General features: G+C 38.4%; 54 protein-coding genes, 1 tRNA gene and 1 pseudogene (1 of these 56 running past the window's edge). 45 read left to right on the forward strand and 11 right to left on the reverse strand.

What is annotated here, in order from left to right:
• Positions 1-159, forward strand: a 159-nt coding sequence (locus tag VIHSUH07_RS07670; protein WP_146104937.1) for a transposase, incomplete at its 5' end; no start/stop codon positions are given.
• Positions 160-280: 121 nt separating this feature from the next.
• On the opposite strand, the gene rbr is transcribed toward VIHSUH07_RS07670, so the two are convergent.
• Positions 281-826 (reverse strand): rubrerythrin, encoded by a 546-nt coding sequence (gene rbr, locus VIHSUH07_RS07675; RefSeq protein WP_005379557.1) that lies wholly within the window; start codon positions 824-826, stop codon positions 281-283.
• Positions 827-1429: 603 nt separating this feature from the next.
• On the opposite strand from rbr, the gene VIHSUH07_RS07680 reads away from it, so the two are divergent.
• The 7 genes from VIHSUH07_RS07680 (at position 1430) to VIHSUH07_RS07710 (ending at position 5593) form a co-directional block, all read left to right on the forward strand.
• On the forward strand, positions 1430-1633 hold the full coding sequence (locus VIHSUH07_RS07680) for a DUF951 domain-containing protein (protein ID WP_005379561.1): 204 nt from the start codon (positions 1430-1432) through the stop codon (positions 1631-1633).
• A gap of 9 nt (positions 1634-1642) precedes the next feature.
• Positions 1643-2674 (forward strand): selenide, water dikinase SelD, encoded by a 1032-nt coding sequence (gene selD, locus VIHSUH07_RS07685; protein WP_105084505.1) that lies wholly within the window; start codon positions 1643-1645, stop codon positions 2672-2674.
• Positions 2675-2761: 87 nt separating this feature from the next.
• On the forward strand, positions 2762-3361 hold the full coding sequence (yedF, locus tag VIHSUH07_RS07690; protein WP_105084506.1) for a sulfurtransferase-like selenium metabolism protein YedF: 600 nt from the start codon (positions 2762-2764) through the stop codon (positions 3359-3361).
• A gap of 51 nt (positions 3362-3412) precedes the next feature.
• Entirely contained in the window at positions 3413-3670 is a 258-nt protein-coding gene (locus VIHSUH07_RS07695; RefSeq protein ID WP_105084507.1) for a DUF3343 domain-containing protein, read from the forward strand.
• A gap of 78 nt (positions 3671-3748) precedes the next feature.
• On the forward strand, positions 3749-4432 hold the full coding sequence (locus VIHSUH07_RS07700; RefSeq protein WP_009661725.1) for a Fic family protein: 684 nt from the start codon (positions 3749-3751) through the stop codon (positions 4430-4432).
• Positions 4433-4498: 66 nt separating this feature from the next.
• Positions 4499-5209, forward strand: coding sequence for an NAD(P)H-dependent oxidoreductase (locus VIHSUH07_RS07705; protein ID WP_105084508.1), 711 nt, complete (start codon positions 4499-4501; stop codon positions 5207-5209).
• Positions 5210-5353: 144 nt separating this feature from the next.
• Positions 5354-5593: a GlsB/YeaQ/YmgE family stress response membrane protein gene (locus VIHSUH07_RS07710; protein WP_105084509.1), complete on the forward strand. Its 240-nt coding sequence runs from the start codon at positions 5354-5356 to the stop codon at positions 5591-5593.
• 67 nt (positions 5594-5660) lie between these two features.
• Here the strand turns inward: VIHSUH07_RS07710 and ychF are convergent, their stop codons facing one another.
• Entirely contained in the window at positions 5661-6767 is a 1107-nt protein-coding gene (gene ychF / locus VIHSUH07_RS07715; protein ID WP_105084510.1) for a redox-regulated ATPase YchF, read from the reverse strand.
• A gap of 362 nt (positions 6768-7129) precedes the next feature.
• Between ychF and VIHSUH07_RS07720 the strand changes: the two genes are divergently transcribed.
• A complete protein-coding gene (locus tag VIHSUH07_RS07720; protein WP_105084511.1) occupies positions 7130-8302 on the forward strand; it encodes an SAM-dependent methyltransferase in 1173 nt (390 codons plus the stop codon).
• A gap of 121 nt (positions 8303-8423) precedes the next feature.
• Here the strand turns inward: VIHSUH07_RS07720 and VIHSUH07_RS07725 are convergent, their stop codons facing one another.
• On the reverse strand, positions 8424-9398 hold the full coding sequence (locus VIHSUH07_RS07725; protein WP_105084512.1) for a diaminopimelate dehydrogenase: 975 nt from the start codon (positions 9396-9398) through the stop codon (positions 8424-8426).
• A 227-nt stretch (positions 9399-9625) separates the two neighbouring features.
• Here VIHSUH07_RS07725 and VIHSUH07_RS07730 point away from each other — a divergent pair, with 227 nt between their 5' ends.
• Positions 9626-11848: an autotransporter outer membrane beta-barrel domain-containing protein gene (locus tag VIHSUH07_RS07730; RefSeq protein ID WP_105084513.1), complete on the forward strand. Its 2223-nt coding sequence runs from the start codon at positions 9626-9628 to the stop codon at positions 11846-11848.
• A gap of 94 nt (positions 11849-11942) precedes the next feature.
• On the opposite strand, the gene VIHSUH07_RS07735 is transcribed toward VIHSUH07_RS07730, so the two are convergent.
• Complete coding sequence (locus VIHSUH07_RS07735) at positions 11943-13172, reverse strand: LL-diaminopimelate aminotransferase (RefSeq protein WP_105084514.1); 1230 nt, start codon at positions 13170-13172, stop codon at positions 11943-11945.
• 267 nt (positions 13173-13439) lie between these two features.
• On the opposite strand from VIHSUH07_RS07735, the gene VIHSUH07_RS07740 reads away from it, so the two are divergent.
• The 17 genes from VIHSUH07_RS07740 to VIHSUH07_RS07820 all read left to right on the forward strand — a co-directional run bounded on the left by VIHSUH07_RS07740 (position 13440) and on the right by VIHSUH07_RS07820 (position 29430).
• Entirely contained in the window at positions 13440-14456 is a 1017-nt protein-coding gene (locus VIHSUH07_RS07740; protein ID WP_105084515.1) for a hypothetical protein, read from the forward strand.
• A 2-nt stretch (positions 14457-14458) separates the two neighbouring features.
• The gene (locus VIHSUH07_RS07745) at positions 14459-15634 is read left to right on the forward strand and encodes an MBL fold metallo-hydrolase (protein WP_105084516.1); all 1176 of its coding nucleotides are present in this window, start codon (positions 14459-14461) and stop codon (positions 15632-15634) included.
• A gap of 139 nt (positions 15635-15773) precedes the next feature.
• Positions 15774-16058 (forward strand): 30S ribosomal protein S6, encoded by a 285-nt coding sequence (gene rpsF, locus VIHSUH07_RS07750; RefSeq protein ID WP_005377647.1) that lies wholly within the window; start codon positions 15774-15776, stop codon positions 16056-16058.
• A 21-nt stretch (positions 16059-16079) separates the two neighbouring features.
• A complete protein-coding gene (locus VIHSUH07_RS07755) occupies positions 16080-16478 on the forward strand; it encodes a single-stranded DNA-binding protein (protein ID WP_005377640.1) in 399 nt (132 codons plus the stop codon).
• 39 nt (positions 16479-16517) lie between these two features.
• Positions 16518-16748 carry a 30S ribosomal protein S18 gene (gene rpsR / locus VIHSUH07_RS07760; protein ID WP_004693795.1) on the forward strand — a complete coding sequence of 77 codons (231 nt, stop codon included), beginning with the start codon at positions 16518-16520 and terminating at the stop codon, positions 16746-16748.
• A 139-nt stretch (positions 16749-16887) separates the two neighbouring features.
• Positions 16888-18642 carry a 1-deoxy-D-xylulose-5-phosphate synthase gene (locus VIHSUH07_RS07765; protein WP_105084517.1) on the forward strand — a complete coding sequence of 585 codons (1755 nt, stop codon included), beginning with the start codon at positions 16888-16890 and terminating at the stop codon, positions 18640-18642.
• Between the two features lie 297 nt (positions 18643-18939).
• Positions 18940-19632: a hypothetical protein gene (locus VIHSUH07_RS07770; RefSeq protein ID WP_005377675.1), complete on the forward strand. Its 693-nt coding sequence runs from the start codon at positions 18940-18942 to the stop codon at positions 19630-19632.
• Between the two features lie 146 nt (positions 19633-19778).
• Positions 19779-20438: a tRNA (guanosine(46)-N7)-methyltransferase TrmB gene (gene trmB, locus VIHSUH07_RS07775; RefSeq protein ID WP_105084518.1), complete on the forward strand. Its 660-nt coding sequence runs from the start codon at positions 19779-19781 to the stop codon at positions 20436-20438.
• Between the two features lies 1 nt (position 20439).
• Positions 20440-21768: an FtsW/RodA/SpoVE family cell cycle protein gene (locus VIHSUH07_RS07780; protein WP_105084519.1), complete on the forward strand. Its 1329-nt coding sequence runs from the start codon at positions 20440-20442 to the stop codon at positions 21766-21768.
• 27 nt (positions 21769-21795) lie between these two features.
• Positions 21796-23079: a uracil permease gene (uraA, locus tag VIHSUH07_RS07785; protein ID WP_105084520.1), complete on the forward strand. Its 1284-nt coding sequence runs from the start codon at positions 21796-21798 to the stop codon at positions 23077-23079.
• A gap of 173 nt (positions 23080-23252) precedes the next feature.
• Positions 23253-23717, forward strand: a complete 465-nt coding sequence (locus VIHSUH07_RS07790; protein WP_005377650.1) for an NfeD family protein — start codon at positions 23253-23255, stop codon at positions 23715-23717.
• Positions 23718-23753: 36 nt separating this feature from the next.
• Positions 23754-24710, forward strand: coding sequence for a flotillin-like protein FloA (floA, locus tag VIHSUH07_RS07795; protein WP_005377705.1), 957 nt, complete (start codon positions 23754-23756; stop codon positions 24708-24710).
• 8 nt (positions 24711-24718) lie between these two features.
• Positions 24719-25267, forward strand: a complete 549-nt coding sequence (locus VIHSUH07_RS07800; protein ID WP_105084521.1) for a hypothetical protein — start codon at positions 24719-24721, stop codon at positions 25265-25267.
• A gap of 157 nt (positions 25268-25424) precedes the next feature.
• Positions 25425-26147 carry a helix-turn-helix domain-containing protein gene (locus tag VIHSUH07_RS07805; RefSeq protein WP_105084522.1) on the forward strand — a complete coding sequence of 241 codons (723 nt, stop codon included), beginning with the start codon at positions 25425-25427 and terminating at the stop codon, positions 26145-26147.
• Positions 26148-26267: 120 nt separating this feature from the next.
• Positions 26268-27206, forward strand: a complete 939-nt coding sequence (locus VIHSUH07_RS07810; protein WP_105084523.1) for a hypothetical protein — start codon at positions 26268-26270, stop codon at positions 27204-27206.
• A 77-nt stretch (positions 27207-27283) separates the two neighbouring features.
• Entirely contained in the window at positions 27284-27916 is a 633-nt protein-coding gene (locus VIHSUH07_RS07815; RefSeq protein ID WP_105084524.1) for a DNA glycosylase, read from the forward strand.
• Positions 27917-28179: 263 nt separating this feature from the next.
• Positions 28180-29430, forward strand: a complete 1251-nt coding sequence (locus VIHSUH07_RS07820; protein ID WP_105084525.1) for an MFS transporter — start codon at positions 28180-28182, stop codon at positions 29428-29430.
• A 94-nt stretch (positions 29431-29524) separates the two neighbouring features.
• On the opposite strand, the gene pepT is transcribed toward VIHSUH07_RS07820, so the two are convergent.
• The gene (pepT, locus tag VIHSUH07_RS07825) at positions 29525-30748 is read right to left on the reverse strand and encodes a peptidase T (RefSeq protein ID WP_105084526.1); all 1224 of its coding nucleotides are present in this window, start codon (positions 30746-30748) and stop codon (positions 29525-29527) included.
• 236 nt (positions 30749-30984) lie between these two features.
• On the opposite strand from pepT, the gene VIHSUH07_RS07830 reads away from it, so the two are divergent.
• Positions 30985-32925, forward strand: coding sequence for an OPT family oligopeptide transporter (locus tag VIHSUH07_RS07830; protein WP_105084527.1), 1941 nt, complete (start codon positions 30985-30987; stop codon positions 32923-32925).
• Positions 32926-33019: 94 nt separating this feature from the next.
• Here the strand turns inward: VIHSUH07_RS07830 and VIHSUH07_RS07835 are convergent.
• Positions 33020-34251 (reverse strand): annotated as a pseudogene (locus tag VIHSUH07_RS07835) (ISL3 family transposase).
• A gap of 378 nt (positions 34252-34629) precedes the next feature.
• Between VIHSUH07_RS07835 and VIHSUH07_RS07840 the strand changes: the two are divergent.
• The 5 genes from VIHSUH07_RS07840 to VIHSUH07_RS07860 all read left to right on the forward strand — a co-directional run bounded on the left by VIHSUH07_RS07840 (position 34630) and on the right by VIHSUH07_RS07860 (position 39078).
• Complete coding sequence (locus VIHSUH07_RS07840; RefSeq protein ID WP_105084528.1) at positions 34630-35418, forward strand: basic amino acid ABC transporter substrate-binding protein; 789 nt, start codon at positions 34630-34632, stop codon at positions 35416-35418.
• Between the two features lie 8 nt (positions 35419-35426).
• A complete protein-coding gene (gene mmuM, locus VIHSUH07_RS07845; RefSeq protein WP_105084529.1) occupies positions 35427-36446 on the forward strand; it encodes a homocysteine S-methyltransferase in 1020 nt (339 codons plus the stop codon).
• A 328-nt stretch (positions 36447-36774) separates the two neighbouring features.
• Entirely contained in the window at positions 36775-37341 is a 567-nt protein-coding gene (locus tag VIHSUH07_RS07850; protein WP_233187837.1) for an ABC transporter permease, read from the forward strand.
• Positions 37331-38080 carry an ABC transporter ATP-binding protein gene (locus VIHSUH07_RS07855; RefSeq protein WP_158251388.1) on the forward strand — a complete coding sequence of 250 codons (750 nt, stop codon included), beginning with the start codon at positions 37331-37333 and terminating at the stop codon, positions 38078-38080. Before VIHSUH07_RS07850 ends, VIHSUH07_RS07855 begins: the two co-directional genes overlap by 11 nt.
• Before the next feature lie 32 nt (positions 38081-38112).
• Positions 38113-39078 carry an ABC transporter substrate-binding protein gene (locus VIHSUH07_RS07860; protein ID WP_105084532.1) on the forward strand — a complete coding sequence of 322 codons (966 nt, stop codon included), beginning with the start codon at positions 38113-38115 and terminating at the stop codon, positions 39076-39078.
• A 174-nt stretch (positions 39079-39252) separates the two neighbouring features.
• Here the strand turns inward: VIHSUH07_RS07860 and VIHSUH07_RS07865 are convergent.
• The 3 genes from VIHSUH07_RS07865 to VIHSUH07_RS07875 form a co-directional block, all read right to left on the reverse strand.
• Positions 39253-39343: transfer RNA gene (locus VIHSUH07_RS07865), tRNA-Ser, on the reverse strand.
• A gap of 95 nt (positions 39344-39438) precedes the next feature.
• Positions 39439-40911, reverse strand: a complete 1473-nt coding sequence (locus VIHSUH07_RS07870) for an ArnT family glycosyltransferase (RefSeq protein ID WP_105084533.1) — start codon at positions 40909-40911, stop codon at positions 39439-39441.
• 31 nt (positions 40912-40942) lie between these two features.
• On the reverse strand, positions 40943-41572 hold the full coding sequence (locus VIHSUH07_RS07875; RefSeq protein WP_105084534.1) for a phosphatase PAP2 family protein: 630 nt from the start codon (positions 41570-41572) through the stop codon (positions 40943-40945).
• A 159-nt stretch (positions 41573-41731) separates the two neighbouring features.
• Between VIHSUH07_RS07875 and VIHSUH07_RS07880 the strand changes: the two genes are divergently transcribed.
• A complete protein-coding gene (locus VIHSUH07_RS07880; protein WP_105084535.1) occupies positions 41732-43231 on the forward strand; it encodes a sensor histidine kinase in 1500 nt (499 codons plus the stop codon).
• Positions 43228-43953 (forward strand): response regulator transcription factor, encoded by a 726-nt coding sequence (locus VIHSUH07_RS07885; RefSeq protein ID WP_105084536.1) that lies wholly within the window; start codon positions 43228-43230, stop codon positions 43951-43953. The genes VIHSUH07_RS07880 and VIHSUH07_RS07885 overlap by 4 nt, the downstream gene beginning before the upstream one ends.
• A 59-nt stretch (positions 43954-44012) precedes the next feature.
• Here VIHSUH07_RS07885 and VIHSUH07_RS07890 read toward each other — a convergent pair whose 3' ends face one another.
• Both VIHSUH07_RS07890 and VIHSUH07_RS07895 read right to left on the reverse strand, forming a co-directional pair.
• Positions 44013-45248 (reverse strand): FprA family A-type flavoprotein, encoded by a 1236-nt coding sequence (locus VIHSUH07_RS07890; RefSeq protein WP_105084537.1) that lies wholly within the window; start codon positions 45246-45248, stop codon positions 44013-44015.
• A gap of 222 nt (positions 45249-45470) precedes the next feature.
• Positions 45471-49214, reverse strand: a complete 3744-nt coding sequence (locus VIHSUH07_RS07895; protein ID WP_105084538.1) for a phosphoribosylformylglycinamidine synthase — start codon at positions 49212-49214, stop codon at positions 45471-45473.
• Between the two features lie 247 nt (positions 49215-49461).
• On the opposite strand from VIHSUH07_RS07895, the gene VIHSUH07_RS07900 reads away from it, so the two are divergent.
• From VIHSUH07_RS07900 to purH, 10 genes are all read left to right on the forward strand, one after another.
• Entirely contained in the window at positions 49462-50367 is a 906-nt protein-coding gene (locus tag VIHSUH07_RS07900; RefSeq protein ID WP_005377632.1) for a LysR family transcriptional regulator, read from the forward strand.
• 113 nt (positions 50368-50480) lie between these two features.
• Positions 50481-51056, forward strand: coding sequence for a xanthine phosphoribosyltransferase (locus VIHSUH07_RS07905; RefSeq protein WP_005380212.1), 576 nt, complete (start codon positions 50481-50483; stop codon positions 51054-51056).
• 32 nt (positions 51057-51088) lie between these two features.
• Positions 51089-51541 carry a hypothetical protein gene (locus tag VIHSUH07_RS07910; protein WP_005377736.1) on the forward strand — a complete coding sequence of 151 codons (453 nt, stop codon included), beginning with the start codon at positions 51089-51091 and terminating at the stop codon, positions 51539-51541.
• A gap of 9 nt (positions 51542-51550) precedes the next feature.
• A complete protein-coding gene (locus VIHSUH07_RS07915) occupies positions 51551-51991 on the forward strand; it encodes a hypothetical protein (protein WP_105084539.1) in 441 nt (146 codons plus the stop codon).
• Between the two features lie 382 nt (positions 51992-52373).
• Positions 52374-52865 (forward strand): 5-(carboxyamino)imidazole ribonucleotide mutase, encoded by a 492-nt coding sequence (gene purE, locus VIHSUH07_RS07920; RefSeq protein ID WP_105084540.1) that lies wholly within the window; start codon positions 52374-52376, stop codon positions 52863-52865.
• 24 nt (positions 52866-52889) lie between these two features.
• Positions 52890-53618 (forward strand): phosphoribosylaminoimidazolesuccinocarboxamide synthase, encoded by a 729-nt coding sequence (purC, locus tag VIHSUH07_RS07925; protein WP_105084541.1) that lies wholly within the window; start codon positions 52890-52892, stop codon positions 53616-53618.
• A 14-nt stretch (positions 53619-53632) separates the two neighbouring features.
• Positions 53633-55051, forward strand: a complete 1419-nt coding sequence (gene purF / locus VIHSUH07_RS07930; protein WP_105084542.1) for an amidophosphoribosyltransferase — start codon at positions 53633-53635, stop codon at positions 55049-55051.
• Entirely contained in the window at positions 55038-56099 is a 1062-nt protein-coding gene (purM, locus tag VIHSUH07_RS07935) for a phosphoribosylformylglycinamidine cyclo-ligase (RefSeq protein WP_105084543.1), read from the forward strand. Before purF ends, purM begins: the two co-directional genes overlap by 14 nt.
• Complete coding sequence (gene purN / locus VIHSUH07_RS07940; protein WP_105084544.1) at positions 56092-56712, forward strand: phosphoribosylglycinamide formyltransferase; 621 nt, start codon at positions 56092-56094, stop codon at positions 56710-56712. Before purM ends, purN begins: the two co-directional genes overlap by 8 nt.
• A gap of 8 nt (positions 56713-56720) precedes the next feature.
• Positions 56721-57671, forward strand: partial view of a bifunctional phosphoribosylaminoimidazolecarboxamide formyltransferase/IMP cyclohydrolase gene (gene purH, locus VIHSUH07_RS07945; protein WP_105084545.1) — the 5' portion only. It continues 579 nt past the right edge of the window; only the first 951 of its 1530 coding nucleotides appear in the window; it begins with the start codon at positions 56721-56723; the stop codon falls past the right edge of the window.

Here is a 57671-nt window from a genome sequence, read left to right on the forward strand (position 1 = left end):
GGATACACAGAAGGAACTAACAACAAGATTAAGGTATTAAAACGAATAAGCTATGGGCTTCGCCACTTTGGTAGATTCAGAGTACGTATTCTACTTTTGAGCAAAAAGAATGGCACCAACCATACATATGATTGGTGCCAAACAAGACTCGTAGGGTGAACACCCCAACATTTGACAGAGAGCCTTTATATTGAGGTTGTCTGTACATACAGTTAGGAAGAACTGCACTTGCAGTATCAAATATCTGTATTTAAAATATTATTTTATCTAAACTTATAGATTAGATGGATTCAACGTGGCGTTGGAAGAAAGCTTGTGGGTGAGCACATACTGGGCAAACTTTAGGAGCTTCTTCACCAACGTGAATGTAACCGCAGTTAGCGCAAATCCATGCAACTGGTTGGTCGTTGTGGAACACTTTGTTGCCAGAAACACGAGCTGCTAATGCAAGGTAACGAGCTTCATGACGAGCTTCGATTTTACCAACTTCGCGCATTTTGAAAGCGATAGCGGTGAAGCCTTCTTTTTCTGCTTCATCAGCGAAATCTTTGTACATTGTAGTGTGTTCATAGTTTTCACCAGCTGCTGCATCGCGAAGGTTAGCTTCGATGTCAGCGGAAATGTCGCCACCATGAAGAGCTTTGAACCAAACTTTAGCATGTGCAGATTCGTTGTGAGCTGTTTCTTCGAAATAATCAGCGATTTCGTTCATGCCAGCTTTACGAGCTGCTGCTGCATAATATGTATATTTTTGGAATGCTTGGGATTCACCAGCAAATGCTGTTTGAAGATTTTTTTCAGTGTTAGAACCTTTTAATTCTGCCATTTTAATACTCCTTTGTACTTACATCAAATTTCAAAATTTTTACCTTAGTTATATATTCATAACCACTTGGTTGTGAATGCAATGGTGGGTAACTCACTTGAGTTTAAGTTAAATAAAAACTTATTTATATACTGATTAGATAGACACTTGTCTATATTTAAAAAAAGCACTTGCTTATCTTTTAAATGAGTACTTACCTATAGTTGTAAAGAGGCACTTGCCTATAATTTACACCACAATATTTTTGATTCGTATACTTAACGAATAATCATTGTTGACTATATTGTAACATACTAAATGAGAAATGCAAGTGTTTTTGTAAAATTTATTTCGAAAATTTTCTAAATGATAAATGTTATCAATGTAGTAAATAAGCGGTTTTTGAAAGCTTGTTAAGTAATGGGTTTATTAAAAATAGAATTACTGATAATGAGAATGATAATTACATGGAAAATCATTATTGTTTGTAGAATTGTTTGTTTTTGGTAACAATTCTGATTAAGCCGATAGATCTTATTAGTCAAAGTGTACTTTTACCTATATTGGAGAACATATTTTAAGTATAATAATATATATATAATAGAAAAAGTATAAGGAGGCGCTATGGCGTTTATTAGATATTATGTGGGCGATATAGTACAAATGAAAAAATCGCATCCCTGTGGCAGTGATGAGTGGGAGGTCAAGCGCATAGGTACAGATTTTCTTATCGTTTGTAAAGGTTGTGGTCATCAGTTGTTGATGCCTCGCCCTAAATTTGAAAAGGCCGCGAAGAAGATAGTATCGCGCTTGCCTGAAAATGAATGAGGTAGGACTATGGTACGACTCACTGATTATGTTACGAGTGGAGGCTGTGCGTGTAAGATTGGTCCTCATATATTAGAACGTGTTTTAAAGGCCGTTACACCTGTTACAAATGAACATGTTCTAGCTGATATGACTGGTGCTGATGATGCAGGGGTATATCAAATTTCTGATCAACTTGCCCTTGTACAAACATTGGATTTTTTCACACCTGTTGTCAATGACCCTACGTTATTCGGTAAAATTGCAGCGGCTAATGCATTGAGCGATGTATATGCGATGGGAGGGATACCCCTAACGGCGATGAACATCGTTGGATTTCCTGTTCCCTTAGTAGAACAAGGCGTATTGACGGATGTACTCAATGGGGCTGCGTCCATTGTTTCTGAATCTGGTGCAGCCATTGTAGGTGGTCACAGCATCGAAAATAAGGAACCTATTTTTGGCATGTCGATCACAGGTCAAGTTAATCCTAATGAGATTTGGAAGAATAAAGGCGCTCGAGTAGGGGATGTATTGGTGTTAACAAAACGCATCGGTACAGGTATTATGAATAATGCGTTGAAAGCTGATTTATTTCCTACTGGTACTGCGCAGGCGGTTGCTAGCATGAGTACGTTGAATCGTGTGGCTGCTGAGGTGGCCCATAATTTTACAATTCATGCGTGTACTGATGTGACGGGCTTTAGCCTTATGGGACATTCTGTAGAAATGGCGAGTGCCTCTAATGTAACAATTCATATCAAGATTTATGATATTCCGCTCTTTGATGACGTCATTGACGCGGCTCGAATGGGCCTTGTACCAGCGGCGTCCTATGGCAATCGTAAGGCTATTACAGATGTACAAGTAGATAAAATATTAGATTCTGTGTGGACGGATATTTTATTTGATCCACAAACATCAGGCGGTCTTTTATTCTCTGTGCCTGCTGCAGAAGGACCGGATTTGGTGAAAGCTTTACATGATGTGGGCGTTGAAGGTGCCACTATAGTTGGTGCCGTTGAAAGCTTTAGTGGCTTAGCGGTACGCGTCACTAAATAAGATATATTACAATTTTGATTTTAATAGTATATAGAGTAGTTGTGCGTTGATGCTTTCACAAAATATATAATAATATTGAGGTAAATAATGAGTAGTACAAATGAATTAACTGTAGATGTGCGTGGCAGTTTGTGTCCAAAACCTGTGATTGAAACGAAGAAGGTAAGCGATGCAAATCCAGACGCGATTATTACGACCATTGTAGATAACGAGGTGAGTCGCGATAATGTAGAGAAATTTGGGAAGTCTCGTGGCTATGATGTGGCAATTGGACAAGATGGTATAGATTTTTTTATTAAACTTACGCCGAATGTAGACCCTGCACCGGAAATTGGTTGCAAACCTATGAATTATAGTGACCGCATCATTTTGATGACGAAAGATTATCTTGGTGAAGGTAGTGAAGAACTTGGCCGTAATTTGATGAAAACCTTCTGGGTGTGCATGGTTGAAGCCGACGTGAAGCCATCTACAATTTATTTCATCAATAGTAGCGTTAAAATGGTAACCAACGATTCTGTTCATTTAGACAATATTAAAAAGTTAGCTGATCTTGGTGTTGAAATTGCTGCATGTGGTATTTGTCTCGACTATTATGGCCTAAAAGATCAAGTGGGGGTAGGCTCTATTACAAACATGTATGCGATTACAGATGCTATCGTTGGGGAAAATCTTGTTAAACTATAATACTCGTATCTATGTTGTAAATGATTAAGCAATATTATTGGGGGTGAGGCGTTGAACAATAAAAAGTTGCTTGTCGTTTTTACATCCTATTATTTTGGGGATAAAGCGGACAGAATATTAACGGAACTTTCAGTGCCTCACCAATTGATGGCTACACCGCCAGAATTGAATGATATGTGTGGTTTGTCCATTCAAATAGACTTGAATACTGTAGAACAAGTTCAGACTATCCTAAAAGAACATAAGATTAGTAAATCAGGCTTATTTTGGTATGAAAAAGGGAAACCAGTTTTAGCTTATAAAGATTAAATTGATTTTTTAATATCGAAATTTATCTATATATGGTAAAATTAATATATAAAAATCTTATTGTATAAGGAGATATACATGGTTGATTTTACCTTGCCTCGCGAATATATAGACGATATGGTCGTCCGTATGGCCCATCATAGTACAGCAATCGAGGGGAATACGTTAACACAAGGGGAAGCAAAGAGTATCATATTAGATAATATGATACCCCGTAAAATGGATTTGCGTGAGTTCTATGAAGTATCTAATTATCGCGACTATTTAGTATTCTTGATGGAATCATATCAAGAAGTAATTACGATAGATATCATAAGAGACACACAACGATTGTTACTAGCACATATCCGTGATGATAATGGGCAATTTAAGGTTGTTCCAAACATGGTTATTGGTGCTGATTTTGAGCCAACAAAACCATATCAAGTACAAGAAGCTTTAAAAAACTGGTGTGATACATTGCAATATCGTTTAGAGATATCCCAAAATGATGAAGAGCGGGTGCGTACCATTATGGAGCAACATTTGCAATTTGAACGTATTCATCCTTTTGTTGATGGTAATGGCCGTACAGGAAGAGCTCTTATTGTACACGCTTGTTTACAACAGAAATTAGCGCCTATTATCATTAACAAAGCTGATAGAGGTGAATATATGACTCTGTTAAATGATGGTGATTTAAATGGCTTATATAAGTTAGGTCTTGATTTATTTTATAAGGAAAAAGAACGTATGATTCTATTTGGTCAAAATTTTGGCTAATGAGCATCATATGTTATGTATCTAGGTTAAGTTTTTGAAATTAATATAATGAAAGGTTGAATTTCAATGAGCAAATATGAAATAGAAAATGTAAAATTAACGGCTCCTAAATTGGATCCTAAAGATTTAGAATATGCTATGACATATCGTTATGCATGTAAAAAGTTTGATAGCACGAAAAAGATTTCTGAGGATGACTGGAATGCAATTCTACAAGCAGCTCGTTTGACACCTACATCTCTTGGTTTTGAGCCTTTTGAATTGCTAGTTATCCAAAATCCAGATATTCGGGAAAAAATGAAAGCGCATGGCTGGGGCATTCAAGCTGGCCTTGAAGCAAGTCATTTTGTGGTATTCTTGTCACGAAAAAAAGTGGACTTAGAGTTTGACTCCCCTTATGTACGTTACATTCAAGAAACAGTTAAGCAATTACCTGCAGAAATAGATGCAGCATATCGCGAAAAATATGCTCAATTTACTACAAGTGACTATAAAACGTTTGAATCTGAACGGGCTACCTTTGACTGGTCTTCAAAACAAGCGTATATCGTTATGGCGAACATGATGACAATGGCTGCTTATGAAGGTTTAGATTCTTGTCCATTAGAAGGCTTCAATCAAGATGATATGACAGCACTTTTAGGTGATGAACTTGGCCTTTTCGATACAAAACACTTTGGTATTGCTGTAATGGCTGCCTTCGGCTATCGAGACGAAGAACCACATCGTAATAAAACACGTCGTACCTTAGATGAATTTGTAACGGTAGTTGAATAGCCCTTCGTTCTTTTAAGCGAAAAATTCATTTAATTTTTAAGAATTAATGATATATTATAAATATACAAATATTTATAATAATTATGAATTGTATTTTAATATATTTTTTGAAATACAATTTACAAGAGATAAAGGAGTGATTATATGCTTTGGTCGATTATTGTTGGTGGTTTTATCGGGTTCCTAGCAGGTAAAATCACTAATAAAGGTGGTGCAATGGGGATTATCGCTAAAGTTGTTGCTGGCTTAATTGGTTCGTCTATAGGTCAAGCAATATTTGGCACCTGGGGCCCTAGCTTAGCAGGGATGTCCTTAATTCCATCTGTATTAGGTGCAGTAATTGTTGTTGCTGTAGTCTCATTTTTCTTTGGGAAAAAGGGATAGTAATAGGTAGTATAAAAAAACCAGTAAATCGGTAGATTTACTGGTTTTTTGTTGCTATTAATTTGTATTATACGTTGAAACGGAAATGTGTTACGTCGCCGTCTTTCATAACGTAGTCTTTACCTTCAAGGCGTACAAGGCCTTTTTCTTTAGCCGCATTTTGGCTACCGCAAGCTTGTAAGTCGTCGAAAGATACGATTTCGGCACGGATAAAGCCTTTTTCGATATCAGAGTGAATTTTACCAGCTGCTTGAGGTGCTTTTGTGCCGTTTACAATTGTCCATGCACGAGCTTCCATTTCGCCAGCGGTGAAGTAGTTGATAAGACCTAAGAGTGCATAACTTGCTTTGATAAGTTTAGTTAAGCCAGATTCTTCAAGACCGAGATCTTCAAGGAATGCAGCGGATTCTTCATCGGATAACTCAGCAATTTCGGATTCGATACGAGCGGATACAACAACGATGCCAGCACCTTCATTTTTTGCATATTCTTCTACGCGTTTTACGTGCTCGTTAGCAGAGTAATCAGATACTTCATCTTCAGAAATGTTAGCAACATAAAGAGATGGTTTTGCTGTTAGTAATGTCAACTCTTTAATCATTTCTAACTCTTCTTCGTCTAGACCTTGTGCACGAACTGGTTTAGCTTCCCCTAAACCTTCGATAATGCGTTCTAGCAAAGGCAACTCAGCGCGAGCGTCTTTATCGCCAGATTTAGCGATTTTTTCAATACGTTGTTTGCGTTTTTCTACGGACTCAAGGTCAGCAAGGCAAAGTTCAGTATTGATGATTTCGATGTCGCGGATTGGGTCGATAGAACCAGCAACGTGAGTAATATTAGGATCTTCAAAACAACGAATAACTTGAGCAATCGCATCTACTTGACGGATGTGGCTAAGGAATTTGTTACCTAAACCTTCGCCTTTAGATGCACCTTCAACGAGACCTGCAATATCTACAAATCGCATAGCAGCAGGAAGGATGCGTTTGGAGCCGAACATTTCAGCCAATACCGCTAAACGGTTATCCGGAACGTCAACGACACCTACGTTTGGCTCAATTGTACAGAATGGATAGTTGGCAGCCTCAGCGCCAGCCTTTGTGATAGCGTTGAATAATGTACTTTTACCAACATTTGGAAGGCCTACAATGCCTACTTCTAAATTTGTGCTCATGGTACCACCTTTTATTAATTCAGTCATTTCGTTCATTGTGAAAGCTTTCACTAGAAATATTGTTCCTTATAAAAGCCTTATCAAACACATATTATATCATATTCTAACAGATATATACATTTCTATAGAATTGGTCTAGATTATTTATCAAGAAGTGCTATAATATTAGAGAGAAAGTTGAAGTTTCTTATAAAAAATTATGATAAGTAAATATGATTATATAATAAAAATATAAGTTCATCTTATTGTTTGTTTTATAGAAAATTTTGATGAGTAGATATAACTATGTCAGTGTACAGACGGACGTGTCATTTTGATTGAACGTAATCGTCATATGACGCTGCTAGGAAAGGAAGTTAAGTATGTTTTCTAAGTTATTTGATAGTTTTTTAGTACACTATTTGGAACGATTCAATGATCATTGCTTTATTGTAAAAGTTGGTGATAACAAGTATACGATTGGTGAAGGTAATCCTGAATTTACGATTATTGTAAATAGGGATATACCTAAGAAGGATGTATTGGTATCGGCCGAACTTGCTCTTGGCGAAGCGTATATGCGTAAGGATATTGAAATAGAGGGCGATTTATTCAAAGCACTTTGTGTTGTACTAGGTCATGTCAATAAGGATTCTATCAATAAAAAGGTACTTAGCTCTCTCTTTAATGTAGGTCTTAAAAAGAAAGATCAAAAACAACAAGTATCTTCTCATTACGACCTTGGTAATGATTTTTATAGCTTGTGGCTTGATAAGACAATGAGCTATTCTTGTGCATACTTTAAACATGAAGATGATAGCTTAGAAGATGCACAATACCAAAAGGTTCATCATATTCTTGATAAGCTATATTTAAAAGAAGGTATGACATTACTCGATATCGGTTGTGGTTGGGGATTCCTTTTAATCGAAGCAGCCCGTAAGTACGGCGTTAAAGGCTATGGTTGTACATTGTCTGAAGAACAATGGAAGAAAGGCCAAGAACGGATTAAAGAATTCGGTCTTGAAGGTCAAGTTGAAATCGAACTCATCGATTATCGTGATGTAGCTGCATCTGGTCGTACATTCGACCGTATCGTCAGCGTTGGTATGTTGGAACACGTAGGTCGTCCTAATTTCCCATTGTATATGGAAGATGCATCCACTATGTTAAATGATGGTGGTCTATTCTTACTCCATTACATCAGTGATCCATCAGAAAAAGAATCTAGCGCATGGATTCGTAAATATATCTTCCCAGGTGGATGCTTACCATCTCTTCGTGAAATGGTTTCCATTGCCTATGACTATGATTTTAATGTTATCGATGTTGAAAGCTTGCGCTTGCACTACTATAAAACATTGATGCATTGGTACAATAATTTCCAAGGTGTACGCGACCAAGTAGAAAAAGCTCGCGGTACTGAATTCGTTCGCATGTGGGACTTATACCTCTGTGGTTGTGCAGCAGGTTTCTATATTGGCAATATGGATTTACACCAAATCCTTATGACAAAAGGTGTTAACAATGAATTGCCATTGACACGTTGGTATTAATAGATAGATTTTAATACGAAAAAAGGACCGTCTTAAGGCGGTCCTTTTTGTGTGTCGTCATACGATATTGTTAATGTAAAAAGAGGATAACCGGAGTTATCCTCTTAAGGTGCGTATAGAATTATAGAGAGTGAGCTCTTAATTCTTCAGCAGAATGTGTAGAAATCCAAGCTGGTGGAATATCGAATACTGTGTAGCAACCTGTGCCGCCATGTTTAGCAAGACGGTAGATACCACGAGCGTATGCAACAAGTGCAGAGCCTGTGAATTCAGGGTTAGAATCAAGTTTCAAAGAGTATTCAACAACATGACGAGTGCCGTCTGTGCTTTCACCAGAACGAAGAACGAAACCACCATGTGGAATGCCTTTGTGGTTGCGATCAAGTTCTTCTTGGGGAATAAAGTTTACTACAGTTTCATAACCTACGAAGTAGTTTTCCATAGTTTTGATTTCGTTTTCAATTTTAGCTTTATCAGCATCAGGAGCCGCTACTACATAGCACTCACGAAGGTGACCTTTGTAGCCATCAACGTCTGGAGTTTCACCATTACGGATTGCTTCAAGGTATTGTTCTTTAGGAACAGTGTATTGACGAGCGTCAAGAACGCCATCGATACGACGGATAGCATCGGAGTGACCTTGAGAAACGCCACGACCCCAGAATGTATAAGATTTGCCTTGAGGCAAGATGCTTTCAGCATATACACGTTGTAAAGAGAACATGCCTGGGTCCCAACCGCAGGAAATCAATGTAGCAGTTTTAGCTTCTTTAGCAACTTTGTCTACGTTTGCGAAATGTTCAGGAATACGTGCATGTGTATCGAAGGAATCGATACAGTTGAAGTATTTTGTTACCATTGGAGTTTGTTCGATAAGGTCTGTTGCGGAACCGCCGCAAAGAACCATAACATCGATTTTACCTTTGAAGTTTGGTAAATCCTCCATAGTGTATGTAGGAACACCAGAAACTGTTTCTAAACCTTTACGACGAGAAAATACGCCTACGAGTTCCATATCTGGTTGCAATTTAACAGATGCTTCTACGCCACGGCCTAAGTTGCCATAGCCTACGATACCAATACGAATTTTGCTCATATTAGCCTCCTATATAATTATAAAATGTAGTGTAATAACTAATATATTTATTATAGCATATAACTTACTTTTTATAGAGTTTCTTAGTTAAATTCATATCGATACATTGCGTATAGGAATATACATAAAAGAAAACGTCATATGTACAAAAATTGACACATATACCCCCGATGTAGATACAATAGATATATACAAATTTATTGTGTGTAGTTTGAGGAGGTTATGAGATGAGAAGAACGATAAACCTTGCTGTTATTGCTGCTTTAATTATTACCGGTGCTAGTGCAGAGGTCATGGTGTCAGCCACTACAGTTGAAAGCCATACTGATGGAAAATCCATTGGGTTGAATTTGTGGGGTGAAAATAAACACTATACCGATGATTTGACCGTCAATGTATCTGGTCTTGGTGTAAATGGAAATAAATACCATAATAACGTTACCGGTATTTATGCTCTTGATGGATCTCAGGTTGCCATAGATAAAAATGTAAATGTAACGGTTGCAAATCCAGCACCTGCGGAAAGTGGAGAGAAGCGCAGACCAGACTTAGCACACTATTATATGAGTGGTATATATGCTGGTTATGGTGGGGTTACAAATGATGGTGATAATGATGATACCCGTATTACCGTACAAGGTAATGCCAACGTAGATGCCATTGGCGTAGGTTTGCAAGCTAATAAGGATGGATACATTCGGATTCTAGGTGGGGCAGATGTAAAGACACATCCTTTAACGACATCTGATACATATTCTGCACTTTCAGAAGAAGGATTTGTCTATGTGAATACTGGCATGGATGGATTGAAACCAGGTGCTAAGGACGTCAATATGTATGGCAATATTGGCTTTATCAATAAAAACTATGGTATTGATAAAAATCCACATAATCATGGATCAGAAATTTCATTGGGATTAACGACACCAAATTCTAAATTAGTGGGTGGTGTACTTAATGAATTTGATGAAAGCAACAATAATCCTCATCATGGCGGTTTGAGATTATATTTACAAAATGGTGCTACATGGCGTAATGAATGGTTAGGAGCTGAACGTGAATACCCTACACAAGGCCGACCAGATACTGCAAATTATCTCTATACAGGTAGTAAGGTAGAGCATCTTATAGGTGGTGCCACAGAAGGTAGCCGCGGCATTATCCAAGCCGTAGATGCACGGCCTATTACGATTAATAATTATGCTGGTCATACAGCTATTGATTATGAAAAAGGTGCACCTGCTGCAGAAAACGGTAAAGGTGAAATTGTAATTAATCATGCTGACCCTGGCTCTTCTGTTACATTGCGTAGCTCCGTAGAGGCTTTGAAAGAACAAGCTAATGCCGAGATTCCAGGATTAGCAGAAAATCAATTTGTGAAGAAAATAGTCTACAATGGATATACGAAGGGTGAGCGAAACCTTGGTGTTAATGTGCATTTAGAAACAGGTGTGATTAGTCCTACATTAAATGCTAAACTTAGCCCGGATGATTTTGATATAGATGGACGTGCTGTAGTGTCTAATAAAACCGTATTATCCACTAGTGAAAGTGAAATTGTATCCGGTGCTAAGAGTGCATTAGCATCTTCTGTTATGCAAATGCGAGCTGATACCAATGATTTACAACGCCGCTTAGGTGATGTGCGTCTTAACTCCGATAATCAAGGCGTATGGGGCAAATATATTGGTGGTAAATCTAAAATTACAGACTCTGCCTATGTAAATCAAAATTATAATATGGCGCAAATCGGCTATGATACGAAAAGAGGAAACTGGATTGTAGGTGGTGCTTTATTGTATGGCACAAATAACAGTGATTATGCGTTGGGTTCTGGTTCTGGTAAAACTGCTGGATTAGCTTTCTATGGCGCTAAACAATTTAATGATGGTCGTTATTTAGATATCATTGCTAAAGGCAATCGTTTGAAAAATGATTTTACCGTACATAACAGCTTAGGAACGTCGTTGAGTGGTGACTACCGTAATACGGGTGCATCTTTGAGCCTTGAATATGGTAAACGTATCAAGAGAAATAATGGTTTCTATATCGATCCTAGCGCAGAATTGATTTTTAGCCGCTTGTCTGATGAAAGCTTTGATGCTCGTACGAATACAGGTAGCACAGTTCATATTAATTCTGATGCAGTTAATTCCGCTATAGGCCGCTTAGGCATTGGCATCAGTAAGGAAGCTAAGAATAGTAATGTTTTCCTTAAAGCTGCATTAGCCCATGAATTCTCTGGCAAGATGAAAGCAACCTATAGTATGGCCGGTGAACCAACGACTAATAGCGTAGTAGATTTGAAGGATACTTGGCTTGATCTTGAACTCGGTGGTTCATGGAGTTTCCGTCCAAATACATATGTATATGGAACATTTACTAAAAACTTTGGTGGTACTGTTGATACATCCTATCGTGTAGATGCGGGTATTCGTCATAACTTTTAATTAGTATCTAGATTTAAAATAAAAACGGTTGTGAAACATTCGGAGAGAAGGTTTCACAACCGTTTTGTATTACATATTTTTAGTTATAAATGTATTAGAATTGTAAAGTTTTGATGCGTTCTACGGCACGGATTGTATTTTCGCGGCTGCCGAATGCAGTTAAACGAAGGTAACCTTCGCCATGTGGACCGAAACCAGAGCCTGGTGTAGACACGATTTGTACCTTTTCAAGAAGAAGATCAAATAATTCCCAGCTTGTCATGTTGCCAGGTGTTTTTAACCAAATATAAGGTGCATCAGTACCACCATATACAGTAAGGCCAATGGATTCGAGGCCTTCTTTGATGATGCGTGCATTTTCTTTGTAGTAAGCGATGTTTGCGCGAGTTTGTTCGCGGCCTTCTTTAGAATATACCGCTTCAGCACCACGTTGAACGATGTAAGGTACACCGTTAAATTTAGTGCATTGACGACGGTTCCACATAGGGTTCAACAGTTGACGTTCGCCAGATTTAGTTTTGCCTGTTACTTCTTTTGGCACTACTGCGTAGGCACAACGTGTACCTGTAAAACCAGCAGTTTTAGAGAAGGAACGGAATTCGATAGCCACTTCACGAGCACCTTCGATTTCATAGATGGATTTAACAGTGTCTTCTGTGCTGATGAAAGCTTCATAAGCGGAATCAAACATCAAGATAGCGTCGTTTTCTTTACACCATTTAATCCATTCAGCTAAGCGTGCACGACTAAGTACTGTGCCTGTAGGATTGTTAGGGGAGCAAAGATATACGATGTCTACACGTTCAGCAGGAAATTCTGGAGAGAAATTATTTTCTGCAAATGTAGGAAGGTATACAACTTTTTCGAACATGCCGTCAACAGCTTGGCCTGTGCGCCCGCCCATAACGTTGGAATCAAGGTATACAGGGTATACAGGGTCGGTGATAGCGATGATATTATCTTCGCTGAATAATTCTTGGATATTACCAACGTCGGATTTTGCGCCGTCAGAAACGAATACTTCGTCCATACCAATTTCGATGCCATATGGTTTGTAATCGCCTTCGATAATTGCTTTACGAAGGAAATCATAACCTTGTTCCGGGCCATAACCACGGAATGTTTCAGCTTTGCCCATTTCTTGAACAGCCTTAGTCATAGCATCTACGATAGCAGGTACTAAAGGCAATGTTACATCGCCGATACCAAGACGAATAATGTCAGCATCTGGATGAGCTGCTTGGTAATCCGCTACTTTTTTAGCAATGTTAGCAAATAAATAAGAACCTTGTAGGTTTAAATAGTTTTCATTAATATTAGCCATGATGACTCCTTTTTGTAATTAGAATTCTCTATATATAGTAAAGTATATAAGAAAATGGTGCAAGAGATTTCTATAGAATTTCAAATAAAATATAATGTCATATTAAATACTCATTTAGAGGAGTATACTGTAGATAGATAATAAGCAGTTGATTCGATATTAATCGGTATTTATTATTTATTATAATAGGTGTACAGGCAATAGTGTATTTAAATAGCTTATATCATGCAGTGTTGATAATGTATTATGAGTTCGAGGAATAGTATTATGGAAGATTACAACAAAAGATTATTAATTAGTATAGAGCGTAGTCTTAATCACAAAACTCCAGAGAAGGATTATAAGAATTATTTGATTGAGAATTTTTATAGAGCTGAGTGTGTTAATTATACTGGTTACATTAAGGAAACTGGTCAACTTTATACGGAGGTTATAGCAGATACGTTAATTCGTGATTGGATTAGTGAGTGGAAAGGGATTCATCCCAAAAGAACTGGCGAGAAGAATCATTTTGATACAGGTCATACTCCATTTGAAGATAAAGATATCGAACAGCTACAACTGACAACTAGTAAAGAGAAAGTTTTAGCAAAGCTTTTATTTTATCAAGGCAATATTGATGGGTTAGGTTATGTTTTTGACTATGAGACTCCTTTAAATCTGACACTACATGATTCTTGTGGAGCAATCGACTTAATTAGTTATAATGATAAGTATAATTTGATTTCCGTTGTAGAGTTAAAATATACACCCACTGGAAGTAATGAAACACTTCTTCGTTGTATTCTAGAATCTTATACGTATTATAGACTTTTTGAATGGAAGCAGATTCATAATGGCGTTACACATATCGGCTTAAATGAATTAAAGCATAAGTATCCTGATTTAGCCCAAAAGCACGATGAATATAAGTTACAAGCCGAATTAGTTATATTATTTGATGAGGCGTCTCGTACTGAAGCAGATGGTGGAGAAGATTCAAATTTAATGCTACGTATAGATTCAAAGTGTGTTGATAAAGCTCGCTATCCATCAAAAACAGTTGTTTCTCAGCAGTATAAAGAGTGTGAAGAATTACTTAAAACTGATAAATGTAATTCTTTACGAACTTTGTGTGAGACTATCTTAGAACAAGAACCTGAATTGAAACAAATTCGCTTTGTTGTATTGCGTGCTGATAGAGTAAGTAAAGCGCCTTATCAAAATAAAATGGTCAACTGGTCTCCAACGTTGGATCGTTCATATCGAGCAGAAACATTACTCACTATTTCTAGTAAAGGTTAAGTATGAACATAATCATCCATCGTGGCACTCATCAGATAGGTGGTAGTGCTATAGAAATTAGCACTAAAACAACTCGTATCATACTTGATATGGGTGATGAGCTTAGTTTAGAGACATCCTTTATACCACGCTCTTTAGTGATAGATGGGATAACTGAAGGAGAGCCTAATGGTAATGGTGTTCTTATATCTCACTATCACGGCGATCATCTAGGACAGTTGAAAAGCGTGCTTTCAGAAATCCCTATCTATCTAGGAATGCTATCGAAAGCGATTCTGCTTATTCCCTCGGAACATAAAGATAATCAATTATATTTACGATTGTTAGATGCTAATACTTTTAGTGGCGGTAATGTATTTACAATTGGTGATATACGTATCAGACCTCTTGTTATCGATCATAGTGCGGCAGATAGTTATATGTTTGTTATTGAAGCAGAAGGTAAACGTATTCTATATACTGGCGATTTTAGGCTACATGGTCTAAGAAGTCATTGTATAGAAAGGTTGATAGAAAATTATGTTGGAACCGTCGATGTTCTGATTACGGAAGGAACTACGCTTTCACGAAATCGAGGACGAACAATTAGTGAAGCTGAAGTGCTAGACGATATAATATCCTATGTTTCAGATGGCAAATATGTGTTTATTATGTGTGCTTCCACGAATATAGATCGGATAATGGGGATATGGCAAAATCTTCCAGACGACAAGGTGCTACTCTGTGATCGATACCAGAAAACGATTCTAGATACTGTTATTAAAAGTACCTATTACGATAGCAGCTTATATAAGAGGCATGACAAGCCTTTAGTAGTAGATTCTGGAGCGTATCCTCAATCATACATGCGGAATGGATTCATTTCTTTGGTCAGATGTACAGATGCTTATATAAATAAAATTAAATCCTTTAATAGAGATGATGTGCGAATTATTTACTCGATGTGGACTGGGTATATCGACCATAATGAATCGTTGAAGGAATTGCTTGATGCCTATCCATCGTATATTTGTCACTCTAGTGGACATGTGACTACATCTGATTTAATTACGTTTATTGATTTGGTAAATCCTGATTTAATCATTCCTATTCATACAGAAAGTCCGGAAAGGTTAGAACGTATCTTACCTCATAGAAATATACGCATTTTGAATGATAAGGAAGTTTTTGAAGTTTAGATAGTGAAAGGAAGGTTTCAAAATGAACCCTTGCTTTCATTATTAATTTAGGTTATAATAGTAAAGCTTATTAATGGTAAGCACTTCCTACCCCTATGTGTCGATAGGGGCATTAGTCCGAAAGAGGAGGTGATTTTGTATGAACAAATACGAAGTCATGGTTATTGTGAAACCAGCTGAAGAAGAAGCAACTAACGCTGTCATTGAAAAAGTGGAAGCTTTAATTGCTCGTGTAGGCGGCACAGTAGAAAAGGTAGATCGTTGGGGCAAGCGTCGTCTTGCTTACGCAGTGAAAAAATTCACTGACGGTTTCTATGTATTGGTTAATTTCGAAGCTGATCCAGCTGAAATCAAAGAAATCGACCGTGTGTTGAAAATCAACGATGATGTCTTAAGACACCTGATTGTTAAACACGATGCATAATTAAAGCCTGGAGGAGAAAAAATGAACTCTGTACAAATTCTAGGTAATTTAGCTCGTGATCCTGAAGTACGTTTTACTAAAACTGGTAGAGCAGTGGCAACTTTCACAGTAGCTGCTACGAATACTTATATTGACTCTACAACCAATGAAACGAAAGAACAAACTGCTTTCATAAATTGTGTTGCATGGGGCAAACTTGGTGAAGCGGCAGGTAATCTTCGTAAGGGCAGTCGCTGCTTTGTAGAAGGTCGCTTGCAAACTCGTTCCTACGAGACTCAGGATGGTCAAAAACGTTACGTTACTGAAGTGGTAGCGAACTTTGTGGGCCAATCCCTTGATATGAATACTAATTCTTTCGATGGTGGGTCCAATTTTGATAGTTTCAGTACAGGCGGCGATGATGAACACATCCCGTTCTAGTGTCCGAGACTCCTACTAATTCGAAAAGGAGGATTCGCAATGAGAAGAGATAGAGGCAGAAAGCCAAGAAGAAAAGTATGCGTTTTCTGTGCAGACCATATCGATCAAATCGACTATAAAGATGTTGCAAAACTTCGTCGTTTTACGACTGAACGCGGCAAAATCTTACCTCGTCGTATTTCCGGTACTTGCGCAAAACATCAACGCAAATTGACTACATCTATCAAACGTGCACGTGCAATCGCTTTATTGCCATTCACTGCAGAATAATTGATGAATCAAGGCGGTATAACCATTTGGTTGTACCGCCTTTTTGCTACATAAAGAGCTGGTTCTGTATGGACTGGCTCTTTTTCTTAGATTGTGGTATATGTTAGTAGTAATATGTAAGTAAAAGAAAGGCAATCTTATGAATTTAATAAATATAAAATCTCCAGCCGATTTGAAAGGCTTATCTATTGCTGAATTAACAGATCTAACGGCACAAGCTCGTCAAGCCCTCATGACAAAGGTATCTGAACACGGCGGTCATGTTGGCCCACCTATGGGTGCAGCCGAAATGATTATGGCTTTGCACTATGTATTTAACTCACCTGTAGATAAGATTGTATATGATGTGTCTCATCAGTCTTATGTGCACAAGATGGTTACAGGTCGTGCCTTAGCATTTTTAGATCATAATCATTATGATGATGTAACAGGCTATACAGATCCTACTGAAAGTGAACATGACTTCTTTAATATTGGTCATACCTCGACATCAATCTCATTGGCATCTGGCTTAGCGACGGCTCGTAATTTAAAAGGGGACTCTGAAAATATTATCGCTATTATTGGTGATGGATCTTTATCCGGTGGGGAAGCTTTTGAAGGTCTCGATTATGCAGCTACGTTAGATAGTAATATGATTATCATCGTCAACGATAATGACCAATCCATTGCAGAAAATCATGGTGGTTTATATCGTGGTCTTTGTGAATTGCGCAAAACTAATGGTGAAAGTTCCAACAATATTTTCAAGGCTATTGGTTTAGACTATCGTTTTGTAGCAAAGGGAAATGATTTAGAAACATTAATTGATGTGTTTAAGGATGTGAAAGACATTGATCATCCAATTGTGTTACATATTGTTACTCAAAAAGGTAAGGGCTATGCCATTGCAGAGCAAAATAAAGAAAAGTTCCACTGGACTATGCCATTTGACTTAGAAACAGGTAAGCTAAAAGCGAAAGATAATGGGCCAACGTATGTTGGTACGATTGCGAACTACTTGATGGAGCAAATCAAAGTAGATCCAACAGTGGTAGCTATTATTGCAGGTACACCAGGTGGACTTGGATTTAATTCCGAACGGCGCAAAGAGGCTGGCAAACAATATATTGACGTAGGCATTGCAGAAGAGCATGCTATTGCCATGAGCTCTGGTATTGCTAAAAATGGCGGTAAACCAGTATTTAATGTGTATAGTACATTTTTACAACGTGCTTATGACCAATTAGTACAAGATCTTTGCGTCAATAATAATAGTGCCGTTATTATGAATCATGAGGCCTCTGTATATGGTATGAATGATGTCACTCATTTAGGGTTCTTTGATATACCTATGCTTACAAGCATTCCTAATTTGGTCTACTTAGCACCTACCAATAATGAAGAGTTGTTGGCTATGACTGAATATGCCGTGCATCAACATGAGCATCCAGTAGCAATTCGTGTTCCTGTAGGTAAATTTATATCTACTGGTGTGGCCGATACGACGGATTATAGCCTCTTAAATAAATCTGAAGTGACTCGGCATGGCAAAGGCATTGCTTTATTAGGTTTAGGTAATTTCTATCATCTCGCTAAACAAGTAGCTGATGAATTGGCTAAAGTAGGCATTAATGCAACCGTGGTAAATCCTAAATTTGCTTCTGGCCTAGATGAAGAGTTGTTAGAGTCATTGAAAGCTAATCATTCTGTAGTATTTACCTTGGAAGATGGTGTAGTAGAAGGCGGTTGGGGCCAACGCGTGGCTAGCTTCTATGGACCATCTGCCATGCGTGTTAAAAATTATGGCATTGCTAAGGAGTTTCATGATCGCTATGATGCGGCGGAGCTTTTGCGAGAAAACGGTGTTTCTGTAGAACAAATTGTAAATGATGCCAAATGTATGTTGCCTTAAACAAGGGTTGTGTCATAATATTTATAAAAATTATTTATAAGTAATGACGTTAAGTAGTAGCTTCTATTAATTAGCATAGAAGCTACTATTTTTCAATATATGATGAGTTGTTTATAAATAAAATATTTTATATTTTTTTATTAATATGACTATAAATAATAGATGAAGTAGTATATAATAATAACAGACTAACTCATTATGATGTATGATACAGTTTAATTAATTTAGAAATCTGTATTGGTTAGTATATGAACGTAAACGTGCTTTTGTTGGTGTGTAAAGGGAGCTTTGGAAACATTGAAAAAGGTTTTAACTTTGGCCGTGGCTTTGGCTGTAGTCAGCAGTGGTTATCTGTGTGAGGTAAATGGTGCCGCAGAACCGATAACCAAAAAAGCGCCTTCCATCTCAGAATTTAATATATATGTACCAAAAGAGCTCAATGAACGTCAAAAAGATCTTGTTGAAATTGGACGTTATACAGCTAGCGGAGATCTTGGCTCGTTAAGAGAAACGATTATTTCTGCTATTGAACGTGGTACTTTGACACCTCAAGAGGTAAGTATTGCCATTCGTCAGTTGTACTCTGCAGCGGGTTTAAAGCAAATGAATGCGGCTCTTGCTACATTTGAGCAACTTCGCGAAGAACGCCCTGAGTTTGGTGTAGATTATGATAAACTTGTGCCAAAGCGAGTGGGCTTAAGTGCTCTACTAGGTAATGGCTCAAATAGTACAAATATGGCTGCCAAAATTAAAGCTGATGAAGCTTCAACAGCTGTAAAATATAATACATTCCGTATTAAAAAGCCAAAACCACAAAATAGAAACAGATCACGTCTAGGCAAACTTGATCGTGAACTCGTAGCAGCAGCGGCATTAGGTACTCGTGTTGGTAAATCAAATGCGGTGTTTGCTACATCTAAGAAAAGCTTAACAGAGCTTGGTTTGAGCCCGCAACAAATTGAATACTTAGAAAATATGCTATCTAATTAATGATGAGCCCTTGTCTTTTCATAATGACAGGGGCTTTTTTATATTACTAATTGACGTAAAGTAAAGCATTTTTCTATAATAATAAGGATAGGTAACAATTAGTTATATAATATAGTACTTTCAGAATAGACATATAAGGAGTAACGATGCGTCTTCGTAGAAAACCGTGGATTGATGAGGCTATCCACGAGTATGATTCACACATTATTTTATCAGGACAAGAGGCTTATAAAGGCGAATGGAGAGAGGCTTTTTCGCATCCGGAACGACCATTATACATGGAATTAGGCACTGGCAAAGGGCGATTTATTGCGGGCATGTCTGAAGCATATCCAGATGCAAATTTTGTCGGTTTTGAAGTTCAAATTGGTGTAATTTACTATGCAGCACAAAAGATTTTTGAAGCTCAACGGGATAATGCAAAAGTATCTTTATTTGATATCGCAGGAATTGAAGAGATTGTAGCTCCTGAAGAAGTAGATCGATTCTATATCAATTTCTGTGATCCATGGCCTAAGGCTAAACATGCTAAACGTCGCTTAACATATCATACATTCCTTGACCGGTATGCACGTTTGTTAAAAGATAATGGCGAAGTTCACTTTAAAACCGACAATGAAGACTTGTTTATGTTTTCCTTAGAGGAGTTCAAAAGTTGTGGGTGGGAACTCAAGAATGTCACCTATGATTTACATAGTACAGATTTACCAAATGTGAAAACGGAATATGAAGAGAAATTTAGCGCAAAGGGACAACCTATTTTCCGATTAGAAGCAGTGAAACCGACTGTTACTAAGGAGGCATAATATGTTGCAACAAGGGGAAAAGAAGGGGCACTTTTGGGAGAAAGTGTTTAAGAACGACCTACAAGGCATGTTATTGCCTATAGCTCTTATGGCCTTGATTGGTAGCATTAATATCTTTAGTGCCACCTATGTTGGATCGATTACAACAGATACTGGATTGCTGGGCTATGCACCGAGACATTTAGGTTATTTATTAGTTTCTGCTATTTTGGGCGTATTTCTGTATCGATTTGATTATCGTCGATTACAAAATGCTAAATTACTGACCTGGATAATGGGCCTGACCGCAGTATCCCTAGTGGCCATATATTTGGTCGGTGTAGAGGTCAATGGTGCGCGCCGGTGGATTTCTCTTGGTCTATTCTCGTTTCAACCATCAGAGTTTGCTAAATTGGCCGCACTCATGTGGACAGCAGCTAAATTGGCGGATAAACCGTGGGGAAAACCCAGATTTACATCTATGATTAAACCTAAGAAAGGTTTGTCTCAAAAAGAGGTAGCATTAGGTTATATTTTTGAACGCGTAAGATATATGGGCTATATGTTGCTTTGGCCAATCATATTTGCTTTGCTCACCATTAAACAGCCGGATATGGGGACTGCCGTATTGATTATAGGTTTCTCCTACCTATTAATATTCTTATCTGGCTTTGAGAAAAGTATATTTGGCTTATCCTTGATGGGGGCTATTGTCGTAGGTATTTATGCTGCTCGTAGTAGTTCGTATCGGTGGGAACGCGTTGTATCTTGGTTTGATCCCTGGTCCTATGCACAGGATAAAGGCTATCAAACTGTACAAGGTTTGTTAGCCGTAGGCTCAGGTGGGTTCTTTGGACAAGGCCTTCTGAATGGTACGTCAAAGTATTTCTATCTACCTGAAGCACATACGGACTTTGCCTTCGCTGTTTGGGCACAGGAAATGGGCTTTTTAGGCGGTATTCTGGTCGTATTCTTAATGGCCATGTTTACGTATTTTGGATTCCGTATTGCTAATAGAGCACGCGATGCTTTTGGTAGATGGTTAGCCATTGGGATTACGATTCTCATCAGTGGTCAAGCATTCTTCAATATCGCCATGGTTTGTGGTATGTTGCCTGTAACAGGTGTGCCATTGCCATTCGTTAGCTATGGTGGTTCTTCTCTAATGATGAACTGTTTAGCTATCGGTATTTTAGCAAGTATTGCGAGACGTGGCGTAGAAGGTGTTAAACCAGTAGGTAATAAGGAAACGTTGCCGTCGTTGCGCGAGGAAACGCAGAGTCGGTTTAGACCGAATAGAACGGTTGAATCTAAATTACCGGGACGTTTTGTACCACCAAATAAACGATAATATATGTGTTGTGTATGAGGGAAAATTATGAACGATTTTATTGATATTCAAGAACGCCCATCATTGGGTAAATTATTGCCACTTAGCTTTCAACATTTATTTGCTATGTTTGGCTCTACCGTACTTGTACCGTATTTGTTGAAAGTCGATCCAGCAACGGCATTATTTATGAATGGTATTGGTACATTGCTGTACTTATTTGTATGTAAAGGCAAGATTCCAGCCTATTTAGGATCTAGTTTTGCTTTTATTGCTCCTGTCAGTGCAGTGTTGGCTGCAGGATTCGGCTATGAGGCAGCTAAAGGCGCCTTTGTCGTATTTGGCTTATCCTTTGTTATTTTATCGTTCTTAGTTCGCTATATTGGTATCGGTTGGATTGATAAATTATTCCCACCAGCTGCAATGGGGGCTATCGTTGCTATCATCGGTCTTGAACTAGCTCCAGTCGCTATGGGCATGGCTGGACTCATCGGTGATCAAAATCTTGGCATGTCTCATGAGCAGGCTATCATAGTATCTATGTTCTCCTTGATTGTGACCTTGTTAGGAACCGTCGTATTCCGAGGATTCCTTGCTGTAATTCCTGTGCTTATCGGCGTAGTGGCAGGTTATATCTTATCCGCTATCATGGGCGTTGTCGATTTCTCCGCTGTTGAAGCGGCACCATGGTTCTCGCTACCACAGTTTTATGGTATGCCTGAATTTGATATCAATGCCATCGTCATGATTATGCCAGCATTATTTGTAGTATTTGCGGAACACGTGGGTCACCTTGTTGTTACAAGTAACATCGTATCAAAAGATCTTATGAAAGAACCTGGCTTAGAACGTTCTTTATTAGGTGATGGCCTTGCCAATATTCTTTCAGGTTTCTTTGGGGCTACACCAAATACAACGTATGGTGAAAATATCGGAGTACTAGCAATTACACGGTGCTTTAGCGTTTGGGTTATCGGCGGTGCAGCTATATTGGCTATGATTATTTCCTTCGTGGGCAAGGTAGCCGCTCTTATCCATGCCATTCCGGTTCCTGTTATGGGTGGTGTATCGATTCTATTGTTCGGTATCATCGCTGCTTCTGGGTTACGTATGCTCGTAGAACGCAAGGTAGACTATACAAATCCTGTTAACATGATTCTTACATCTGTTATTCTTGTTGTAGGCCTTAGTGGTGCACAGCTCGTAATTGGTCCTGTTGTTTTAAAAGGCATGGGTTTAGCAACTGTTGTAGGTATGGGGATGAGCATTGTACTTCTTATCTTACAAAAAACAGGTATTGGTAATGATCAATTAAAGAAAACGGATGTATAATTGATTATACATTCAAATATATAGCAAGACTTATAATTAACGCGTAGCTTTTCAGCTGCGCGTTTTTGTATAGTGGGCCTTTATATATATATCATAGAAGCATGTCTATTGGAAAAATATAAATGTCTATTGTATAATATATTGTATGAAATGTTTTGTGAAAGGAGGTTTATATGGATTATATTTTTTGGCTTATTATAGGTCTCGTATTGATGGCTATTGAACTAGTTATACCTGGTGGTATTGCGGGTCTTATCGGGTACTGTTTGTTTATGTGGGGCGTATTTATCGGCCTTGGTGGTACAGATATAGCCTTATATGCGGTGCTTGGTATCACGATTGTATTAGTCGTAGTATTATTAACCTTCTTTAATCACTTTTCAAAAACCTGGATTGGCAAGCTCTTTACCTTAGGGCAACGATCTACCACAAAAGCTGGATATGTGTCTAATGATGTATTAAAGGATCTAGCTGGCAAGGAGGGCGTAGCGCATACAACATTACGCCCTGCAGGTATTGCTAAAATTGATGGTAATTTAGTGGATGTTGTAACCGAAGGGGACTTCATCGATGCCGGTTCACCCATTGTGGTGCTTCGTGTTGTAGGTGGCCGCAATATTGTTAGAAAGCGTGATTAAGCTTTCACCACATCGTCGTAAATAATGGAGGTTATTATGGATGTAGGTATTTTAATTTTGATTCCCATTCTACTGATTGGGATTATGGTATTCTTGTATGTTGTGCCATTAGGCCTTTGGGTATCCGCATTGGCAGCCGGTGTTAACGTAGGCATTTTTACATTAGTTGGTATGCGTTTACGTCGTGTAAATCCATCTCAAATCGTAATGCCTTTGATTAAGGCGAATAAAGCGGGCCTTGAGGTTAATGTAAATCAATTGGAAGCACATTACCTTGCTGGTGGTGACGTTGACCGCGTCGTAGATGCATTAATCGCTGCTGAACGCGCATCTATTCCGTTGACATTTGAACGTTCTGCTGCTATCGACCTCGCTGGTCGTGATGTATTGGAAGCGGTTCAAATGTCCGTTAATCCTAAGGTGATTGAAACACCAATCATTTCTGCAGTGGCAAAAAATGGTATTGAACTTAAGGTTCGTGCTCGCGTAACGGTACGTGCTAATATTGATCGCCTCGTTGGTGGTGCTGGTGAAGCTACAATTATCGCCCGTGTTGGTGAAGGTATCGTAACAACGGTAGGTTCTTCTGAAGAGCATACAGATGTATTGGAAAATCCAGATCACATTTCTCGTACCGTATTGGGTAAAGGTCTTGATGCGGGTACGGCCTTTGAAATCTTGTCCATCGATATCGCTGACGTAGACGTTGGACGTAACATCGGTGCTCAATTGCAAACAGACCAAGCTGAAGCAGATAAAAAAATTGCTCAAGCTCGTGCCGAAGAACGCCGTGCTATGGCGGTTGCTACAGAACAAGAAATGCGTGCTAAAACACAAGACATGCAAGCTAAGGTTGTGGAAGCACAAGCTGAAGTTCCTAAAGCATTGGCAGAAGCTTTCAGAAACGGTAATCTCGGCGTTATGGATTACTACAATATGAACAATATTATTGCAGACACTAAGATGCGTGAGAATTTAGCAGATGGTGAATAGGAGTAGCTATGGACTCTATTTTGTCTACAGTACTATCGGCCTTTACGCATAATCCTATATTTGTTCTAGCTATAATTGCTTATATCGTGTTCTCCTTTTTGAAAAGCTCAAAGACTGAAGATGCTGATGAGTATGAAACCTCAGGTGCTGAAAAGACTTGGGAGGATATGGAGCGTGAATACGGTATTTCTATTGAACGTAAAATAGAAGAACCTCCGGTTAATGCTACATCTAATGATGCTGTCTATCAGTCGTCTAATACTCAGATTTCTTATAATCAATCTGCAGAACAACCTAAAAAAGAGCAACCTAAACAACGAGAAGAACATAAAGTATCTACTAGTAAAACGGTTGCAGTTTCTACATTGACTGAGCGTCTAGCAGAATTTAAGCGACAAAAAGCAATGGAAGAAGTAAAGATTCCTCTTGTTGATGTAGAGACTCATGCGAAGACTGTAACGACGAAGGCTCGCAAGTCGCGTCATGATATTAAAGAAGGTATGAAATGGGCTTTTATATTAGAAAAGCCGAAGGCATTGCGTCATAGGGCTCGATAATGTATATCTGTTCCTGATAAAGGCAGGGTTCCCAATGGTCACCGGGGTGACTAATGGGAACCCTTTTTCTATTGCTAAGACTATAACTAGCCTTTCATAATAAGTGTAATAGGTGTGTGGATATAGTTCGCCTAAATTATGTGAAAGGAGCGATTATATGTATCGCAGCGTACGAAATATTCCAAAACAATTATTAGAGAATCTATATGTTAAAGAGAAATGGACCTTACGAGATATTGCCGATTATATTGGGTGTAGTGTAGATACAATTGTAAGGCGTATGCAGATGTATAAGATTGCGCGACGTGAAACGCGTAAAGATATCAATCGCGCAACCTTGGTAAATTTATATGAAGTGAGTCATACGAGTATTGAAGCCTTGGCCCGCCGTTTTAATGTATCCACTGCGACCATATCTAATCGATTACATGAGTATGGACTGCTGTGTACTCATGACCATTCTATACATAGTGTAGAACCAGATCGTATTAAAAAGGCTTATGAAAGTGGTAATAGTACAACTCGTATTGCCCATATGATGGGGCTTTCACGATGGAAGGTATTACATATCTTACATCACATGGGTGTCAATATACGCGGTGGGCGGCGTAAGGTGATGCCTATCGATGAAATGAGCTATTTGTATAGCTATCATGGGTTGAGTACAAAGGATATAGGTGTTGCTTATCAGTTACAAGCCAATACAGTCGCCTTATATTTACGAGAATCTGGTGTTGCGTTGCGTGGTAAACGGTTGGAGGTAGATACGAATGAGATTAGTAGATTACGGATGAAAGGATTATCCATTGCAGCTATCGCACGACAACTCGAATGTTCCCCGTCTGTTATAAGAAACCGATTAAAGCAGCAACAATCTTAGTAAAGACGTAGTATTGTATGGTGTCGTATGGTAAATCTGTATAAACCTCAACCCATTCGGTATAGAAATTTGTAGTTAATTACTATATACTTAGATTTATATGATGATGGGAGGTTTATTATGTTCGAATATTTAACATTATTATTACCATTTTTACTGCTAGGGTTCATCGCCGCCGGCCTATCTAGAATATCTGGTGTGGCGTTATCCATGATTATTGTACCAACCTTGTTGATTTGGGGGGCTACACCACTAGATGTGGTTGCGTTTATGCTCCTTTTTGTAGTGTATAATAATTTCACATCTGAAACACAAGATGTACGCCTTGATTACAAGGATCTTGTATTATTTCCTAAATGGCGCTTGTTAATTCCTTTAGTTTTGACGGTAGTTGGTATCTTCATTAATCCAGCTATTGGTATTGCTGTCTTTATGGCTTGCTTTGTATTGGAATTGCTAGCAACTGTGTTCAAACGCATTCCTGAACGGGAACGTCCTGCTGTTCATCGCGTTATTGTACTTTCCGTTCTCAGTGCTATTGTAACAGCTATTGGCGCCTATGTAGGTCCTACTATTAGTGGGGATTACTATTTTGGCTTAGTTGGTTTAGCCATCTTGGCCATTACTGCCTTTGCTTGGTATGCAGGCTGCAATCGAAATGCATTTAAAGGTATTTGGGAATTTATCTGGGTTGATTTCGGCATTTTGCTTGGTTTATTCGGTATTGAAAGCTCCAACTATCCATCTGGGTTGACTCGAGACTATACGAGTTCTATGGATCGTATGCTACCAATGATTACTGTAGTAGGCGGTTATGCGGGATTGATGGTTATTTTTGGCGTATATGGTATGTTCTCATTGCCATCCTTTATTACAGCCATTGGTTCGGCTATTGGGATACGCATGTTTGGTTTGTATGAATTCCCTAAACGCGGCACCTTCTCTTACTTAGCAATTGGATTTGCTATTGCTGCCGTAGTATGTTTATATCTCGTATCTCCTGTACCAACAGGATTTGATGTGGTCAATACGATTATGACTCAACCTATGGTTCAATAAAAGGTGAGTTTTATCATAGTATCAATCAGCTAGACTTGTTAATGTGAGAGTAGATAGTTAACATAAACAATAAGGAGATGTGTATCGTGAAAGATAATACTACTGTTGAAGTACATTCTAATGAAGTTGTAGAAACGAGACCATTTCCGCCATTCTTGCCGAAGAATGCAACGGTTATGATGATGGGAACATTTCCACCAACATCTGAAAAGAGAGCCATGGAATTTCATTATCCGAATTTTCAAAATGATATGTGGCGTGTTTTCGGTTTGGTGTTCTTTGATGATAAAGAACATTTTAGAAAAGGGGAAGAAAAAGCATTTGATGCGGAAAAGATTAAAGCTTTTTTATCTCAAATTGGTATAGCTTCTTGTCCAACGGTATTGAAAGCTATTCGTGAGCATGGTAATGCATCTGATGCGTTTTTAAAGGTGGTTGAACCCGTTCCTCTCGCTGACGTATTAGCGCAAATACCAGATTGTACTCATATAGGTACAACAGGTGGCAAGGCTACAGAAATCTTACTTAGTTTATTACCTGAAAAAGTAAAATTACCAAAAACAGGGGAAACGATTCCGTTTGTCTATGAAGGCCGAGAACTTTCTTTGACGCGTTTGCCATCTACCTCTAGAGCCTATCCGTTGAGTCTTGTGAAGAAGGCGGAGGCTTACAAAGCATTTTTTAAAGCTTGTGGATTAGAACCAAAATAATTGAATAATAGAAGGATACCTTTGATGGTCTATTCTAATTGGTAAATTAGAGTAGAACCTATCAAAGGTATTTTTATTATTAAAAATTTACGTAAATAGGCGATATGGTAATTCGCTTATTGTATATAAAACTATGGCATTAGTCATAATTAAAAGTGATAACAACAATAACTTTTTAATTCTTGTTTTTTATGATGAGAGGTCTATAATTAACCAATGTCATTATATGGTTGACAAATATTTTAGAAATAGGAGTTGATACTATGGATAAGGCTAAGGAGGCCTTATGGACAAGATCATTTGTCCTTGATACTTTGATTAATTTCTTAGTATTTTTGATTTATTATTTATTAATTGTTATTATTGCCGTAGTGGCAAAAGATAACCTTCACGCCACAGCCAGTCAAGCAGGCTTAGCTGTTGGTATATATATTATCGGTACCGTCGTGGCACGATTGTTAGCGGGACGCTTTATTAGTGTCTTAGGTTGCCGCAAGATGCTGTACTTAGGTTTGTTTATTTATTTGGCTTCAACGGCCATGTACTTCTACACACCTAACTTGTTAATGCTCGATAGCGTTCGATTCTTAAATGGTTTTGCTTACGGTATTACATCAACTGCAACAAGTACGATTATTGCTGCTATTATACCTCAATCGCGTCGTGGCGAAGGGATTAATTACTACGGTTTATCTACATCCCTTGCTGCTGCAGTAGGCCCATTCTTAGGTATATTAATGCTTCATAGTCTTGGCTATGACTTTATCATCGCATTCTGTGTTGCCCTTATCGTTATTTGTGGCATTGGCGCCGTAATTATGAAGTTTAAGGAGCCTAAGCTTGATATCGATTCTGAAGCTCATAAGGGCATTAAGATTTCCGATTATATTGAACCTCGCATGAATTCTATTAGCCTTGTTTCGGTGCTTGTAGGTTTTGCATACTCTGGTGTTATCGGTTTTATGGCAGCCTATACAAAAGACTTAGATCTTATTATGGCAGGTACATTCTTCTTCGTTGTCTATGCCGTAGTAATCACTGTTACAAGACCTTTACTTGGTATTCTATTTGATATGAGAGGGGAAAACTTCGTTTTATATCCTTGTTTCGTATCTTTAGCGCTTGGTATTTTCTTACTATCCATTGCTCACTCTACATGGCTTGTACTTTTATCCGCCGTATTCGTCGGACTTGGCTATGGTACATTCATGTCTAATGGTCAAGCGGTAACCGTTAAAATTGTACCGGTACACCGCATTGGTGTTGCTACATCAACATACTTTATCGCCTTGGATGTAGGCCTTGGCTTTGGTCCATATATCTTAGGTGCCATTAAGGAAGTAGTCGGTTATACAAGCATGTTCCATGTAACTGTTGTCGTAGCCCTTGTTGCCTTAGTTGCTTATTATTTATTCTATGGCCGTTATGTAGGCACAGATAAAGATCTTTCCATGAAAGCACGTGCTGAAGAAGAACAAATTAGAAATCGTAAACGCAATGGTAAACTTGCATAAAACGATGTTTGACATTGGGTATACAATTTTATAGAGTAATAAAAAATGACTATTCGAGCAGTTGCTCGGATAGTCATTTTGCTATCTTATAATATTATTTTTCGATATTTACAATGTTGACGATAACTTCAACAGCTTTTTTCATATCGTCAATACATGCAAATTCATGACGTCCATGAAGGTTTTCTACACCGGTAAAGATATTTGGTGTTGGAATGCCCATGAAGGAAATTTTAGAACCATCGGTACCACCGCGGATAGGATCGCAAATAGGTGTAATACCTGCTTTTTCCATGGCTGCTTTGGCTACGTTTACACATTCCATATTGTCTTTGATGATGTCGTACATATTGTAATATTGATCTTTGACAGATACTTCGCAAACTTCACGGCCATAGATTTCATTTAATGTTTGACCTGCTTGTAGGAAGAATGCTTTTTTTGCTTCGAACAATTCTTTGTCATGGTCGCGGATGATGTAGTTCATCTTACCAGTATCTACTTGTGTTTCCATGCTCATGAGCATAAAGAAACCTTGACGACCACAGGTATGTTCAGGAACAGCGGCCCCTGGTAATAGCGCATCAAATTGCATAGCCAGTTTAGCACAGTTAATCATGATACCCTTTGCTGTACCCGTGTGAACCGATACGCCTTTGAGCGTTACAGTACCGCCAGCCGCATTGAATGTTTCATACTCGAGTTGACCTAGGCTTTCACCATCAATCGTATAGGCAAAATCAACGGGGAATTGTTTCACATCAAAGTGATCTGCGCCAGTACCAATTTCTTCATCAGGGCCAAAGGCACACATGATTTTACCATGTTTGATTTCTGGGTGAGCCACAAGATAGGAGAGGGCTTCCATAATTTCACAGATGCCTGCCTTATCATCACCGCCGAGTAGAGTGAGACCATCAGTTACGACCAAGGATTTGCCAATATAGTTTTTTAAATTAGGAAAATCTTCGCGACGTGTGAAAATTTGATGCTCTTCATTGAGACAAATATCGTTGCCATCATAGTTTTCAATGATGCGTGGCTTAATATTTTCTGCGTTATAGTCGGCCGTATCCATATGGGCGATAAAACCAATGGAAGGGGCCTTTGCATCTGTGTTAGCGTTTAATGTACCGATGACAAATCCGTTTTCTCGATTGTAGATGACCTCATCAAGACCAATTGCTTTCAAATCAGGAACAAGTACATTGGTAGCGAAATCGACTTGCGTTTGCGTACTAGGAATCGTTGTACTTTCCTCGTTAGACCGTGTATTTATGCTTGTATAGCGTACAAAACGTTCAACCATTGGTTCCATAATAAGCCTCCTTGAGAGAATGTATTGAATATATAATTGGTTGATACAATAGTTAGACCTATTTAGCCTATATATCTTAATTGTAGACCAGTAGTACATAAAAAGCAAAGTGTATCGGTGCATAATGTGTAAAAATATTCGTATTATGCATATAAAGCAATTGAATCGTATATAACGCCGTGATAGTATAAAGGTGGATAGATATACGTTTGTATTTTTTATGAGGAGGTTTTACTATGTCGGACGAAACTCGTTCTATTCCGCCCGTAGAACCGGTACTTGATCCTAAAAAAGACTACGAAGAAATTAATTCATACGTAGTATTTTGGGGCCTGTTCTATGCAGCAATCTTTACACTGGCGGTTGGTTATCTATGCTTGAAAATCGGTCAAACAGTAGATGCCTTTGCTCCAGTATCTGTACTTGCCATGGGTACAGCAGTTATTTTGAAACGAAAAAATGCGTTTGCTGAAACCGTACATATTCAAGCAATCGCCAGCTCTAGTACAAACACATTAGCTGGGGCTATGTTCTTCTTACCAGCCCTGTATATTTGGGGTGTAACAGATGTAACCTTTGCACAAATGGCAATTCCGATTATTCTCGGTGGCGTACTTGGTGTTCTATTATGCGTTATGTTCCGTCGCTACTTTGTAGAAGAAATGCACTATGTGTATCCGTTCCCAAGCGGTCGCGCTGCAGCTGAAGTATTGATGAGTAACGAAGGCAGTAAAGCAAAATTGATGTTGGGTTCTGGACTTATTGCTCTTGTATATGACTTTATTCTAAATAGCCTTGGCTGGTGGGAAGAGGTCATTCGTACAGCTACATTTAAATGGGGTGCTGCCTTAGCAGACCAAACTAAATTGACGGCTGCTGTAGATACCGATGCAGCATTGCTAGGCCTTGGGTATTTTACAGGCCTTCGCTATGCAGCGATTATTGCGGCTGGTTCATTCTTCTCTTGGTTTGTATGTATTCCGGTTGTGTATTTCTTAGCGCCAGAACATGTGATGCACATCAATGGTCAATCCGTATTCTTAGCAGATGCGCCGATTCGTAAGGTATTCCTTGATTATGTGCGTCATATCGGCATCGGTATGCTCGCTATGGCCGGTATTATTGGCCTCTTGAGCATGTCTAAGGTTGTGGGCAACGTTGTAAAAAAAGCGGTTTTAGATATATTTACATCTAAAACTACAGAAGTTAATTTGCTTCGTACACAACGCGATGTTCCTACATCTTGGATTGGTGCAGGCATCTTGTTATGTACCGTTTTATTTGCCGTATACTTCCACTTTATGTATTCTGAAAGCCTCGCTCAAACAGGCGTAGCCTTCTTAATCGTTCTAATCATGTCCTTCTTACTTGCTGTAGTAGGTATTAGCTCCATTGCCTATACTGGTACAGAACCGGTATCCGGTATGACAATCTTTATGATTATCATTTCTGCTGTATGCTTAACAGCTGCTGGTATGACTGGTAAAGTCGGTATGATTGCAGTCCTCATGATGGCATCCTTTATCGGTACAACCATTGGTATGGCCGGTAACTTTATGTCAGAACTTAAGGTAGCGCACATGACAGGTGCTACACCTAAAAAAATGGAACAATGGCAAATCGTTGGTACCATTCTCTGTGCTGTGCTTTCTGTAGGTGTCATGATCTTATTAAATGGTGCCTATGGTTTCGTAGGGGACCATGCATTGAATGCTCCTCAAGCGAATGCGATGGCTGCCATCATTGAACCAATGATGACTGGTGGTAGTGCACAATGGCCTTTATACATGGCAGGAGCATTGTTTGCAATCATCTTATGGATGGTGAAAGTTCCACCGTTGGCATTTGCATTAGGTACCTATCTACCTATGGAAATCAATACTCCATTACTAGTTGGTGGTTTGATTGCATACTTCGTACAAAATAGTACAAACGATAAAGCGTTGGCAGATCTTCGCTTCTCCAAAGGTAGTACAATTGCATCCGGTCTTGTAGCCGGTGGTGCTATTGGTTCCTTGTTCAGTGCCGTACTTCGTATTGCAGGTATTGATGTATTTGCTCAAGAATGGGTAGAAACACCAGAAGCAACATACCTCAGTATTGTAATGTACTTGTTACTCTGTGCATTCTTGTACAAGGTAGCTATGTACATTAAAGATAAAAAAACAGCTAAATAATATGAATCTCATCTAATGGGATTGCGAATAACGCTCTCTATGAATACAATTCGTAGAGAGCGTTTTCTAGGCTCTCTGTCAAATGTTGGGGGATTCACCCTACGAGTCTTCTTTGGCACCAATCATAGTTATGGTTGGTGCCATTCTTTTTGCTCAAAAGTAGAATACGTACTCTAAATCTACCAAAGTGGCGAAGTCCATAGCTTATCCGTTTTAATACTTTAATTTTGTTGTTAGTTCCTTCTGTGTATCCATTAGAATATGGAAGTAAGAATGCATTAGTTAATTGCGTCATCCATGCAGGAAATGATGTAAAGAAGTTATTAAATTCATTTAAGCCAGATGCTTTTACTAATTCCAACCAATGCGTTAAATGTGCAGCTATTCTTTGTTTACCATAGATTGAAAAGATTTTTCTAAAAGAAAGTTTTAAAGCATATGCTTTTCGTAAATCATCAGATATTCTGAGTATTTCACATAGTTTAATATGTTCGGCTTCCGTTAAATGGTCTGGATGCTTCATTAGTACACGTCGATTCTGTTTTAACATACGTGAATAAGCAGCCAGTTTATGTTGCTCACGCTTTCTAACTCGCTCTACCGCCCAATCTACAAGTCGACATACATGGTATCGATCACAGATAATATGCGCATGTGGAAATAGCGCCTCCATGATGCGCTTAAATTGTATGGACATATCCATTACAATAAACTTAACTTGTAGGCGATACTTATGTTTAAATGATGCAAAATAGTGGATTAATGCTTGCGTATCACGTTTCGGTAAAATATCTAATATTTCATGTGTATCTGGATTAGTTAAATTAACTTGGTATTGGTAGCCTTCTGCATTTCCTTTAAACTCATCAATACCAATCACAGTGGGTAAGGTCTCGGGCTTAGGTATAGTGATCATAGAGCAATAACGTAATACTGTAGTAATAGATGTATCACACTCGTTAGCAATAGCTGTATAGGTTACACTTTCAGTAAGTTTATCAAATAGCATTCTAATATTAGTTACACTTAGTTGCATATGTTTTCGTACAAATGGATTGCTTTCAGCAAAAGAATGACCACAATGCGGACAAATATACCGACGCTGTCTGTATTTTCCAATTAGTGGACCTCGTTGTACTTTTCCAAACTTTACAGTACGTATGCGGTAATCCTTAATATGCTTTGTGGTTTCTCCACACTTTGGGCAAATATGTGATGTTGCTGGTAATTCTATGTCAAAAATAAATATTCCGTCTATTCATAGCTATTTGTAATATATTCTTGTTTTACATTATGTAAAAATTCAGTATAATCAGTAGTAGGCATATAAGCTCACATCCTTTCTTTAGGACTTTGACACTTTTATTGTAAAGCATGTGAGCCTTATATGCTTATTTTTTTGCAAAAAAATAATGTTGGAAGTGACACCGTAGTGGTGTCACCCCAACATTTATTATAGAGCCGTTTTCTATATGAGATGATTGGGAGATTGTCTTTGATATATAGATATAATCTATACCAAATAAAACATATTTATATAGTAGGAATTATTGACCTAGGATATATAGGGTGATATGATATGTTTATGTTATTTTATTTTAGAGTAAATCTATAGTTGTTAGATTATGTAGAAATTTTATTTAGTAATAGGTATGAGATTCTAGGTGACTAAATAGTAGAGTCTTTTTACTGATGAGGTATATAATGAAACTAAAACGAATTGCGGCTCTACTAGGTGCTTTTACCATTGTTAGCGGCCTGTTTATAGCTGGTTGTGGTAATACTACTAGTAATAATGATAAAGTATGGCGTGTTGGCACTGATGCCACCTATGCTCCATTTGGATTTAAAGATAAAGATACGGGCAAGTTGGATGGCTTTGATATCGATATAATTAATGCCATTGCCAAAGAAGAGGGCATTGAAGCGGATATTCAAAATTTAAACTTTGATGCCTTGTTACCAGCACTACAAAGTAATACAATTGATATTGCGATTTCTGATATGACGATTTCAGAAGACCGTGCTAAATCCGTTGACTTTAGTAATCCTTACTATATAGCGGGGAATGGACTTGTCGTAAATATTGATAATACAACAATTCATAGCTTTAAGGATCTAGAAGGCAAACGCATTGGCGTTTCTATTGGATCCACTGGCGCTGAGATTGCTAGCAAAATTCCAAATGCTGATGTACGACAATTTAATATTATCGTTGATGCTTTTTTGGAATTGGAAAATAAAGGCGTAGATGTAGTTATTAATGATACGCCGGTAAATGAGTATTATGTAAATAATAAAGGCCGTGGCATTGCTAAAGTAACGGGTGAGGACTATGATGCGGCACCCCTCGGTATTGCTGTGAAAAAAGGTAATACGGAGTTACTTGGTAAAATAAACGATGGATTAGCCAAAATTAAGGCTAATGGTAAATATGCAGAGATTTATAAAAAGTGGTTTGGTAAAGAACCACCTGCAGAAGATTTGAAATAGGTGATAGAATGGCTAAACGGAAAGCATTTTTGAAGATTGTAAAGGAAAATGGACCTCTTGTGTTAGATGGCGCATTTGGCACTGAATTGGAGCGTCATGGATGTAATATTCATGATGAGTTGTGGTCGTCTAAGATGCTTATTGAAAATCCAGAAATCATCAAAAAAGTGCACATTTCCTATTTGGCAGCCGGTGCAGATATTATTGAAAGTTCTGGTTATCAAGCGACTGTAGCTGGATTCAAGGCTCATGGATATGGTACGGAAGAAGCCCTAGATTTGGTTAAGCTATCCGTTCGTTTAGCCGTACAAGCACGTAATGAATTTTTAGAAGCTAAAGCGAATGATGCGCTTACATTGCGTGGTATTACATTAGGTGAACAATTGCCAGATGGCAGTGTCCGTTACTTCTCTGAAGGGGCCTTACCAAAACCATTGGTAGCCGCCTCTGTTGGTCCATATGGTGCTTTCTTGGCAGATGGATCGGAATATCGTGGTGATTATGGTGTACAAACCGAATATTTGGAAGTATTTCATATTCCTCGCATTGCATTATTCTGCGAAGAAAACCCAGATGTGTTAGCCTGTGAAACTGTGCCTTGCTATGATGAGGCCATCGCCATTGCCCGTGCCTTGTGTGATCCGCTTACGACAAAAGGCATTCCCGCATGGATTTCTTTCTCTTGCAAAGATGAACATCATATCTCAAGCGGGGAGACCATCATTAAATGCGCTGAAATGATCGATAAGGTGCGTCAAGTAACGGGCATAGGTATTAACTGTACAGCGCCGGAATATGTAGAATCCTTGATTAAAGATATACGGTCTGTAACCAATAAACCGATTGCTGTATATCCAAATCTTGGTGAAACCTATGATGGAGAAACCAAAACATGGTCAGGTGGACAACAAAGCTTTATTGACTATGTTGATGTATGGCGCAAGGCCGGGGCTAATATAATCGGTGGATGTTGTCGAACAAATCCTGATATCATTCAAGAAGTAGCAAAACAAATACATGTAAAATAAATGAGAGGGACTGTATAAGTACAGTCCCTTTTACTTTAGTGAAATGATATAATGTATATAAATAATTGATATTTATTCGCAACATGATATAGTTAACATAAGGAGGTGTGTGCAGATAAAACAGAGATTTACAAAAATAGCGTGGAAGTTCATATTGCCTGTATTAGTTATCGTTATATGGTTTATACTGAGCTCTCTAAACATCTGGTCCACCTATATCTTACCAACACCGTATAGAGTTTGGTCCGAGTTTATAGATTGTATTGTATCAGGACTCATATGGAAACATGTAGGAATGAGCTTGTTGCGGGTTGTACAGGGTTTTTTATTGGCAACTATTATTTCTATACCACTCGCCATTGTATTGACGGCTAGTCACCGCATGCGCACGCTTTCATCAGGTATGATTGAATTCTTTCGACATGTTCCGCCATTAGCGTTGTTACCACTATTAATTTTATGGTTAGGGATTGGTGAAAGCTCTAAAATTGCCATTGTTTTTCTTGCAACAGTGTATCCTATTTTTCTAAATGCTCTCATGGGCTTTAGTGAGGTAGACAGAAAGCTCGTTGAAATGGCACATCAATACGGCTTATCCAAGAAACAAATTTTTCTACATGTTACTATCCCTTATGCCATACCTTATATTATCAGTGGACTTCGTATCGGCTTAGGCTATAGTTGGCGATCCTTAATTGGTGCTGAAATGATTGCCGCATCTTCAGGCATCGGGTATTGGATTCTAGATGCACAAACAATGGCCCGTTCGGATATCGTCATTGTTGGTATCATCGTCATCGGTTTGTGCGGCATTATCTCTGATGCTCTGTTTAAATGGATTACTAATAGAATGCTGTCGAGATATATGACTGGTGGTGATGTATATGGCTCCTAGTTTACATATTAATAATCTTAGCAAACTGTATAGGGGCGAACATAATGTCTTAGTTGGACTACACCCCTTAGAGGCAACATTACCATTGCAGAAATTAATCTGTGTCGTAGGCAAAAGTGGTTCTGGTAAAACAACATTGTTACGGTTATTGTCAGGACTTGAGAAACCTACGAGTGGCACATTTTTGGTTGATGATATGGACATTGATGCGGTACAACAATCTATGGCCTTTGTATTTCAAGAACCGCGGTTGTTGCCATGGCTTACGGTGCGCGAGAATATGGCTTTTTCGAAATATGGTGGAATTATGGTTGATGAGTCAACGATTGATCACTATATGAAACAATTAGGGTTACAGCAATATGGTTCATTCTATCCAGCTCAATTATCAGGCGGGCTTGCACAACGGGTAGCATTAGGACGTGCTTTTTGCAGTAAAAAGAATATTCTTTTAATGGATGAACCATTTGGTGCGCTCGATTATTTTACACGACAACAATTACAGCGTGATTTATATGACTTGTATGTAAAAGAATCTATGTCTATAGTGATGACTACACATGATTTACAAGAGGCATCCCTTCTGGGGGATATTGTTATCGTCATTAATTCAAATGGTAATCATGAGATCGTAGAAAACCCCATTGTAAAAGATGAGCGATGGGATGAGGATGTACATGTTTTGGAACGACGTTTTACATTTATTGAAAAATTACAGTCCATGATTGCCAACGATTGATGAGCATATATGAATTTATGAAAGGAGTTTATATGAAGTATTCTATTCGGAAAATACTTACTCTTTGTTTATGTTTAATTACTGGGCTATTTGTAATGGTTGGTTGTGGTTCTGAGCAATCAAAACAAGAACCAAAGGATTTACATTTAACCTATGTAAAATCACCTCTAAATATTCCGTCCATCATTGAAAAACAAAATGGCATTATAGAGAAGGCTTTCAAAGAAAAGAATATAGGTGTTACTTATTCGGAAATTACAGAAGGGCCTAAGCAAACAGCAGCATTAGAATCCGGCGATATTGATATTGCTACCGTATTGGGTGGCACATCTGCGATTTTAGCAAAGGCGAATGGCGCTGATATCAAGATTATCGGTATGTATAGCCGTGCGCCAAAAGCATTTGTGTTGATTACTAAAAATCCTGATATTCAATCTGTTAAGGATTTGAAGGGGAAGAAGGTGATGGGACCTAAAGGAACGATTCTACATCAATTGTTATTAACTGCATTGGATAAGAATGGTATGACTGCTAATGATGTAGAGTTCATAAATGGAGGCATTCCACAAGCGGCCAGTGCGCTCGATTCCGGTGATGTAGATGTAGCCATGGTAGCGGGCCCTGTAGCGTTAAAAGCTATTCAACAAGGTGCTCGCGTTGTTGTAAGTGGCGAAGGCTATATTGATGGCTCCATTGTTATTGCAACAAGTGGTAAGTTTGCTAAAGAACATCCTGAGTTGATCAAACAATATATGGATACACATAATCAAATCGTTCAAGCTTATGAAAAAGATCCAAATTCTTACTATGATATTGTGGCGAAAGAAACGGGCTTAACGGAAGCCGATGTGGCTACAATGGCCCCTTGGTATAACTTTGACACGACAATCGCCGATTCTGATATTAAGAGCTTGGAAGCATCACAAGATTATTTAATTTCTATAGGTATGATTCCTAGTGATAAAAAGGTAGATATTCAATCTATGATTTTACATTAATAATGGAGCGTATTACTAACCATTAATCGGTACAAATGAAAGACCGCTTAATGACGCGTGATATTTCATCCCCTTTTTCTGGGCGTCCAGTAAAGGGGGGATATATCAGCGTGCATTAAGCGGTTTTTGCATATAAAAAAAAGAAGGTCATCCATCGGATAACCTTCTTATATGTGGCGGAGAGACAGGGATTTGAACCCTGGGTACGGTATAACCGCACACATGATTTCCAATCATGCTCCTTCAGCCGCTCGGACACCTCTCCATGTATTCTGTTGTGTAACAGGTACTTGTATAGTATATTAAAAAGGAGATTAGATGTCAAGAAATTTTTTGGCTGAATATAGTATTTTCGGATAGCTATTTATTGCGTTTATAGATATCTCCCTCTGCATTGCTTTCAATACATGTCCATTCTGATTTATCTAGACTATTAGGGAACTGATCAGTATCTGTTAACAAATAGATGGAGGTATTGGAAGGTAATTCAGTGGCATAAGCTAAGGGCATGATTTTTTTTGCATCCCATGATAAACTCATAGGATTTAAAGAATTGTCTGGGGTTGCTTCTAGTTTATAAATTGTGTGATTGCTATAGTACGTAGTTGATACACGATAATCATGACGCGCACTGATAATCATCGCATTATCGGAAATAGTATTGAATATGTATTGACTTGTAATAGCGGACGATGCATGATTCATTAGTGGCATTGCTACTGTATAGGTTAATATGCCATAGAATATTACAGTTACTATTGCTGCTTTACGAATGAAACGATAATGTGGTTTACATATTATCGCAATAAGTATTGTCATAGGTGCAAGGGATGGGAAGGTATATGTTGTATACTTAGTAGCCATACAAGTAAAAAATATAAGTACAGTTAAGGCCCATATACCTAAAAAGGTGGTGAAGGGGGTTATATGATTGTGTTTTTGTAAGCTCTTTCTTTGTGTATAAAGCTTATAGGATACAATAAAAGACCATGGGAATAGGGCGATGAGTGTTACAATAATGTAGTAATACCATACATTGAATTGGGGATGTTCTGACACAGTGGCACGTAACCAGTTATGGACTCCCAAAAATACATTGATAAAATCACTACCATGCATTGTATACATATAGATATACCAATTCCCACCTATGAGAGTAAGTAGTAATAAGCCTACTGGTATTTTTAGATGTAATAATTCTTTGAGATTATGTGATACAGCTAAATATATGAGGATGATGAGTCCTGGCAATAAAAATCCAATAGGACCTTTTGTTAATACTGCTAGGGCGGCTCCTATATAAGCTATATAATAGTACGTAGCATATTTTTGATGTAACATATGCTTTCGGTACCCAATATAAAAACTCATCAAGGTAATATTGATGAATAATACTAGCGTCATATCGGTAATGACAGCTTTGGAGATAATCCAGAATTCCGCACAGGTAGCATATAAAATAGCGGCGATAACAGCCGTCTTTTTTCCTCGTATCTGATGTACAAAGCTATAGAGCAATCCAATATTCATCACTCCTAATAGGGCGGAGAAAAAGCGTGCTCCGAAATTAGAAATGCCGAATAGTTTGTAACTTATGATAAGCTCTACATAATAAAAGATAGGTTTATCATACCAATAGTGGTTAAAAATCTGAGGGGAAAAATAGTTTTGATTTAATAACATTTCCTTTGCTGTTAAAGCATAATTGGACTCTACAGGATCCGTAATGGCAAGGTCCGCATTTCCTAGAAGATATAGTATTCCTGAGATTATTAGGATTATTGTTATATGAAAGTACTTAGCGTGGATCCATTTACTACAAATTTGCGGCATACTTATTATTCCTTTTTGTTTGAAAAATAAATTATTTTGTAAAACGCTTAGTTAATGGGCGTTGAGACTCTGTAATGAGAACGCTGGATCGTTTAAATATAGTGCTAAGTTGTCTTTGTATATGTTTTAAATTACTGATATATGGTGTAATTGTTTGTTTGAGTAACTTATTATATAAAAGAAATAACACATAGGTAATAATAAAACCACCGATAATATCCATAGGGTAATGATGCCCTACAAATATTTTGGCAAATCCTGTAAGAAGTGTTAGGACAATTAAAATGGAGCCTAATCTTTTATATACAGCAAATAGAGATAGAGCTATAGCGCTCATTCCCATAGCATGTGTACTTGGAAAGCTTGGATCTGCACTGTGTGCTAGCAAGAGATTAACTGTATGAGATACGAATGGTCGTGGCTCTACATAGAAAAAACCGATTACTTGATGTATAGCGAGGGTAAGTCCCAATAGTAAGATTGTATGTATGCTATTATTAGTAAGCTCTTTATCTTTTGTATAAAGGCCAAGCCCTAATAAGGTCGCTACTAGTATAGCCATGATTGGTGCACTAAATTTTACTATATAAATCATGAATTGATCTAAAATAGGGCTTATACCTGCTAGATTATTAATGAGTTGAAATAATTCGTAGTTCATAATTCCTCCTAATGTTGCGTATGGTTTTCTTGATGCATACATCATATCGGAGAAATCTTACGAAAATCTTACGACCTTATAACAATATTAGAAAGGTGTAAAGATGGTATAGGATAATGTTATTTTTATGCTTATAATGGAGCTATAGAGGAGGTTTTTATGAATACATGGTTTCAAAACCTAAAAGTACAATATAAATTATTGCTCAGTAATTTATTAATGATAGTGATACCACTTATTACACTATTCCTACTGGTTGGTGGCATTTGGAGTTTGTTGCGGTTTTCTAACCCTATAGAGCAGCGCTCTTGGATGATGTTAGCACCTAGTACAATACAATCTCAAATCCTTCAATTCGAACTAGAACAAATAAATAAAAAGTTATTATCTAAAGACACGACTGTGTTTAGCTTACGTAATAATACATCTGTTATAGAAGCTCAAGGCGTTGATGTTGTTATTATGAAAGATGATACAGTACTATATATGACACCTGACAGTGATGGTGACCATATAGTATCTACTATCAAAACAATGGGGTTGATTACAGATAATGATAGTAGATACTATGAATGGGATGGTGATCGGTTGACATATGTTAATCGTTATGGTGACGGTATGTTAGTTATTGGAGCGGGACACATCCCCTTTATGGCAAAATCAATGGGACATGAAACAGATGAGAAGGTACTGGTAGAGTTTCTGTTTGGCCTAGCTCTTGCTTTAGTAGTAGCATCGGCTGTATTTGGTGGTATTTATATTGCCAATCGCTTGTCTAAGCAAATTTTGTTACCTTTACAATATCTTCAAAGGGCTGCTATAGATATTAAGAAAGGGGTTACACCTAGTCTTATTAAAGTGACCTATCATGATGAGTTAGGAGAAACTTGTGAGGCTTTTAATAATATGCAAAGATCCTTAGCCAGAGAAAAGCAATTGCGTGAAGATTATGAAGAGAAACGTAGGCAAATGATTGCAGGCATTTGCCATGATATCGCAACACCGCTTACATCTGTTAAGGGCTATGCAAGTGGTATTTTAGATGGTGTTGCACGAACTCCAGAAAAGCAGACTCATTATGTACAAATGATATATACTATGGCTGGTAATATTGAGAAATTAGTATCTATGCTGTCTGATTTTTCAAAGCTTGAGCTTGGGCAGATTGTGTATGATTATAGACCAGTTAGTTTGAATCAAGTTATTTCTGAATATATAGAAAGACATAAAGGAGATTTTGAGGATAAAGGAATTATACTGGTAGAGTCTTATGGTGAATCTAATCGATTTGTTAGAGCTGATGAAAAACAATTTGTACGGATACTAGATAATATATTTTCTAATAGTTGGAAATATAGGAGTACAGAGCCACTTAAGATCAATGTTAGCACTGTCTATCAGGATCATAGAGTTCGGTTTACCATTACCGATAATGGAATGGGTGTGCCAGAATCATCATTAAATCAATTATTTGACATATTTTTTCGCACCGATGAGGCCCGTAGTGAAGTGGCTAACGGAAATGGGATAGGTCTTGCCATTGTAAAACAAATTGTAATGGATATGGATGGACAAATTTGGGCCGAACGGGGTTTGAATGGTTCTGGCCTATCGGTTATTATGGAATTTCCAATTATGACAGGTTTGGAGGACGCATGAAAAAAATCTTAATCATAGAAGATGATAAAGGGATTTCCGAGTTAGAAAGGGATTATTTAGAGATTGAAGGGTTTGAAGTCGAGATTGCCACTGATGGAGTGATGGGGGTAGAAAAAGCTATACAAAATGATTATAGCTGTATTATCTTAGATATAATGCTTCCTAAAAAAGATGGATTCTCCATATGTAAAGACATCCGTATGAAGAAGGAAGTACCTATTCTAATGGTTAGTGCTAAACGTGAAGATATTGATAAAATTAGAGGGTTAGGCATAGGAGCAGATGATTATTTAACCAAGCCTTTTAGCCCTGCAGAACTTGTAGCGCGTGTAAAATCTCACATTCAACGTTTTGAAAGAATACTAGCCTCTACTGCATCTCCTGCGAAAGTTGAAGAACCTAAGATTACAGCGGGGCACCTTGAAATTAATTTGGCATCCCGTATGGTACTACTTCATGATGAGGTTGTACCATTAACACCTAGAGAATACGAGATTCTAGTCCTTTTAGCTATGCATCCAAGCCGTGTATTTACTAAAGAAGAGATTTACGAAAGGCTGTGGGAGGCAGATTCTTTTGGTGAAACATCTACGGTCATGGTTCACGTGAATCGATTGCGTATAAAGGTGGATAAGAAATATAATGGTGAACAATATATAGATACCGTATGGGGCGTAGGGTATCGATTTCACCAATGGGAAAATTATAAAATAATTAAATAGAAAAAAGCTAGAGGCTCATAGATTTTCTTATCTACGAGCCTCTAGCTTTTTCTATTCAATTATAATACTTCTTTGATTTCTTGTGCATCGATGGATGCTTTGATATCATCTGCCATTTTTTCGATTAATGGGATATCTTCTTCTTTCAAAGAGGATTTGATATCAAGTGGTTGGGATACGATTTCAATATCTTTGAATTCGTTTTCGAAGTGAGCCACCATTGTTTTCATTGCAGCGGAAGCCCAGGAATGGTTACCGATGATGGATACCTTATGATTTTGGAAGTTAAGTGCTTTCAACTCATGAATGAAATTTTCCATAGTAAGGTATAGATTCAAGTTGTATGTTGGTGCGATGGTTACCAAGTTTGTATATTTCCAAGCATCAGCGATGATGTAGGAAGCATTAGTTTTGGAAACATCGTAGATTTTAATATCTGTAACGCCGCGTTTGGACAATTGTTTTGCCAATTGTTGAGCGATGTCACGAGTGTTACCGTACATAGAACCGAAGGCGATAACAACACCTTTTTTCTCAGCTGTGTAGCTAGACCAGTGCAAGTATTTGTGCAAGATATATTCAATCGTTTCAGGTGTACGCCAGATTGGACCATGAAGTGGAGCAATGCGTTTAATTTCAAGACCGGAAACCTTGCGGATTGCATTTTGTACTTGAGGGCCGTATTTACCAACGATATTTGTGTAGTAACGACGAGCTTCATCTTCGTATGTTGCTACGAAATCAGTTTGGTCAGCAAAGATGTTGCCATTGATTGTACCAAATGTACCGAATGCATCAGCAGAGAACAATGTACCTGTAGATTTTTCATAGGTACAAGTTACTTCTGGCCAGTGAACCATAGGCATTGTGTAGGATACAAGAGTATGTTTACCTAAGCAAATTTCGTCGCCTTCTTTTACTGTGTAATATTGATCAGGCTTTGGTGTGCGGTAGAATTGTTCGAACATGCGGAATGTTGTTGCATTACCAACCATTTTACAATTTGGATAGCGTTCCAATGTTTCTAACAATGTTTGACAGTGGTCGGGTTCCATATGGTTTACGATGATGTAATCAAGATCACGACCATTTAAAAGGTGGGATAAGTTGTCAAAGTATTCTTCGCGAATTTCTGCATCAACAGAGTCTACAACGCAAGTTTTTTCATCATCGATGAAATAGCTATTGTAGCTTACACCATTTGGAATAGGGAATAAGTTTTCAAAACGTTCAGTTGTCCAGTCATTACTACCAATCCAGTAGATATTATGGGTCATTTTTTGAGCACAATGCATAGTAATATCCTTTCCTTACACATATGTATATACATAACTAACCTCATCCATGTGATGACGGTTTAATTAATTATATTGACATCTTATAATACAGTTTTTTTCGAAAAAAATCAATATATCGATATATGTCAATGTGATATAACTGTGATAACTTTCACATATTAGAATGTGTATTGTGAAAGTTTGTAAATATAGCCCATTCCGAAGAATGGGCCATATAGATTATTTAAAGTATTTTACGCCGGATGTGAAGATTGGCATTTCTAAGTTGCCTGGAATATTTTTACTAATATCTGCACCACAGCGTTCGGAGTGCGCCATTTTACCAAATACGCGGCCATCAGGGCTATAAATGCCTTCGATAGCAGCTACGGATTGGTTAGGATTAAAGCGCCCATCCATGGATGCAATGCCATCAAAGTCAACATATTGTGTAGCAATTTGACCAGTTTTATTGAATTCCAATACTTGTTGTGGGGAGGCAATAAAGCGACCTTCACCATGAGAAATAGGAACTGTATAAATTTCGCCAGCCTTAGCTTCACACATCCAAGGAGATTTTGTAGAAATAACCTTAGTGTTAGCCATACGAGATACGTGGCGACCAATGGTATTGTATGTCAATGTAGGGTGATCAGCCGTTAATGTTTCAATATGGCCACCAGGCAATAGACCTAATTTAATTAATGCTTGGAAACCATTACAGATACCGAGAACGAGACCATCTTGTTTGTAGAGTAAATTTTCAAGACCTTCTGCAAGATATGGGTTGCGGAATAGGGTAGCCATGAATTTACCAGACCCATCTGGTTCGTCGCCGCCGCTAAAGCCACCAGGGAACATAAGAATTTGGGACTCTGCTAATTTAGCTTTGATTACATCAATAGATTCTTTTAATTGTTCTGGTGTTTGGTTGCGAATCAGTACGATGTCTGCAATAGCACCAGCTCGTTCAAAAGCACGAGCGGAATCGAATTCACAGTTAGTACCAGGGAATACAGGGATAAGTACCTTTGGTTTGGCACCTAAGGATGTACTGCGAGGTTTTGCGTGTTGATCGTGAATGTAGGCTACTGCTTCACCGGTACCGGATTTTCCTTCCAATGGGAAGATATCAGCTAACGGTTTTTCGTATGCTTTTTCAACTTCGTCAAGTGTTACAGATTGTCCATTCCATTCGATGACAGGTTTGTCTTGGGTAACTGCAATAACGCGAACGTCGGACAATTCAAGTAAATGGTTAACCGCTGTAATATCTACTTCTACGATGAAAGAACCAATAGCTGGTTGGAAAATAGCTCGTTCTGCATATTTGTCGAACTTAACGCCAATTTTATTGCCGAGAGCCATTTTGGAAACTGCTTCAGGGATGCCACCTTGGTCTACTACATAGGCAGAGTATACGCGGCCTTTTTCAATTTCCTCTTGTAAGATATCACAATTTTCTTTGAAGTGATCCCAGTCAGGTGTATCGTTGTACGTACGAGGTACATCAAAGTATACGAGTCGATGGTTAGGACCTTTTAAATCTTGGCTTACGATATTTTTAACAGGTGCTGTTACAGCTGCGAAGGATACGAGGGTAGGAGGTACCGTTAAATCCATAAATGTACCACTCATAGAATCCTTGCCACCAATGGCACCGATTTCAAGTTCTTTTTGCGCTTTGTAAGCACCTAGAAGTGCTGCTACTGGTTTACCCCAAGATTCTTTGGAATGTAAACGTTCAAAGTACTCTTGTAATGTTAAGTATGCATCTTGACGACGGCCACCGAGTGCCACAAGTTTTGCAACGGATAAAAGCACGGCATATTGTGCGCCATGGTATGGACTCCATGCGGATAATTCAGGTACAAAGCCATGTGTCATGATACTAGCAGTTGTTGTTTCTCCGTGAAGAATTGGTAATTTTGCCACCATACCTTGGGTAGGTGTTTTTTGATATTTACCACCAAATGGCATGAGCACTGTATTGGCCCCAACTGTGCTATCAAAGCGTTCAACAAGGCCTTGTTGAGAAGCAGTGTTTAATGTAGATATTGCTTCGAGCCATTGATCTTTGAAATTGTCGGCACTTGCAGAACCACGGCGGAAATAAGATTTTTCAGTAGGAGCTGTCACTACAGCTTCTTGTTGTTGACTAGCCCCATTTGTATTTAAGAAATCACGACTGATATCGACAATTGTTTCTCCGCGCCATGTCATGATGAGGCGATTTGTATCGGTTACATCGGCAACGATTGTGCACTCAAGATTTTCTTCATCGCAATATTTCATAAATGCATCAACATCGGCTGGTGCAATGACACAAGCCATACGTTCTTGGGATTCGGAAATAGCGAGTTCTGTACCATCGAGACCGTCGTATTTTTTAGGTACTAAGTCAAGGTTGATGGTAACGCCATCTGTTAGTTCCCCGATGGCTACGGAGACACCACCAGCACCAAAGTCATTACAACGTTTGATGAGTGTTGTTACCTCAGGGCGACGGAATAAGCGTTGAATTTTACGTTCTGTAAGGGCATTCCCTTTTTGAACCTCTGCACCACATGTAGCGAGGGATTCTAATGTATGTTCCTTAGAAGAACCTGTAGCCCCACCGCAGCCATCACGACCTGTTTTACCACCGAGTAGTACGATGATATCACCTGGTGTTGGTACTTCACGTCGCACTTGATTGCGCGGAGCAGCACCGATAACAGCACCGATTTCCATGCGTTTTGCCACATAACCTGGATGATAGTATTCTTTAACTTCGCCAGTAGCAAGGCCGATTTGGTTACCATAGGAGGAATAGCCACGTGCGGCTTCAACAGTAATTTTCTTTTGTGGTAGCTTGCCTTCTAGTGTATCGGCTAGCGGTGTGCGAGGGTCTCCGCTACCAGTGATGCGCATAGCTTGATATACATAAGAACGGCCACTTAGAGGATCGCGGATACAACCGCCAAGACATGTGGCAGCACCACCAAAAGGTTCGATTTCAGTTGGGTGATTGTGAGTTTCGTTTTTGAATAGCAAGAGCCATTCTTCTTCTTTGCCATCTACATCAACGGGAACGATGATAGTACATGCATTGATTTCTTCGGATTCATCAAGGTTAGTAAGACCGCCTGCATGACGCAATTCTTTTACAGCTAATGTGGCCATATCCATGAGAGAACGAGCTTTTACCTTAGTTGTATATAACAAATTGCGACCTTCAGTATATTCTTCTAGTGCTTCCTTGATTGGTTCTGTGAAACGACTCTCTTCGATAGTAATATCTGTTAACTCTGTCATAAATGTAGTATGGCGGCAATGGTCAGACCAATATGTATCGAATAAGCGAATTTCTGTAATCGTTGGATTGCGTTTTTCTACATTCTTGTATTGCTTTTGAATTAATTTGATATCTGCCAATGTCATAGCGAGTCCATATTCGCTAATCATATCTTGTAGTGCATCCTCTGACATTTCTGTAAAATCGTCGATGATAGCTACATCTTCTGGCTCTTCTAGTTTAAGTGCCAAGGTATCAGGTAACTCGAGACTTGCTTCTCTAGAATCAACAGGATTGATGTAATATTGTTTGATTGATTCTGTTTCTTCGTCTGTGAAAGTACCTTCTATAACAAATACTCTTGCACAGCGAACGGTATGACCTGTTGTAAGTGTGAGCATAGAAATACATTGCTCTGCACTGTCTGCACGTTGATCATATTGTCCTGGTACATATTCGATAGCAAAGGTAAAAGCATTTGCTGGAATATCTAATGTTTCTGCTACTAAATCAACAGGTGGTTCAGAAAAAATCAAATGTTTAGCCTTTTGTAATGCGTCATCGCTAAGATTTTCTACATCATAACGTTCATAGATTTGCACGGCTGTAGCTGGTACATGTAATTCTTGCTGTAATGTAGCTAATACATGTGCTGCTTCATTAGCGAAAGCATCACGTTTTCTTACAAATAGTCGTTGAATAGCCATATAGCCTCCTGTAATATGCAGAATAAATGAGTTCTGGTGTTGACAAGATAAGTATAGTCGGTCTAGACTTATAAGTAAAGATAATCTTACTTATATAAAGATTAACGCTACTTATAAATATGAAGTTTTCATGAAGGTCATAAGACCAAAATTTCATAAACCGTAACAATAGTATCTTGTTTTGAGTAAAAAGTAGAATATTAATAATGTATTACTATACTATTAGTATATAACAGAGGAGGATAAAATGGCAGTATCAGCAGATCTATATAGATCATTTTTAGGAGTTGGGTTGTATTTGTCATTTTCTCGCGCTGCAAAAGAGCTAGGTGTTTCGCAGTCCGCAATTAGTCAAAGTATCAAACAATTAGAAGGCGAATTAAAAATGCCTTTATTTGTGCGCACTACTAAATCGGTAGCATTTACGCCAGAAGGCAAGGAATTATTCGATACAGTAGCCAAAGCATTTTCCATTCTAGATAATGGGATTACGCAATTACAAGAACGGGTGAATCAAGCTTACGAAAGCTTGAATATTGCAGCTACAGATACGCTATGTCGTCATTTCTTGTTGCCCTACTTTCATAAATGGCAATTACAAGAAAATCAAATTGGCTTGCATATCATAAACAGACCGTCCCCAGATTGTGTGGAAATGGTCATTAATAAAGAAGTGCAGTTAGCTGTAGTTAATGACTACGAAGGTTTGCGTAGCAATACACAATTAGAAGTTACTACCTTGGCGAGCATTCAAGATATCTTTGTGGGCGGTCATGAATATAAAGGGGCAGGCTTCTTTGACCAAGGCCGCTTGCTTAGTGAGCCTATGTTGTTACTACAAAAGGGAACAGCTAGCCGTACTTTCTTTGATGAAGTAACGCATGGTGCTTGTAGTAAACCGCGTTTTGAATTGAGTAGTGTAGACGTTCTCCTCGACCTTGTGGAAATTAATATGGGGATCGCTATGTTGCCAAGTAATGTGGTGCAAGAAAAAATGCAAGAAGGTACTGTCGTAAAAATTGATACAGATATTCCTGTGCCAACGCGAGATATCGTACTTGTTCGGTCGCGTCTCGTTCCACAATCTGAAGGCGCTGCTAGATTTACCAATTTACTGACTAATCGTGAAGATAAACGGGACAAAGTTTTATAAATATGAATTACAAATACACTTTATTCTTTTTTTTAATAAAGTGTGTTTTTTTGTTGACCCTAAGCGTCGATTTACGTTAAAATTTAAAGATAGTTATGCGGAGGTAAAACGAAATGGAATTATTAAAACAACGCATTCGTGAAGAAGGTATTGTCTTAAACAATCGTGTATTAAAAGTTGATGGTTTTTTGAATCACCAAATCGATCCACATTTATTTAAAGCTATTGGTAAAGAAATTGCTGACCGCTATCGTGATGCTGGTGTTCAACGTATTGTTACCATTGAAGCATCTGGTATTGCCTTGGCATTGATGGCTGCTCTTGAACTAGACGTGCCATTAGTATTTGCTCGTAAGAAAAAATCTATTCTTATGGTCGATGATGTGTATCATTCTGTTGTATATTCTTATACAAAAGAAGAAAATTATGACATTACAATTTCTAAAAAATTCTTGCCAGCAGGCGAAAAAGTTTTAATTATTGATGACTTCTTGGCATCTGGTGAAGCAGCTATGGGACTTGCTAAACTTGTAAAAGATGCAGGCGATGAAGTGGTTGGTATGGCGATTGCTATTGAAAAGTCTTTCCAACCAGGTCGTGAACGTTTAGAAAATGCTGGTTTTCGTGTTGAATCCTTAGTGCGCATTAAAGAATTTAAAGATAATAAATGTGTTTTTATAGAGGACTAATCCTATAGTTTTTTGCGGAGAGAGGTAGAATAATGAACGTAAAAGCTGAGAAGTTCGATGTACTAGTAGCGGACATTGAAAAATCTGGTAATAAATGGTTTACAAAGGATGTTATTGAAGGCGATGAATACAATACGGTTGTATACCATGGTCGTTTAGAAATTCATGGTAATTCTTTACCTGTGTTTATCGTGTTGGATGATTCTGTATTCTCCTATATTCGTGTTGCAGTTACAACAACGAGCATTACAGATGCAGCCATTAAAAAAGTATTGCCTAAATTGAATGAGCTTAACCAACAATTTAAAGTGACAAAATACTATGTAAATGATGAAGACAGCAATATTTACACTGATATTTCTGTGCCATCTACAGCTGAAACATTTGAACCAGCAGTATTGGTTAATCTTATGTTAGAGGTTATTAAACCTCACTTAGATGAAGTTCATCCAGAAATTTTGAAAATTGTAGGACAAGCAAAATAAGAGGTTAGTATGAATCCTAAAGCATTAGCCTTTGATAAATTTATGAAGGCAGAAGAAGTAACGGCTTTTGAGCGCAAAGATTTTGATGATGAAGACGGTACAGTCGTATATCGATCTTATATTAAATCACCGCTTTGGGATATGCCGATGTTCGTGATCTTAGATAATAGTATTTACAGTGTTATCCGTTTAGTGCTTGGCCCTGAAAAGGTAACAGCGCAGAATATGGCGGCCATTAATGCATTGATTAATCGTGAGAATGCAATGTATAAAAACTATAAATTCTACATTGATGAACAAGATTCTACATTGTATTTAGATTGCGTCTACATGTGTGCTAATGATGAGTTTATACCAGAGTTGATGTATGCTTTAATGACGTCGATTGTGGATTATATTCCTGAGGCCGTTGGCGATTTAAAAGCTGCTTTTGAAAGCAATATACAATAAAATATGATATTCCTTATACGATAGTATATCGTGTGAATAGGGGATAGAATACAAGGGACTTCCATACCTATGTGTGGAAGTCTTTTTTTATTAATGTACATTCGTACATAATAATTATTATTCGTATCATACTGTGTAATTTCTTATATAAGTATTGTATAGTTCGGAACATTACGAACAATTATAAAAACTATATAATTATTATTCGAAAAATGATTGACCGATAGAAATTGGTCTGATACAATTTAGATACAGATAAGGAGGCGTTATCATGAAGAGACATATGAACCTAACATCCGTTACTATTATGACTATTTCTGCTAACGCTATCAGTGTGTAAACTCGGCCTTTTTAGGTCGAGTTTTTTTACTAAGGAGGAACAATGAAGGTTGGCATTATCATGGGCAGTAAATCTGACCTGGACACGATGAAAAAAGCATCTGCTATATTAGATGAATTCAATATTCCTTATGAAATGGTGATCGCTTCTGCGCATCGTACACCTGAGGCTGTTAAGTCTTTTGTGGAACGCCTTGAAGCAGAAGGGGCTATCGCTTTTATCGCAGGTGCAGGCGCTGCAGCCCATCTACCTGGAGTGGTAGCAAGTTTTACAACCATACCTGTTATCGGTATCCCTCTTAATGCAACAGCATTAAAGGGCATTGATTCCCTCTTGGCAATCGTACAAATGCCGTCTGGTATGCCAGTAGCAACAATGGCCGTAGATGGTGCAAAAAATGCTGCATTATTTGCAGTACAAATCGGGGCTACTTTCAACAAGGAACTAAAAGAAAAATATGTTGCCTATCGTAAAGATATGGCTGACAAGGTTTTAGCAGATAATGCTTCATTACAAGCAGAATTAAATAAATAATTATTACATAGGAGGATTACTATCATGGCTAATATCGATTTGGAAAAATTAACACTTTTATACGAAGGCAAAGCAAAACAAGTGTATCAAACAGATGATAAGGAAACATATATTGTTCACTACAAAGATGACGCTACTGCATTTAATGGTGAAAAACATGATACTATCCTTGGTAAAGGCGTATTGAACAATAAAATTTCCTCATTTTTCTTTGAATTGTTGAAAAAAGAAGGCATTCCAACACACTTCGTTCGTCGTGAAGATGACCGCAATCAAACAGTATTGACGTTGAACATTGTTCCTCTAGAAGTTATTGTTCGTAATATTGCAGCAGGATCTATGGCTAAACGTTTTGGCATTGAAGAAGGTACGCCTCTTAAACATCCAATTCTTGAATTCTGCTACAAAAATGATGAACTTGGCGATCCATTTGCCAACGAATCCCAAATCACAGCTCTTGGCTGGGCAACGCAAGAACAATTGGATAGAATTTCCGAAATTACTATGAAGGTAAACGATATCCTTAAAAACTTTTTGGCAACTAAGAATGTAACATTAGTCGATTTTAAACTTGAATTTGGTACACATAATGGTGAAGTATTGCTTGGCGACGAAATTTCTCCTGATACATGCCGTTTCTGGGATGCAACAACTGGTGAAAAGCTCGATAAAGACCGTTTCCGTCGCGACCTTGGCAATATCGAAGAAGCTTATAAAGAAATGTTATTCCGCTTAACAGGCGAACGTGCATAACCTGGGGGTTATTGATGAACTACGATCCAATTTTTGACAAATGGCATGAAGAATGTGGCGTCTTTGGTGTGTTTGATCGCACCATTGACGTTGCACGATATGTATATTGGGGATTGTTTGCCCTTCAACATCGCGGTCAAGAAAGTGCTGGTATCGCTATTACCGATGGTAATGAAGTGGCTCTAAAAAAAGGTATGGGGTTATTGACCGAGGCCATCAAGGAATTACCAACATTAAAAAGCCATATGGGGACTGGTCATGTTCGGTATTCTACGACGGGTTCTAATAACCCACGTAATATTCAACCTCTCGTAATCCATTATCAAGGTGGCCAAATTGCGGTAGCTCATAATGGTAATTTGACAAATGCCCTAGATATCCGCCGTCGACTAGAAGCAGACGGTTCCATTTTTCAAACAACTATGGATTCAGAGGTTATCGTAAATTTAATCGCTCGTTCTAAGGCTGATACGCAAGAGGAGCGCATTGCTGATGCAGCACGACAAATCGAAGGGGCCTTTTCCTTGGTTATTACAACTAACGACTCTCTCGTTGGGGTTCGTGATCCACAAGGCTTTAGACCGCTTTGCTTAGGTAAGACTGAACATGGTTATGTTTTATCTAGTGAAAGCTGTGCTTTTGATGCTATAAAGGCTGAATTTATCCGCGATATTGACCCAGGTGAGATGGTTATTATCGATGATCGTGGTGTGCGCAGCACAATCTATGCAGAACCTCAAAAAATTGATAAAAAACTTTGTGTCTTTGAATATATTTATTTTGCCCGCTCCGATAGTAAAATCGATGGCCAATCTGTATATGAAACACGACTCAATATGGGACGTGAACTATATAATGAAACTAAATATGATGCAGATATCGTCATGTCTATTCCAGACTCTGGCACGACGGCTGCTCTTGGATATGCTCGGGCATCGGGTATCCCTTTTGCAGAAGGTTTGATTAAAAATCGATACAGTGGACGTACATTTATCAAACCTAATCAAGAAGAACGGGAATTGGCTGTGCGCATGAAGCTAAATGCTATGCCAGAGGTTGTAGGCGGTAAACGTATTGTATTAATCGATGATTCTATCGTGCGTGGTACCACAAGCGGCCTTATCGTTAAGATGTTAAAAGAGGCAGGCGCTAAGGAAATCTATATGTGCGTTAGCTCGCCAGCTATCGAATATTCTTGTCACTATGGTATTGATACATCGGTTCGTAAAGAATTGATTGCGGCCACACATACAATTGAAGAAATTAGAGATTATATTAAAGCAGATAAATTGCATTATCTATCAAAAGAAGGCTTGTGCCGAGCTGTTAGCGGCGTGCCAGAAGCGGATTTATGTTTCGCTTGTTTCAATGGTGATTACAGGGTAGATGTGCCTACAGAACAAGAGGAAGGGGTCAAATATGTGCTCGAATAAAACAGGATTAACCTATCGTGATGCAGGTGTAGATATCGATGCCGGTAATAAAGCCGTAGAGTTGATGAAAGAATCCGTAAAAAGAACATACACAGCAGGTGTTGTAGGTGATTTAGGAGGCTTTGGTGGCCTTTACTCCTTAGCAGGTCATTCCATGGAAGAACCAATGCTCGTATCTGGCACAGACGGGGTTGGTACAAAATTGCGCCTCGCTATCATGATGGATAAACATGATACGATTGGCCAAGACTGTGTTGCTATGAGTGTAAATGATATTCTTGTGCAAGGGGCAACACCTTTATTCTTCTTAGACTATGTAGCCGTTGGTAAACTTGATCCGGTACAAGTCGCTGATATCGTACGCGGCGTCGCTAATGCTTGTGAAGAATCTGGATGTGCTCTTCTTGGTGGGGAAACAGCTGAAATGGCTGGTTTCTATGGTGAAGGTGACTATGATGTGGCAGGTTTTGCCGTAGGTATTGTAGATCGCCCTAAACTAATTACAGGTGAACATATTAAAGCTGGTGACGTTATTCTTGGTTTGCCATCCTCCGGTGTTCATTCCAATGGGTTCTCCTTGGTTCGTAAAATCGTTTTCGACCATAAGGGTTTCTCTATAGATCAAGAAATTCCAGAATTCGGTAAAACCCTTGGCGAAGAACTATTAATACCAACACGCTTGTATCCTAAAGCTGTATTGCCGTTGATTAAAGAAAATTATATCAAAGGTATGGTTCATATCACAGGTGGTGGTTTCTATGAAAACATTCCACGTGTACTACCAAATGGCGTAACCGCTGAGATAGATTGTGATACATGGCCACGCCTTCCTGTGTTTACAAAATTGCAAGAATGGGGCAATGTGGATTGGCATGAAATGTACCGTACGTTTAACATGGGTATCGGTATGATTCTCATCGTAGATGCCGATGACGTAGATACGGTGAAAGCTAATCTTGAAAGCCGCAATGAAGCGGTATATGAAATTGGTCGTATCGTTGCAGGCGAAGGCCCTGTTGTCGTAAAAGGGGCGGTATTTAATGACTAATTCCGTATCTAAAAAGCGTCTTGCTCTATTTGCTAGCGGTAGAGGCTCAAATGGCGAAGCCTTGTACAAGGCGATGCAAGAGGGGCTTATCAATGGCGAGTTTGTCGTTATTATTACAGACCATGTCGATGCTGGTATTGTAGAACGCTCTAAAGGCTGGGGTATTCCACTCATTGCTATTGAACGCAGTCAGTTCGGTTCAAAGCAAGCCTTTGAACAAGCTCAATTGGATGCTCTTGAGCCGTATTGTGTCGATGGTATTGTATTGGCAGGCTACATGCGTATTGTAGGGGCCGGCCTTATTGCTCGCTATGAGCATAAGATGTTAAATATTCATCCCGCTTTATTGCCATCCTTTCCAGGACTTCATGGTCATCAACAGGCTATCGATGCAGGCGTAAAAGTAACTGGTTGTACCGTTCATTTCGTAGATGCCGGTATGGATACAGGTCCTATCATTATGCAAAATACAGTTCCTGTATATCCTGATGATACAGAGGATACTTTGTCCGAACGATTATTGCCCGTAGAACATGCGACCTATCGTGAAGCACTTCGCTTGTTCTGTGAAGATAAATTGCGCATAGAAGGACGCATTGTACATTATATTTAGGAGGAACGATGATTCAAAACGCATTACTTAGTGTTTCTGATAAAACAGGTATTGTTGACTTTGCCAAAGGTCTTGTAGAGTTAGGGGTAACTATCTATTCTACAGGTGGCACGTTGAAAGCTATTACTGATGCAGGCGTTCCTGCAAAGGCTGTAGAATCTCTTACTGGCTTTCCTGAAATGATGGATGGTCGTGTAAAAACGTTACATCCAAAGGTACATGGTGGCATATTAGCAATTCGTGATAATGTAGAGCATCGAGCCGCTATGGAAGAACATGGTATTTTGCCAATCGATTTAGTGGTAGTCAATTTATATCCTTTCCGCGAAACGATTGCAAAACCAAATGTTTCATTAGAAGAGGCTATCGAAAATATAGATATTGGTGGCCCGACTATGGTGCGCTCTGCAGCTAAAAATAATGCGTATGTAGGTATTGTAGTTAACCCTGATCACTATGATGAGATTTTAGAAATGCTTAAAACGAATGGTGCATTGACGCAAGAGTATCGTTTTGCCTTAGCTAAAGAAGCCTTTGCTCATACAGCCGCTTATGATACAGCAATTGCTAATTATATGAGTGGTGTAATCGGAGAAGGCCCTACACCTCCTGAATATTTAAGCGCTTATGAAAAGGTTATGGACCTTCGTTATGGCGAAAATCCACATCAAAAAGCAGCTTTTTATAAAGAAATTGGCACGGCTCACGGTATGGGAGCATTGAAGCAACTACACGGTAAGGAGTTATCTTATAACAATATCGTCGATATGGAAGCTGCATGGAATATGGTATGGGAATTTACGGATCCTGCTGCATGTATTATTAAACATACTAATCCATGTGGTGCCGCAACGGCATCCACATTGCATGATGCGTATGTCAATGCCTATGAAGCTGATTCCGTATCTGCCTTTGGCGGTATTGTTGCGTTAAATCGCGAAGTTGATGGGGCTACAGCC

Origin of the sequence: Veillonella sp. T34266-5 (assembly GCF_002959815.1) — a bacterium.
Lineage (GTDB): Bacteria > Bacillota > Negativicutes > Veillonellales > Veillonellaceae > Veillonella > Veillonella atypica.

Bases quoted from the DNA above. Each gene is read 5' to 3' on its own strand.
- VIHSUH07_RS07740 (WP_105084515.1), top strand. From the start codon at position 13,440: ATGGAAGATTACAACAAAAGATTATTAATTAGTATAGAGCGTAGTCTT.
- VIHSUH07_RS07885 (WP_105084536.1), top strand. From the start codon at position 43,228: ATGAAAAAAATCTTAATCATAGAAGATGATAAAGGGATTTCCGAGTTA.
- VIHSUH07_RS07700 (WP_009661725.1), top strand. From the start codon at position 3,749: ATGGTTGATTTTACCTTGCCTCGCGAATATATAGACGATATGGTCGTC.
- pepT (WP_105084526.1), bottom strand. From the start codon at position 30,748: ATGGAACCAATGGTTGAACGTTTTGTACGCTATACAAGCATAAATACA.
- rpsF (WP_005377647.1), top strand. From the start codon at position 15,774: ATGAACAAATACGAAGTCATGGTTATTGTGAAACCAGCTGAAGAAGAA.
- VIHSUH07_RS07705 (WP_105084508.1), top strand. From the start codon at position 4,499: ATGAGCAAATATGAAATAGAAAATGTAAAATTAACGGCTCCTAAATTG.
- VIHSUH07_RS07790 (WP_005377650.1), top strand. From the start codon at position 23,253: ATGGATTATATTTTTTGGCTTATTATAGGTCTCGTATTGATGGCTATT.
- purE (WP_105084540.1), top strand. From the start codon at position 52,374: ATGAAGGTTGGCATTATCATGGGCAGTAAATCTGACCTGGACACGATG.
- yedF (WP_105084506.1), top strand. From the start codon at position 2,762: ATGAGTAGTACAAATGAATTAACTGTAGATGTGCGTGGCAGTTTGTGT.
- VIHSUH07_RS07895 (WP_105084538.1), bottom strand. From the start codon at position 49,214: ATGGCTATTCAACGACTATTTGTAAGAAAACGTGATGCTTTCGCTAAT.
- VIHSUH07_RS07910 (WP_005377736.1), top strand. From the start codon at position 51,089: ATGAACGTAAAAGCTGAGAAGTTCGATGTACTAGTAGCGGACATTGAA.
- VIHSUH07_RS07710 (WP_105084509.1), top strand. From the start codon at position 5,354: ATGCTTTGGTCGATTATTGTTGGTGGTTTTATCGGGTTCCTAGCAGGT.
- VIHSUH07_RS07725 (WP_105084512.1), bottom strand. From the start codon at position 9,398: ATGAGCAAAATTCGTATTGGTATCGTAGGCTATGGCAACTTAGGCCGT.
- VIHSUH07_RS07875 (WP_105084534.1), bottom strand. From the start codon at position 41,572: ATGAACTACGAATTATTTCAACTCATTAATAATCTAGCAGGTATAAGC.
- VIHSUH07_RS07730 (WP_105084513.1), top strand. From the start codon at position 9,626: ATGAGAAGAACGATAAACCTTGCTGTTATTGCTGCTTTAATTATTACC.
- floA (WP_005377705.1), top strand. From the start codon at position 23,754: ATGGATGTAGGTATTTTAATTTTGATTCCCATTCTACTGATTGGGATT.
- VIHSUH07_RS07840 (WP_105084528.1), top strand. From the start codon at position 34,630: ATGAAACTAAAACGAATTGCGGCTCTACTAGGTGCTTTTACCATTGTT.
- VIHSUH07_RS07735 (WP_105084514.1), bottom strand. From the start codon at position 13,172: ATGGCTAATATTAATGAAAACTATTTAAACCTACAAGGTTCTTATTTA.
- VIHSUH07_RS07805 (WP_105084522.1), top strand. From the start codon at position 25,425: ATGTATCGCAGCGTACGAAATATTCCAAAACAATTATTAGAGAATCTA.
- VIHSUH07_RS07855 (WP_158251388.1), top strand. From the start codon at position 37,331: ATGGCTCCTAGTTTACATATTAATAATCTTAGCAAACTGTATAGGGGC.
- trmB (WP_105084518.1), top strand. From the start codon at position 19,779: ATGCGTCTTCGTAGAAAACCGTGGATTGATGAGGCTATCCACGAGTAT.
- VIHSUH07_RS07860 (WP_105084532.1), top strand. From the start codon at position 38,113: ATGAAGTATTCTATTCGGAAAATACTTACTCTTTGTTTATGTTTAATT.
- purN (WP_105084544.1), top strand. From the start codon at position 56,092: ATGACTAATTCCGTATCTAAAAAGCGTCTTGCTCTATTTGCTAGCGGT.
- VIHSUH07_RS07915 (WP_105084539.1), top strand. From the start codon at position 51,551: ATGAATCCTAAAGCATTAGCCTTTGATAAATTTATGAAGGCAGAAGAA.
- VIHSUH07_RS07810 (WP_105084523.1), top strand. From the start codon at position 26,268: ATGTTCGAATATTTAACATTATTATTACCATTTTTACTGCTAGGGTTC.
- VIHSUH07_RS07800 (WP_105084521.1), top strand. From the start codon at position 24,719: ATGGACTCTATTTTGTCTACAGTACTATCGGCCTTTACGCATAATCCT.
- VIHSUH07_RS07720 (WP_105084511.1), top strand. From the start codon at position 7,130: ATGTTTTCTAAGTTATTTGATAGTTTTTTAGTACACTATTTGGAACGA.
- rbr (WP_005379557.1), bottom strand. From the start codon at position 826: ATGGCAGAATTAAAAGGTTCTAACACTGAAAAAAATCTTCAAACAGCA.
- VIHSUH07_RS07870 (WP_105084533.1), bottom strand. From the start codon at position 40,911: ATGCCGCAAATTTGTAGTAAATGGATCCACGCTAAGTACTTTCATATA.
- uraA (WP_105084520.1), top strand. From the start codon at position 21,796: ATGAACGATTTTATTGATATTCAAGAACGCCCATCATTGGGTAAATTA.
- VIHSUH07_RS07815 (WP_105084524.1), top strand. From the start codon at position 27,284: ATGTGTATCGTGAAAGATAATACTACTGTTGAAGTACATTCTAATGAA.
- VIHSUH07_RS07780 (WP_105084519.1), top strand. From the start codon at position 20,440: ATGTTGCAACAAGGGGAAAAGAAGGGGCACTTTTGGGAGAAAGTGTTT.
- VIHSUH07_RS07830 (WP_105084527.1), top strand. From the start codon at position 30,985: ATGTCGGACGAAACTCGTTCTATTCCGCCCGTAGAACCGGTACTTGAT.
- purF (WP_105084542.1), top strand. From the start codon at position 53,633: ATGAACTACGATCCAATTTTTGACAAATGGCATGAAGAATGTGGCGTC.
- VIHSUH07_RS07900 (WP_005377632.1), top strand. From the start codon at position 49,462: ATGGCAGTATCAGCAGATCTATATAGATCATTTTTAGGAGTTGGGTTG.
- VIHSUH07_RS07880 (WP_105084535.1), top strand. From the start codon at position 41,732: ATGAATACATGGTTTCAAAACCTAAAAGTACAATATAAATTATTGCTC.
- VIHSUH07_RS07820 (WP_105084525.1), top strand. From the start codon at position 28,180: ATGGATAAGGCTAAGGAGGCCTTATGGACAAGATCATTTGTCCTTGAT.
- VIHSUH07_RS07680 (WP_005379561.1), top strand. From the start codon at position 1,430: ATGGCGTTTATTAGATATTATGTGGGCGATATAGTACAAATGAAAAAA.
- VIHSUH07_RS07905 (WP_005380212.1), top strand. From the start codon at position 50,481: ATGGAATTATTAAAACAACGCATTCGTGAAGAAGGTATTGTCTTAAAC.
- VIHSUH07_RS07890 (WP_105084537.1), bottom strand. From the start codon at position 45,248: ATGCATTGTGCTCAAAAAATGACCCATAATATCTACTGGATTGGTAGT.
- mmuM (WP_105084529.1), top strand. From the start codon at position 35,427: ATGGCTAAACGGAAAGCATTTTTGAAGATTGTAAAGGAAAATGGACCT.
- VIHSUH07_RS07765 (WP_105084517.1), top strand. From the start codon at position 16,888: ATGAATTTAATAAATATAAAATCTCCAGCCGATTTGAAAGGCTTATCT.
- VIHSUH07_RS07755 (WP_005377640.1), top strand. From the start codon at position 16,080: ATGAACTCTGTACAAATTCTAGGTAATTTAGCTCGTGATCCTGAAGTA.
- ychF (WP_105084510.1), bottom strand. From the start codon at position 6,767: ATGAGCACAAATTTAGAAGTAGGCATTGTAGGCCTTCCAAATGTTGGT.
- rpsR (WP_004693795.1), top strand. From the start codon at position 16,518: ATGAGAAGAGATAGAGGCAGAAAGCCAAGAAGAAAAGTATGCGTTTTC.
- purC (WP_105084541.1), top strand. From the start codon at position 52,890: ATGGCTAATATCGATTTGGAAAAATTAACACTTTTATACGAAGGCAAA.
- selD (WP_105084505.1), top strand. From the start codon at position 1,643: ATGGTACGACTCACTGATTATGTTACGAGTGGAGGCTGTGCGTGTAAG.
- purM (WP_105084543.1), top strand. From the start codon at position 55,038: ATGTGCTCGAATAAAACAGGATTAACCTATCGTGATGCAGGTGTAGAT.
- VIHSUH07_RS07745 (WP_105084516.1), top strand. From the start codon at position 14,459: ATGAACATAATCATCCATCGTGGCACTCATCAGATAGGTGGTAGTGCT.